The following is a 50,185-nucleotide window of genomic DNA, read 5'->3' on the forward strand; positions in this document are numbered from 1 at the left end:
TCTCCGAGCTGCGCACCCAGGCCAACGTCGACCTCGCCATGCTCGCCGTCGCAAACCGCCAGCTCAGGGGGTTGACGGCGGGCTGACGCCTGGCCCTCCCCCAGCCCCGCTGGGGGAGGGTTGGGTGGGGGCTCCGGCTATGGTGCAGGCGTTGAGTCTCGTGCGCGCCGCTGCCCCCACCTAACCTCCCCCGCCGGAGGCGGGGGAGGAACTTGGTTCGTCACTTCCCCTTGCGCGCCTTCTTCGGCCGCGCCGCCGCCGGAGCCGCCGCCGGGGCCGGGGCGCCCTCGTCCTTGAGCAGCTTCTCGGCGATGCCGTAGGTCAGCTCGCGCCGGCGCAGCTCGGCCCACACGACATCCGGCTTGATGCCCAGGTCCACCCACAGCGCCACGAGGTGATAGAGCAGGTCGGCGCTCTCCATCACCACGGCGTGCCTGTCGCCGCGCATCGCCTCGATGACCACCTCGACCGCCTCCTCACCGAGCTTGGAGGCCACCTTGCGGCTGCCCTGGGCGAACAGCTTGGCGGTGCGCGAGGCCTTGGCGTCGCCCTTGCGGCGGGCCACGATGCCCTCGTGCAGCGAGCGCAGGACGTCGATGCCGATGTAGTGAACCATCACGCCCCGCCCTTCCGATTCGCCGCCGGCACCCGGCGCGGATTGCCGCACCCGTTGCAACACTTGCGTCATAAATACGTCATGCATCTGGCGGGCACCATCATCCGATGCTACACCACCGCCGCCGAAGCCGGACCGCCCGCCCAGACCGCCTGCAAGGACACGCCATGCTTCTCCGCCTGTTCCGCGCCCTGATGCCCAGGGAAGAGAAGTTCATCGACCATTTCTGCGAGCATTCCGAGCGGATCATGGAGGCGGCCGACGCCCTGCACGACCTGCTGGACCCAACCGGCGACCGGCAGGCGGCGTTCGAGCGCATCCTGGCGGCCGAGCACGCCGCCGACCAGGTCACCAAGCGCACGCTGCAGGCGATCCACCGCACCTTCATCACCCCCTTCGACCGCTCGGACATCCACGCGCTGATCACCGCCATGGACGACACCGTCGACTTCATCGAGGAGGCGGCCCAGCGCATCATGATCTACGGCGTCACCGAGTTCACCCCGGAGATGCGCCAGATGGCCGACGCCGCCCGGCAGTGCGCCAGGCTGCTGCGCGAGGGCGTGCCGCTCCTCGGCTCCATCAACAAGAACGTGATGCATCTGCAGCGCATGAGCGTGGAAATTTCACGCATCGAGGGGGAAACCGACACGCTGCTGCGCGCCTGCCTGTCGCGGCTGACCGCCGGCGAGCACGACCCCAAGCGCTTCGTGATCCTCAAGGAGATCTATGAGCTCCTGGAGGAGATCGTCGACCACTGCGACGACGTGACCAACGTCGTCGACGGCATCGTCATCGAACAGGTCTGAGCGGGAGCCCCCATCCATGGACGTCATGACGATCGCCATGCCGGCGCTGGTCGGCCTCATCGCGCTGGCGCTGTTCTTCGACCTGATCAACGGCATGCACGACGCCGCCAACTCCATCGCCACGGTGGTGTCGACGCGCGTGCTGGCACCGCGCTACGCCGTGGCCTGGGCCGCCTTCTTCAACTTCATCGCCTTCCTGTTCTTCGGCCTGCACGTCGCCAACACCATCGGCACCGGCATCGTGTCGCCGAAGCTGGTGGACGGCGGCGTGATCTTCGGCGCGCTGGTCGGGGCGACGGGGTGGAACCTGATCACCTGGTGGCTGGGGCTGCCCTCCTCCAGCTCGCACGCGCTGATCGGCGGCTTCGCCGGCGCCGGCATGGCCAAGGCGGGGTTCAGCGCCATCGTCTGGAACGGCTTCGGCAAGACCGCCGCGGCCATCGTGATCTCCCCGCTGGTCGGCTTCCTGCTGGCGCTGCTGCTGGTGCTGGCGGTGTCGTGGATCTTCGTGCGCTCGACGCCCTTCTCGGTGGACCGGCGCTTCCGCCAGCTGCAGTTCGTCTCCGCCTCGCTCTACTCGCTCGGGCACGGCGGCAACGACGCGCAGAAGACCATGGGCATCATCGCCGTGCTGCTGTACTCGCAGGGCCTGCTGGGCGAGACCTTCCACGTGCCGTTCTGGGTGGTGCTGGCCTGCCAGGCGGCGATGGGCGCCGGCACGCTGATGGGCGGCTGGCGCATCGTCAAGACCATGGGCTCGAAGATCACCGACCTGAAGCCGATGCAGGGCTTCTGCGCCGAGACCGGCGGCGCCATCACGCTGTTCATGGCGACCTACCTCGGCATCCCGGTGTCGACCACCCACACCATCACCGGCGCCATCGTCGGCGTCGGCGCGGCGCGCAAGGCCTCGGCGGTGCGCTGGGGCATCGCGGGCAACATCGTCATCGCCTGGATCATCACCATCCCGGCGGCCGGCCTGACCGGCGCGCTGGCGTACTGGGCACTGCGGCTGGTGGCGTAGGGACCCGCCGTCCTCACGCCCCGCCGACCACCTGGCGCAGCTCGCTGGGCAGCACCGGCTTGTGCAGCAGGCGGTAGCCGTTGCGCTCCGCCTCGGCAAGCCGCTCGGGCGAGGCGTCGCCGGTCAGGATGACGCCGGGGACGTCATGGCCGACGCGCTCCTGGATGGCGCTCAGCGCCTCCGGTCCGGTGCGGCCGTGCTGGAGCTGGTAGTCCGACAGCAGCAGGCGCGGGCGCCGGCCGTCCTTCTCCAGCAGCGACAGCGCCTGGTCGCCCGACCGCGCCGCCAGCACGTCGTAGCCCCAGCCCTCCAGCATCGCCTTGAGGCCGAGCAGGATGATCGCCTCATCGTCGATCACCAGCACGACGTCCTTCGCCGGGTCCTGCACGGGCGCGTCGTTGGCCGGGCGGCCGAGGTCCACCGTCGGCGCCGGCGCGCCGGCGCGCGGCAGCTCGACCGCGAAGACCGAGCCGCGCCCGGCCACCGAGCGCACCGTCACCCGGTGCTCCAGCAGCCGCGCCAGCCGCTGCACGATGGCAAGGCCGAGGCCGAGGCCGCGCTCGGTCCGGGTGTCGTTCACCTGGGTGAACTCCTCGAAGATCGCGTCGATCTTGTCGGCGGGGATGCCGATGCCGGTGTCCCACACCTCCAGCCGCACGGTGCCGCCGGCGCGCCGGGCGCCGAGCAGGACGCGGCCCGAACGCGTGTACTTCAGCGCGTTCTCGATGAGGTTGCGCAGGATGCGGTCCAGCAGCGCCGGGTCGCTGGTCACCCAGGCGCCGCTGCGCACCACGCGCAGCTCCAGCCCCTTCTGCCGGGCGCGCGGCCCGTATTCGGCGGCCAGCTTGCCGATCACGTCGTCCAGGCGCAGCCGCACCGGCACCGCGCTGATCCGGCCGGACTCCAGCCGCGCCATGTCGAGCAGGCTGTCCAGCAGCGTCTTCAGCGTGTCCAGCGACTGCCGCATGTTGTCGAGCAGCGGCAGCGTCGGATGGCCCTTCAGCCGCTCGCCCAGCGCCGCGGCGAACAGGAACAGCGACTGCACCGGCTGCCGCAGGTCGTGGCTGGCGGCGGCGAGGAACTTCGACTTGGCCTCGTTGGCCTGCTCGGCCGCCACGCGCGCCTGGCGCAGCGCCTCGGCGTCGCGATGCCGCTCGGTGACGTCGAAAGCCGAGCAGGTGACGCCGACGACGGCGCCCGACGCGTCGCGGGTCGGATCGACGACCAGGTCGAACACCATGTCGCGGCCGTGCAGGCAGATGCGCACCTCCTTGCGGGCCGGCTCGCCGGTCTCGACCACCCGGCGCTTGATGGCGGTGAGCGCCGCGGTGTCCTCCGGGCGGTCGAAGATGGTGTCGTCGGTGCGGCCGATGATGCGCTCCGGCTCCAGCAGCACCGGGTTGGCGATCCAGGTGTAGCGCAGGTCGCGGTCCATGCTGAACACCACGGCGCCGGAGTTGGTCAGCGCTGTGCGGAAGCGCTCCTCGGTGGTGCGCAGCGCCGCCTCCGTGCGCTTGCGCTCGGTGATGTCGATGCCCGAGGCGATCAGGTGCTCGACCCGGCCGTCGGCGGACCGCATCGGCGTCAGCGTGATGTCCACCGTCACCGTCCGGCCGCCGGGCAGCCGCACCGCGCTGTCGAACCGCGACGGCATGCCGGCCGCGGCGGCGTCGATGGCGGCGCGCAGGCGCACCTGCACCGGGCGGTCCTCGGCCCAGCAGCGGATGCGGTCGAGCGGGCGGCCGACGACCTCGTCCGCGGTCAGCCCGCCGGCGGACAGCGCCGCCCGGTTGACGTGCAGGACGGCGCCGTCCGGCTTCAGCACCGCGATGAACACCGGCAGCCCGTCGAGCACGGCGCGCAGGTGCCGCTCGTTGCCGCGCAGCGCGGTCTCGCGGGCCTCCAGCGCCTCGGCCATGTCGTCGAAGGCGCGGCCCAGCTGGCCGAGCTCCGATCCGCCGTCGCGCAGGTCGGCGCGGCCGGCGGAATGGCCGTCGCGCCAGCCCTGCACGGCGCGCATCAGCGCCGCCACCGGCCGGCGGACGAACAGCGTGCCGCCGCCCCACGCCGCCAGCATGGCGATGACCAGCCCGACCACCGTCATCACCACGCCTTCGACCGTGGTGCGGTCGATGCGCGCCATGGCGGCGTCGCGGTCGATGGCGACGGCGACGAACAGGTCGTGCACGCCGTCGCGCACCGGTGAATGGGCGACCACCCGCGTGGTGCCGTCGGCGTCCGCCACCTCCGCCACACCGGGATCATTGGCGCGCAGCAGCGGACGCAACGCCTCGGGCAGCGGGCTTCCACCAAGCCGCCCGGTGTCCGGCGCCTGCACCAGCACCGTGCCGTTGCGGTCGGCCAGCGTCAGCCGCACGTCGCCGGACAGCCGCCGCCCGGCCAGGCTGTCGGCCAGCCAGCGCAGATCCAGCGTCACCAGCACGGCCCCGCCGATCTCCCCGTTGCCGTCGACGTAAGGCATGCCGAAGGACAGCACCGGCTCGCCATCCAGCGGCCACTCCATCCACTCGCCGGGGGTGAAGCGGCCCTCGTCCATGGCGCGCTTCAGCACCGGCAGGCCTGCCAGCGAGCGTCCGGTCATCTCCGGCGCGCCGCTGCACAGCACCTTGCCCGCAGTGTCGGTGACGCTCACCGTCTGGCGGTCGAGGGCACGGCGCGACAGGCGGATCAGGTACTGCTCGCACCGCAGGTATTCGTCGGTGCGCACGAAGCTGGCCTCCGCCACCGCGATGGCGAGCTGGCGCACGCCCTCGAACAGGCGCTCCTGCTCGCCCTCGACGAGCTGCATCAGGCGCACGGCCTCGGCGCTCACCTCCTGCGCCCGCTCCGCCCGCAGGCGGACGACGCTGTAGGCCTGGATGCCGATCGCCGGCAGAACCGCAATGAGCACCAGGACGAAGAGGCGGGCGAGAAGCGACATCGGGCGGCGTTCTCCAGGGGCGAAGAGGGCCTTCCGCACTTCGCCGGACGCTGCTCGTCCTAAACGAACATGGTTAAATCACCGTTAATCTGCTGCGGCTAAATTTGACGTATTATGTATTCATCCAATCCATTCTGAAAATCCAGCAGAGACACCTGCAGACCAATACATCTGATTTTCTTAACGAAAACGCTTTAATTGCAAGAAGCAGCGCATTTGGATTACCCCGCAAGGCGAGAACACGAGGCAACGTGCGATGGCGGATGCGGAACCGCGACCGCAAGGCCGGTGTTGTTCCGAGGTCATGACCACCTCCCTGTTGATGCCCCCGCGCCTGACGGCACCCGACGGCTCGCCCCGCCGCGTCGGAGTCGAGCTGGAATTCGCCGACCTCGACGCGCCGAGCGCCGCCCGCCTCGTCCGCGACCTCTACGGCGGCGAGATCGCCATGGAGAACCCGCACCGCTGCCGCGTGCGCGGCACGCGGCTGGGCGACTTCACGGTGGAGCTGGACATGCGCTCCGCCCACCCGCCGAAAACCGAGGGCGAGCCCGGCGCGCTGGACGCCCTCCTGGAGAGGTTGCGGCCGCTGTGGGGCAGCATCGGCAGCCTGGTCATGCCCTTCGAGATCGCCGCCCCGCCGGTGCCGTTCGAGCGGCTGCCGGAGCTGGAGGCGCTGGTCGACGGCCTGCGCGAGCGCGGTGCCGCCGGCACCGGGGCGAGCCCGCTGTTCGCCTTCGGCCTGCACTTCAACCCGGAGGTGGCGGCGGCCGACGCCGGCTACGTGGTCGACCACCTGAAGGCCTTCCTGATCCTGGCGCCGTGGCTGCGCGCGCAGATCCGCATCGACCCGACCCGGCGCATCACCGGCTTCATCGCCGCCTTTCCGGTGCCGTACGCGGCCAAGGTCGTCGATCCCGCCTACCGGCCGGACATGGACACGCTGGTCGCCGACTACCTGGACGCCAACCCGACCCGCAACCGCGAGCTGGACCTGTTCCCGCTGTTCGCCCACCTCGACCCCGAGGCGCTGTCCGCCAGGATCAGGGATCCGCACGTCCGGCCCCGGCCGACCTTCCACTACCGCCTGCCCAACGCGCGCGTCGGCGAGCCCGGCTGGTCGCTGGCGCAGGACTGGAACCGCTGGGTGGCGGTGGAGGAGCTGGCCGCCGACCGCGCGCGGCTGGACGCGCTGGGCACCGCGTTCCGCGACTACGCCGCGCGCCGGAAGCTGGACGACTGGGCGTCCGAGGCCGGCCAGCGGCTGGCCGGCTGAGGGATTGCCGCATGGCCCGGCCGCTCATCGGCATCACCGCCTCGGCGCGCGGCGCGCGCATCAGCTCCTGGGCCAACCGCATGGCGGTGTGGCGGGCCGGCGGCCGCTCGGTGCGCATCACCAGCCTGGAGCCGTTCCCCATCGACCAGCTCGACGGGCTGGTGGTCGGCGGCGGCGACGACATCGACACCGCGCTGTACGGCGAGGCCGCGCAGCCGAAGATCCGCATCGACCCGGAGCGCGACCGGCTGGAGCTGCAGGCGCTCGACGTCGCCGAGGCGCGCGGCATGCCGGTTCTGGGGATCTGCCGCGGCTCGCAGATGATCAACGTGCACCGCGGCGGCTCGCTGCACGTGGACATCCACGAGGTCTACGAGGAGGCGCCGCGGCTGCGCACCGTGCTGCCGCGCAAGCGCGTCTCCATCGTGCCGGACAGCGGGCTGTACCGCATCCTCGGCATCTCGGAATGCCGGGTGAACGCGCTGCACCATCAGGCGGTGAACCGGCTGGGCGAAGCCATCAGCGTGGTCGCGCGCGAGCGCTCGGGCGTCGTCCAGGGCATCGAGGCGGAGGGGGCACGCTTCCTGGTCGGCGTGCAGTGGCACCCGGAGTACCTGGTCGCCGACCCGCGCCAGCAGAACCTGTTCCGCACCCTGGTCGAGGCCGCCAGGGGCCGCCCGGTGTTCGAGCTGCTGGCGGCTTGAGGTTCTTTCCTTATCCGCAAAAACGCGACGGGCGCGTCCGGAGGGATGGCTCCGGACGCGCCCGTGCGTGCACTGCAGCCCTTACTTCGGGCCCGCGCCCGGACGGCAGTCCGGCGTGCCCGGCGGGCAGTGCGTGCCGGTGGCGCGCTGGGCGGCCTGCGGCGAACGGCTGGGCTTGGTCTGCGCCGACTTGGTGGTCGTCGAGCCGCTGACCGCGCGGTCGCCGCTGGAGCCGGCGCTGCCCTTCTTCAGCGTGTCGTACTCGCGGCCCTGGCCCGGCGCGGTCGCGTCGCTGCGGCCATCCGGCGAGCCGCTGGTCGACAGCTCGCCGGGGTTCTTCGCGGTGCCGCGCTCGGTGTAGGCACCCGACGCGCCCGAGCCGGCGGTGGTGCCGCCCGGGTTGCCGGCCGACCAGTTGCGGTCGGTGGTGACGCCCGCCGTGCCCGGCGTCATCGTGGACTTGCCGGCGCGCGGCGCGGTGGTGTTCATATCGGTGCTGCCGCCGCCCGTGTTGCCGGTCGCGCCGGACGACGCGCCCGCACCGCCAGTCCCTCCGGCACCGCCGCTCGCATCTTGAGCCATGGCCGTCCCGGTCACCAGCGCCAGCGCGGCGACGGTACCGATCAGAAACTTACGCATCCTCTCTCTCCGATCCCTGTTTTCAGACATGCCGCGGCCGTGCCGCGGTCGGAGGCCGCGCGCCAAGGGGGCTGCGCCGCCATCCGTCACCGGATAAACACCCAAGGCCGCGAAACGTGCCGCCGCGACTCGAAACTCCTCCCCGCGCCCGAAAATTGACACCGGTCCGGCACCGTCGCGGTAAAGGCCGCTTAACCGCCGCGGCCTAGCCTGCGCGGCCGTACCCCACGCATCCCCCCGGACCCCGACATGAGCACCCCCAAGCTCGGCGGCATCGCCCGGCTCTACGCGACGTTCTGGCGCCACACGGCCGGCGCGCGCGGCCTGCTGGCGACGTTCCTGGCGCTGCTGTTCGTGGCGCAGGTCGTGCGCCTCGCCATCCCCTGGTTCTTCGGCGAGGCGGTGAACGCGCTGCAGGATGCCGCCGCGCAGGATCTGCGCACCGCCGGCGGCTATATGGCGGCGACGCTGGGCGCGGCGGTGCTGGCCTGGGCGCTGCACGGGCCGGGGCGGGTGATCGAGCGCTTCGTCGCCGTGCGCGCCCGCGCCCGCTTCGCCGACGCGCTGTACGCCCGCCTGACCGCGCTGCCGCTCGGCTGGCACGAGCGCCACCACTCCGGCGAGACGATCCAGCGCATGGGCAAGGCGACGTCCGCGCTGTTCGGCTTCGCCCAGCACCAGTTCGTCTATCTGCAGAACGTCGTCTCGGTGGTCGGGCCGATCGTCGCGCTGTTCGTCGTCTCCACGGCGACGGGCGCGGTGGCGCTGGCCGGCTACGCCACGGTGGTGGCGGTGCTGGTGCGCTTCGACGGCACCATGGTCCGCCTGCTGGAGCAGGAGAACCGCGCCGAGCGCCGCTACGTGGCCGAGTTGGTGGACTGCCTGGGCAACATCGCCACGGTGCTGACGCTGCGCCTGCAGGCGGCGACGCGGCGCGTCGTCGGCGAGCGGCTGGCCGCGGTGTTCGTGCCGCTGCGCCGCCACGTGGTGGTCAACGAGGCGAAGTGGTGCGCCATCGACCTCGCCAACAACGCGCTGCGCACCGGGCTGGTGGTGCTGTACGCGTGGCTGGCGTGGCGCGAGGGCGGCGTGGTGCCGTTGGGCACCGCGGTGATGGTGCACCAGTACGCCCAGCAGGTCGGCACCGTCGTCGGCTCCATGGCGACGCACTGGCAGGAGCTGGTGCGCCACACCGCCGACGTGGCCGGCGCCGACGCCATCCTCGACGCCCAGCCGCGCCCCGGCGCCGGGGCCGCCCCGCTGCCCGAGGACTGGCGCGTCGTCGCGGTGCGCGGCCTGGAGTTCCGCTACGGCGCCCGCGCCGCGCTGTCCGGCGTGGAGCTGGATCTGGTGCGCGGCGAGCGGGTGGCGCTGGTCGGCGAGAGCGGGTCGGGCAAGAGCACGCTGCTGCGCGTGCTGTCCGGCCTCTACGAGGCGGAGCGCGTCGACATCGCCGTGGACGGCGCCGGGCGCCCCGACCTGCGCGACCTCGGCGGCATCGCCACGCTGGTGCCGCAGGATCCGGAGATCTTCGAGAGCAGCATCCGCCAGAACATCACCATGGGCATCGACTACCCCGAGCCGGAGGTGCTGCGCGCCTGCCGGCTGGCGCAGCTGCTGCCGGTGGTCGAGCGGCTGCCGGCCGGCCTCGACACGGTGATCAGCGAGCGCGGGCTGAACCTGTCGGGCGGGCAGAAGCAGCGCCTCGCGCTGGCGCGCGGCATCCTGGCCTCACGCGCCTCCAGCCTGATCATGCTGGACGAACCGACCAGCAGCATGGACCCGTCCACCGAGCTGACGGTCTACCGCGGCCTGCTGGACGAGTTCCCGGACGCCTGCGTCGTCTCGGCGGTGCACCGGCTGCACCTTCTCAAGCACTTCGACCGGGTGGTGCTGATGGCGGACGGGCGGCGCGTCGACGCCGGCACGCCGGACGAGCTGCTGGTGCGGCAGCCGGCGTTCCAGGCGATGTGGCGCCACTACCACGGCGCGCCGGCCGCCGCCTGAAGCACCGTCAGCGCGGCACGCCGACGCTGACGCTCTTGCCCGCCCCGACCGAGGTGGTGCTGTCGGGCGTCCACGCCGGCATCGGACCGGTGACCGTGGTGGTGGTGGTGGAACCGCTCGGCTGGCCCCCCTGCGGACTCCACGAGGTCGGACCGCCGTAGGCCTGCGGCGCGCCGGGCACCGTGGTGGTGACGGTGGTCGAGCTGCCGGCCAGCGGCACCGGCAGCGAGCCCTGGGCCATCGCGGTCTGCGTCTTGGTGGTGGCGAGGTCGGCGGCGGCCTGCGCCTCCTCGGCGAGGCGGCGCGCCTCGGTCCGGCTGTCGGCGCGCATCGCCGCGTCGGCCGCGGCCATCTTGGCGCGCGCAGTCTGCAGCTCGACCGGCGCGTACACGGCGGCGCCGGCGCGCTCGGCGGTCAGGATGGCCTGGCTGGAGGCGCCCATCTGCGCGGTGGGCGGGGGAATGTCGTTCACACAGGCGACGAGACCGAACGACATCAGGGCGGCGGCGAACGCAGCGCGGGTCATGGCGGGGCTTCCTTCTCGACGGAACGGCCGAACAACGCGCCCCAGCAACGCCCTGGGTCGGGCGAATGTTCCTCAAGCACTCCCCCGGTGCCGGACGACGCGGACCACGTAGCCGACCAGCACCGCCGCCACCATGGCCAGCGCCGCCGGCACCACACAGTCGGCCAGCTGCGGAAAGCCCGAGCGCACCAGGTACCCGGTCACCGCCAGGGCCGACACCTGCACGCACGAGCCCGCCACGGCGTACAGGAAGAACGGCGCCGGCGGCAGCCCGCACGCCCCGGCCGGGATCGAGATCAGCGTGCGCAGCCCCGGCAGCGGCTGGCACAGCAGCACGGCGATGCCGCCGCGCCGGGCGAACCAGTCGGTCGCCCGCTCCACCTGCTCCGGCTTCACAGTGATCCAGCGGCCGTGCCGGTGCAGGAAGGCGACGAAGCGCTCACGCCCGAGCAGGCGGCTCGGCAGGTACCAGAACAGCTCGCCCACCGCCGAGCCGAGCCCGCCGGCCAGGATCACCCCGGCGAGGCTGAACGACCCGGTCGCCGCCCCCATGCCAGCCAGCGGGATCACCGTCTCCGCCGGCACCGGCGGCACGACGCGGGCGAGCACCAGCAAGAGGAAGATCCCCCCGTAACCAAGCTCCGCCACGATTCCGGTGACCCATTCGGTCATGCGCGCTCCCAAAAAGCCCCTCTCCCGCGAGGGGAGAGGGGCTTTTACGGCTGCCCGAGGGGGAACCCCCGGGCAAGGCCGCCGGTTCCGTTCGCTGCCGGCCAACTTGACCATCATCAAGACGCGCCACCCCGGTTCCATGCTGTACAGTGCGGACGGAGATTGACCGATGCCGACCCTCCTGTACCTCGCCTCCGCCGTTCTGCTGTTCCTCAGCCACGCCGTGCCCTCCTGGCCGGGGGTGCGGCCGGCGCTGCTCGGGCGGCTGGGGCGGCCGGGCTTCATGACGCTGCACTCGCTGCTGTCCATCACGACGCTGACGCTGTTCGTGCTGGCCTACCGCGGGGCCGACACCGCCGGCCACCTGTTCTTCCCCGCCGACGGCGCCGCCAAGCTGGCCGTCGCGCTGATGCCCGTCGCCTTCATCCTGATGGTGGCGCGGGTGACGACCAGGTTCGGCGAACCGGCGGCGCCCCGCCCGGCCGCCGGCATCTACCGCATCACCCGCTTCCCCGGCTCCATGGGGCTGCTGCTGTGGGCGCTGCTGCACCTGCAGGCGACCGGCGACGCGCGGCGCGTCATCCTGTTCGCGACCATGGCCGCCATCGCGCTGTTCGCCATGGTCAAGAACGACTGGGTGCTGCGCCGCTCCCCGGCGCCCAAGGCCGCCGCCTTCCGCGCCGGGACCGGCGCCGTGCCGTTCGCCGCCATCCTGTTCGGCCGCCAGCGCCTCGTCTTGGGCGAGATCGGGGTCGGGCGGGTGCTCGGCGGGCTGGCGCTGTACGCCGCCATCCTCCACGCCCATCCCCTGGTGTTCGGGGTGGACCCGCTCTACTGGCTGCCCTGAGGCCCCATGACGACGCTGACCGCCGACACCTCCCTCGCCCAGGCGCTGCGCGCCGACCCCGCCCTCGCCGACCGCCTCGCCGAGGGCCTCGGCCCCGACAACGCGCTGAGCCGGCTGCTCGACTCCGGCAACGTGCCGGCCGGGCGCATCCACCTCGCCGACGCCGCGGCCATCGCCGGGGTGCCGGTGGAGCGGCTGCTGGACCTGGCCGGCGCCGCGCCTGCCGCGCCGCCCGCGCCGGCAGCCCCGCCGGCCGCCAACGACTGGTTCGCGCAGGCCGAGCGGACCGGCGCCGCCACCGTGGACGTCCGCCCGATGCTGGCCGAGGGGCGCGACCCGTTCGCCGCGGTCGTGCAGGCGGCCGACGCGGTGCCGCCCGGCGGCTACCTGATCCTGGAGGCGCCGTTCGACCCGGCACCGCTGCGCCGCGTGCTGGCCGGCAAGGGCCTGATGTCGCAGGGCCGCCCGGCCGGGCCGGGGCACTGGCGCATCTGCTTCCACCGCGACGGCGGCCCGCCCGACGATTCGGAGATCGGCCTGCCCACCCTGCGCAAGCCGGGCGAGACGTGGCGCGAGGGCGACGTCGTGCACATCGAGGTGCGCGGCCTCGTCCCGCCCGGCCCGATGACCGCCGTGCTGCGCCTGATCGAGGCCGGTGCGGCGCAGGAGATCGTCGTGCACCACGACCGCGACCCGATGCTGCTCTACCCCGAGTTGGAGGAGCGCGCCTGGGAGTGCGTCCGCAAGACCACGCACGGCGACGAGATCCGCCTGCTGCTGCGCCCCATCGCGGACTGATGCGGCCGGCGGCGCTCACTGGACGTGATCATGCGCCGCCGGCAGGACCGGTCACACCAGCCCCCTGTTCCAACCCCCGATTGCCCCTGTATAGTCGTGTTCGCAGTCCGGGACGCAGAGCCCGGTGATATGGGGCGATGATGGCGGCGGGTTTCCAGGTGCAGGACGTGCTCTATCGCGGCACGCTGGTGACGGTGCTGCGCGCCCGCCGCACCGGGGACGGCGCCTCCGTCGTGCTGAAGCGCCTGGAACGCCCGCGCCCCGGCACCGCCGACGTGCCGCACTTCCGCCGCGAGGCCGAGATCGCCCGCCGCCTCGCCGGCCCTGGCATCGTCGCGGTGGACGGCGTCGAGGATTCGCCCGAGGGACTGATCCTGGTGATGCCGGACAGCGGCGGCGTCAGCCTCGACCGGCTGCTGGAGGACGGCCGCCTGGGCGTGCCGGAGACGCTGCGCATCGGCATCGCGGTGGCCGCGGCGCTGGGGCGCGTGCACGCCGCCGGCATGATCCACAAGGACGTCACACCGGCCAACATCGTCTGGAACCAGGCCACCGGCACGGTGGAGCTGATCGACTTCGGCATCGCCGCCGAGCTGGCCCGCGAATCCGCCGCCCCCGCCGACGTGCGCACGCTGGAGGGCACGGTCGCCTACATGGCGCCGGAGCAGACCGGGCGGATGAACCGCTCGGTGGACTGGCGGGCCGACTTCTACGGGCTGGGCGCCACGCTGTACCGGCTGCTGACCGGCCGGCCGCCGTTCGGCGACGCCGACCCGCTGGGCGTCGTGCACGGCCACATCGCCCGCACCCCGCCCACCCCGCACGCGCTGGAGTACGGCGTGCCGACCGCGGTCTCGGCGATCGTCATGAAGCTGCTGGCCAAGGACCCGGAGGCCCGCTACCAGAGCGCCGCCGGCCTGATCGCCGACCTGGAGGCCTGCGCCGCGGCGCTGGAGGCGGGCGAGCAGCCGAAGCTGGCCCTCGGCCGCCACGACCGCTCGGAGCGCTTCGCCGTCCCGGAGACGCTGTACGGCCGCGAGGCGGAGGTGGCGGCGCTGCTGTCCAGCTTCGGCCGGGTGGTGGAGGGCCGGGCCGAGCTGCTGCTGATCGCCGGGCCGGCCGGCATCGGCAAGTCGGCGCTGGTGCGCGAGGTGCAGAAGCCGATGACCGCGCTGCGCGGCTTCTTCGTCGAGGGCAAGTTCGACCAGATCAAGCGCACCATCCCCTACTCCGCCGTCATCCAGGCCTTCGACGCGCTGGCGCGCCAGCTGCTGGCCGGCAGCGAGACGGAGCTGGCCGAGCGCAAGGACGCGGTGCGCCGCGCCGTCGGCTCCAACGGCGCCGTGGTGACCGAGCTGATCCCCGCCTTCGCGCTGCTGCTGGGCGAACAGCCGCCGGTGCCGGAGCTGGCGCCCAGCGAGGCGGAGTTCCGCTTCCAGCTGACCTTCCAGAACCTCGTGGCGGCGCTGACCGGGCCGGAGCGGCCGTTGGTGCTGTTCCTCGACGACCTGCAATGGGCCGATCGGCCGTCGCTGGCGCTGCTGGAGAAGCTGATCGCCGACCCGGACATGAAGCACCTGCTGGTCATCGGCGCCTGCCGCGACGACGACGGCGAGGCCGCCCCGGCGCTCGCGCTGGCGACGCGGCTGAAGGACGGCGGCTGCCCGGTGGAGCGGCTGCGCGTCGGGCCGCTGACCGCCACCGACGTGCGCCGGCTGGTGGCGGAGACGACGCGCCGCGACGACGCGCGCGTGGACGAGCTGGCGGCGCTGTGCCGCGCCAAGACGCAGGGCAACCCGTTCTTCCTCGGCCAGTTCCTGCTGGCGATGCACGAGGAGGGGCTGATCGCCTTCGACCGGGCGCCGGGGCTGTGGACCTGGGACGCCGCGCGCATCGCCCAGCGCGACAGCACCGACAACGTGGTCGACCTGATGGTCGAGAAGATCCGCCGCCTCGAACCGGCGACGCGCGCGGCGCTGAGCATCGCCGCCTGCGTCGGCGGCCGGTTCGAGCTGGCCGACCTCGCCGCCGCCGGCGACGCCCCGGCGGCCGAGCTGGCCGCGGCGCTGGTGCCGGCGCTGCGCGAGGGGCTGGTGCTGCCGCTGGACGGCGCCTACCGCACCGTCGATGCCGGGCCGCGGGTGCGCTACCGCTTCCTGCACGACCGGGTGCAGCAGGCCGCCTATTCGCTAATCCCCGAAGGCGAGCGCGCCGCCGTGCACCTGCGCACCGGCCGCCGGCTGCTGTCCGGCACCCCGGACGCCGAGCGCTCGGAGGACCTGTTCGACATCCTCGACCACCTGAACCGCGCACACGCGCTGATCGGCGATGCCGGGGAGCGGCAGCGCATCGCCGCGCTGAACCTCGCCGCCGCGCGCCGCGCCCTGGCGTCCGGCGCGTCGGAGCCGGCGTTCGGCTACGGGCGCGCCGGGCTGGCGCTGCTCGGCGACGACCCGTGGACGGTGGACCACGCGCTGGCCCTGGCGCTGCACGAGGAGACCGCCGACGCCGCCGGCATGTGCGGCGAGGCGGCGCTGATGGGGCGGCTGTGCGCCGCCGCCCTGGCGCACGCCCGCGCCCCGCGCGAGACGATCCGCGCCCACCTGATCCGCGTCACCGCCCTGGTCGCCCGCGGCGAGGTCGCCGAGGCGACGGAGGCCGGGCTGGCGGCGCTGCGCTCGCTGGGCGTCACGCTGCCGGAGCGCGGCGGCAGGCTGGCCGCCGTGGCGACGCTGCTGCGCGGGCGGCTGATGCTGGCCCACCCGCCGGTGCCCCAGCCCTCGGCTTACGGCGGCGCCGACCTCAAGGCGCTGGCACGGCTGGTGTTCGTGGTGTTCGGCGGCGTGCTGTACGCCCGCAAGGACATGGCGGTGCCCATCGCCTTCCGCGCGGTGGAGCTGGCGCTGCGCTCCGGCGACCCGGCGATGCGGGTGGTGGCGCTGTCGGCCTGGGTGACGCTGTGCAGCTTCGCCGGGGCGTGGCGCGACGCGGTGAAGCACAGCCCCTGCGTGGACGAGGTGCTGGCGGCCGAGGGCTTCGGCGTCACGCCGCGGGTGGTGTTCGGCTTCCTCGCCTTCGGCTGGCACTGGGGGGAGCCGATCCCGGCGCTGCGCCCGCGCTTCCGCGCCGCCTACGAGCAGGCGCTGGCCGTCGGCGACCGCGACGGCGCCGGCTACCACCTGCTGCAATGGCTGCGCTGCGGCTGGCTGACGGGGGAGCGGCTGCCCGACTTCGCGGAGGACACCGCCGAGGTGAAGCGCCTGCTCCAGCGCATCGGCAACACCTTGCAGGCGAAGGTTCTCACCCTGTTCGAGCAGGCGACGGCCATCCTGCAGGAGGGCTCGGCGCAGCCCTCGCGCCTGCACGGCGCGCACATGGACGAGGACGCCACGCTGGCCGAGATGGAGGCCACCCGCAACGTCCTGATGCTGGCCAACGTGCACCTGATGAAGCTGCACCTGGCGGTGGTCTTCGGCACACCCGACGCCGCCCAGATCGCCACGGCGCTGACCCGCCACCTCGACCAGATCCGCGCCACCAGCGGCTACCCGCTGGCGCTGCTGCTGATGGCGCTGGCCGACCCGGCGCGCCTCCGGCACGCGCGGCGCCGCTTCCGCACGCTGGCGGCGCTCGGGCCGCGCAACCACCGCCACCGCCTGCTGCTGCTGGACGCCGAGCACCTGCGCCGGCGCGGCCGCGTGACGGCGGCCGAGCGCGCCTACGACGCCGCCATCGCCGCCGCCCGCGAGAACGGCTTCGTCGGCGAGGAGGCCATCGCCAACGAGCGCGCCGCCGCCTTCTACGAGGAGCGCGGGCGCGACACTCCGGCGCTGGCCTACCGGGCGCAGGCGCGCGACGGCTACGAGCGCTGGGGCGCCACCGCCAAGGTGCGCGAGCTGGAACGCCGCCACCCCGCCCTGCTGCGCGTCTGGCCGGGCGCCGGGCCGCTGTCGGGCACCTACACCACGACGTCCACCGTGCGCGACGCCGGCGGGCTGGACGTGGCGGCGATCCTGCGTGCGGCCGAGGCGATCTCCGGCGAGATCCGCCGCGACGCGCTGCTCGGCACGCTGATGCGCACGGTGCTGGAGACCGCCGGGGCGGTGCGCGGCGTGCTGCTGACGGGTGACGCCGAGGGAACCCTGCACGTCGCCGCCGAGGGCGACGCCGAGCGCGCCGCGTACCGCGCCCTGGCGCCCGAGCCGCTGGAGACCTCGGCGGAGGCGCGCGCGCCGGCCTCGCTGGTCGCCTACGTGACGCGCACGCGCGAGCCGCTGGTGCTGGCCGACGCCGCCGAGGACCCGCGCTTCGCCGGGGACGCGTACGTCGGCGCGCACGCGACGCGCTCCGTGCTGTGCCTGCCGCTGCTGCGCCAGGGGGCGCTGGTGGGCGTGCTGTACCTGGAGAACGACCTGACGCGCGCCGCCTTCGTCGCCGAGCGGCTGGAGGCGCCGCGGCTGCTGGCGGCGCAGATCGCCGCAGCACTGGAGAACGCCCGCCTCTACGACGAGCTGAACGCGCTGACCCGCGAGCTGGAGTTCCAGGTGGCCGAGCGCACGCGCGAGCTGCGCACCCAGTCGCAGCGCCTGCAGGCGACGCTGGCCAGCATGAGCGACGCGCTGGCGGTGTTCGACGCCGACCACCGGCTGCGCGTGTGGAACCGCCGGGCCGAGGCGATCTTCCCCTCCCTCGCCTTCCGCGAGGGGCTGCGCTACGAGGACATGCTGGCGGCGCTGGTGGCCGAGGGCACGGTGCGCGCCGACCTGCCCTTCGCCTTCGAGGCGGGGCCGGAGGAGATGGACCTGAGCAGCGGGCGCATCATCCAGGTGCGCCGCAACGTCATGCCGGACGGCGGCATGGTGCGCGTCTACCTGGACGTCACCGAGGACCGCCGGCGCGAGCGCGAGCTGCGCGCCGCCAACGAGCAGCTGGTCGCCGCGCAGACCCAGCTGGTGCAGTCGGAGAAGCTGGCCTCGCTGGGGCAGCTGGTGGCCGGCGTGGCGCACGAGATCAACTCGCCGCTCGGCGTGGCGCTGACCGGCGCCAGCTTCCTGGCCGGCGAGACCGAGCGCATCAAGGCCGCGGCGGGCGGCGGCACGCTCAAGCGCTCGGAGTTCCAGCAGTTCGTCACCGACGCCGAGGAGATCTCCTCGCTGCTCACCTCCAACATCGCCCGCGCGGCGGAGCTGGTGCAGAGCTTCAAGCAGGTGGCGGTGGACCAGACCAGCGACGACCGCCGCCGCTTCACGCTGAAGCCGCGGCTGGACGAGATCGTCTTCAGCCTGTCGCCGACCTGGAAGAAGCCCGGCCACCGCATCGAGCTGGACTGCCCGGACGGCATCGAGGTGGACGGCTACCCCGGCGTGCTGGCGCAGATCGTCACCAACCTGGTGGTCAACTCGGTGACGCACGCCTACCCGCCGGGGCGGACGGGGGTGATGCGGCTGTCCGTCACCCGCCCGCAGCTCGGCTGGGTCGAGCTGACCTACACCGACGACGGCCGCGGCATCCCGGAGGAGCACCGCGCCAAGGTCTTCGACCCGTTCTTCACCACCCGCCGCGGCGCCGGCAGCACGGGCCTCGGCCTGCACATCGTCTTCAACCTGGTGACCGCCAAGCTGGGCGGCAGCATCCGCCTGGACGCCGCCGAGGGCGGCGGCACCTGCTTCACCCTGCGCTTCCCGGCCACGGCGCCCGCCGAAGCCGTCCTCGCCTGAAACCCCGCCGCCCGTGCGCTGTTGCTCTCATGACGGGCAACGCAAGAGCGAGGACGACATGACCGACCAGCCCAAACCCCAGGAGCCGGTGCGCGGCCCCGGTTCCGGCATCCAGGTGCCCGACAGCGCCATCGAACGCCACCTGCGCGAGGCCGCCGACCACGTCAAGCCGGCCGAGGACTCACCGAGGAAGCGCCCCTCCGCCGACCGCGAGGAGATCGCGGAACCATGGAAGCCGGAGAGGTAACGAGCGCCCTGTTTGTCCTGAGCCGCTCCTTCGGGTAGTATGGCTGCGACGACCGGGAGCCTTGCGATGGAAACGGACAGCCGCCTGCAACGCATCGAGCAGGAGCTTGCTGAGCTGAAGAGCGGACAGGCCGATCTCAAGGCCACGCTCACCCAGGTCCTGCAACTGCTGTCGCGCATCGACGGGCGGCTGGACGAACAGCGGGCCACCATCAACGCCCTGATCCCCACGCGCATCGCCGCCGTGCCGCCGGCCGCCGAATGACCATCGACCGGCGCGCGGTTGCCGCGTGGTGCCTGTATGACTGGGCGAACTCGGCCTACAACACGGTCATCACCACCTTCATCTTCGCCGTCTACTTCACCCGCGGCGTGGCGCAGGACGAGGTGGCGGGCACCGCAGCGTGGAGCCGCACCATGGCGCTGGCCGGCTTCGCCATCGCCATCCTCAGCCCGGTGCTGGGCGCCGTCGCCGACCACACCGGGCGGCGCAAGCCGTGGCTGGCGCTGTTCACCGCGCTGACCGTCGCCTTCACCACGGTGCTGTGGTGGGTGACGCCGCAGCCCTCGTCGATGACGCTGGCGCTGGTCGCGGTGGGGCTGGGCACCATCGCGTTCGAGCTGGCCAATGTCTTCTACAACGCCACCCTGCCCGGCGTGGCGCCGCCGGCCATGATCGGCCGCGTGTCGGGCTGGGGCTGGGGAACCGGATACTTCGGCGGGCTGGCCTGCCTGATCGTGGCGCTGTTCGGCTTCGTCAAGAACGACGCGCCGCTGTTCGGCCTGTTCTCCACCGCCGACCAGGAGAACGTGCGCGCCACGGCGCTGCTGGTCGCCGCGTGGTTCGGGCTGTTCTCCATACCGCTGTTCCTCTGGGTGCCGGACGAGCCGGCGACCGGCCGCACGCTGGCCCAGGCGGTGCGCGAGGGGCTGGCGACGCTGGGCCGCACGTTGCGCGAGGTGCGCCGCTACAAGGAGATCGTCCGCTTCCTGGTGGCCAGCGCGCTGTACCGCGACGCCATCAACACCATCACCGCCTTCGGCGGCATCTACGCCGCCGGCACCTTCGGCATGAGCTTCGAGGAGATCGTGCTGTTCGCCATCGCGCTCAACGTGGTGGCCGGGCTGGGCGCCGTGAGCTTCGCCTGGATCGACGACCGCTTCGGCGCGCGGCTCACCATCCTGGTCAGCGTCGCCGGGCTGATGGCGTCGGGCGTGCCCCTGCTGCTGGTGAGCGAGAAGCAGTGGTTCTGGGTGCTGGCGCTCGGCCTCGGGCTGTTCTTCGGGCCGGCGCAGGCGGCCGGGCGCTCGATGATGGCGCGCCTCTCGCCGCCGCACATGCAGGGCGAGATGTTCGGGCTCTACGGCCTGTCGGGCCGGGTGGTCGGCTTCTTCGGGCCGCTGGCGCTGGGCTGGGCGACGGAAGCGTTCGCCAGCCAGCGCGCCGGCATGGCCTCGACCATGCTGTTCTTCGCGCTGGGATTCCTGCTGATGCTGGGCGTGCGCGAACCGCCGCATGGTAGGTCCTAGATCGGAGAGGATATTCTCTCTGGCAAAATCTCATGCTGCGGCGCACAATGAATTTTGGGCCTCCGCAGGGGCATCCAGCGCAGGGCACGGCGTATGTTGCACATCAAGGACATCGAGGCTTTCGCCAACATCAACGAGGCGTTGTTCCGCGGCGACGGCCGCGAGGGGAACGCCGACCTCTCGAACCACCCGGCGATCCTGCTGGCGCGCCTGATGGCGGCGGCGCAGGCACAGGCGGAGCAGGCCCCGTCCGCCGAGGTGGTGCAGCTGGTGCCCGAGTCCGAGCGTGCGGCGGTGGAGGATGGTGCGGACTCCGTCGGCACCGCCGGCCACGACTTCGACCCGGCGCCGACGCGCTCGCTGACCATGGCGAGCCTGTTCAGCCGCATGATGTTCGGGCGGCGCTGATAAAGCCCTCCCCACGCTCCGCGGGGGGAGGGTTGGGTGGGGGCTACGGCCCCCGCAAAGATCCTGATAGTTCGGTGAGGCCGTAGCCCCCACCCTCCCGCGCGACGCGCGGGTCCCTCCCTCCCCCTGCGGAGCAGGGGGAGGGCAACGCATCGCTCAATGCCGGAAGTGGCGCATGCCGGTGAAGACCATCGCCAGGCCCTTCTCGTCGGCGGCGGCGATCACGTCGTTGTCGCGGATCGAGCCGCCGGGCTGGATCACCGCCGTCACGCCGGCCTCGGCCGCCGCCAGCAGGCCGTCGGCGAACGGGAAGAAGGCGTCCGACGCGACCACCGAGCCCCTGGTCAGCGGCTCGGCGATGCCGGCGGCCTTGGAGGCCTCGGCCGCCTTGATGGCGGCGATGCGGGCCGAGTCCACGCGGCTCATCTGCCCGGCGCCGATGCCCACGGTGGCGCCGTCCTTGGTGTAGACGATGGCGTTCGACTTCACGTGCTTGGCGACGCGGAAGGCGAACAGCAGGTCGCGCATCTCCTGCTCGCTCGGCGCGCGCTTGGTAACGACCTTCAGATCCGCCGTGGAAACGCGGCCCGAGTCGCGGTTCTGCAGCAGGAAGCCGCCGGACAGCGCCTTGATCATCATGCCCGGCGCCGCCGGGTCCGGCATGTCCTTGGTCAGCAGCACGCGCAGGTTCTTCTTCGAGGCCAGCACCGTGCGCGCCGCGTCGTCGGCGTCCGGGGCGATCACCACCTCGGCGAACAGCTTGGAAATCTCCTCGGCGGTCGCGGCGTCGAGGGAGCGGTTCAGCGCGATGATGCCGCCGAAGGCGCTGACCGGGTCGCAGCGGAGCGCGAGGTTGTAGGCCTCCAGCAGGTTGGCCCCCTCGGCGACGCCACAGGGGTTGGCGTGCTTGATGATGGCGACGGCCGGACGCTCGAACTCGGCGACCAGTTCAAAGGCGGCGTCGGTGTCGTTCAGGTTGTTGTAGGACAGCTCCTTGCCCTGGAGCTGGATGGCGGTGGCGACACCCGGGCGCTGTTCGCCGGTGACGTAGAAGGCCGCCTGCTGGTGCGGGTTCTCGCCGTAGCGCAGCGTCTGGCTGAGCGAGCCGGAGATCGCGTGGCGCGGTGGGAAGGTCTCGCCCAGCTGGCCGGCGAACCACGCGGAGATGGCGGCGTCGTAGGCGGCGGTGCGGGCGTAGGCGCGCTGCGCCAGCTTTTTGCGGAGCGCCAGCGTGGTGGCGCCGCTGTTGCGCTCCAGCTCGCCCAGCAGATCCTCATAGTCCTCGGGGTCGGTGACCACGGCGACGAAGTCGTGGTTCTTGGCGGCGGCGCGGATCATGCCGGGGCCGCCGATGTCGATGTTTTCGACGCAGTCCTCGAAGCCGGCGCCCTTCGCCACCGTCGCCTCGAACGGGTAGAGGCTGACCACCACAAGGTCGATCGGCGGGATGTCGTGCTGCTGCATGGCGGCGGCGTGCGTGTCGCGGCGGGCCAGGATGCCGCCGTGGATGCGCGGGTGCAGCGTCTTGACGCGGCCGTCCATGATCTCCGGGAAGCCGGTGTGGTCGGAGACCTCCTTGACCGGCACGCCCGCCTCGGCGAGGCGCTGCGCCGAGCCGCCGGTGGACAGGATCTCCACCCCGCGCGCCGCCAGCGCCTGCCCGAGGGCGACGAGGCCCGTCTTGTCGGACACGGAGATGAGGGCGCGGGTGATGCGGACGGTATCGGCGGTCATGGCGGCGTGGGCTCCTGTTGCAGTCCCCTGCGTCCACCTACCGAGGCCTTTGCCCAGCACCCGCACTTTCCAACACCGTCATCCCCGCGAAGGCGGGGATCCAGTCGTTTCCCATGCGCACCGTCGTTGCGAAGCATGGATCCCCGCTTTCGCGGGGATGACGGAAAAAGGATGCTGAGCGAAGGCCTCCTTGGAGAGCCGCCGGGGAACGGGTCGTTTGCGGAATTTGCGGCGGGATTTACGCCCCCTTGCGCTCGCGGCGCAAGGCCCATTTCACCGTGGTGCCGTTGGCGTCCGCATGGCCGGTCAGCACGATCTGCGCGGCGCGGCGCGGCTCGTCGCCCGACGCGAGATAGATGCTCTCCGCCAGGTCCAGCAGGCCGCCGGCCGCGTGCAGGCGCCAGCCGGCGCCGCTGGGCAGCCGCAGCAGCACCTGCTGGCCGTTGTGGATCACCGACGCCTGCACCGCAGGGTGCAGGTGGAAGCGCACGGTGAAGGGCTGCGGGGCCGGGTTGGCGCCGAGCACCGGCTCCAGCAGATCCTCACCGCGCAGGTCCTCGCCGTTCTCGCCGAGGTAGATGCGGCGGCGGTGCAGGTAGCCGAAGTTGCGGGCGTAGCCGTTGTGCGTCGCCATCACCAGGACGGCGCCGTCCACCTCCTGCCGCTCGCACGACACGTGGCTGGGCCGGCGGCCCAGGCCGCCGTCCTCGCGCACTTCCGCCGAGTTGGTGTCGGCCATCGACACGGTGGAGTGCGCCGCGGTGCCGGCCAGCGCGGCGCGCCAGGGGCCGACGGGCGCGGCGTGGGCGCCGCAGTTGACGATCAGCCGCTCCTTGCCGACGGAGACCTCCAGGGAGAGCGTGCCGGCGTGGGCGCGGGCGTCCACGCCCGGCGGCGGCGGCGCGCCGGCGTCCATCAGCACCAGCGTGCGGCCGGCGATGAGGCGCTCGAAGCCGGTGTGCGGCGCGCTCTTCAGCGGCCGGCCGCGGGCGTCGGCCTGCGCCAGCACGGCGTCGATCAGCGCCGGGTCGTCCTCGCGCGCGCCGTTGAACAGCGCCAGCCCGCCGTCGCCGTGGCGGAAGAAGCGCAGGGCCGGCGTCATGCGGTCGATGGCGTGCTGCAGCGCCTCCGGCGTGTCGACACGGGCGACGCGCAGCACGGCGCGCAGGTCGATCAGGTCGCGCAGCACGCGCAGCTGGACCGAGGGGTTGCGCTCGACGTGGCCGCCGTCCGGCAGCACCTGCCGCGGCAGTTCGCGCTCCAGCAGGCGCAGCGCGTCGCCGGCCAGCTTCTCGTTGCCCGGCAGGCACAGGCCGCCGTAGGCGAGGCCCTTCACGGCCGCCAGCAGGTCGGCGCCCTCCAGCACGCCCGGCGTGACGCGGGCGAGGTGGCGCGTCTGGCGGGCGAGGCTGTCGAAGACGCGCATGCGGAACTCGTCGTCCGCCGAGGCGCAGTAGAAGTCGTGCAGGCCGATCCAGGTGGAGATGCGCGCGCCCAGCACCTCCGGCGCCCAGGTCTGCGCGTTCCACGAGCTGTTGTGGTCCATCCACGACAGCACCAGCGCGCGCGCCAGCCGCCGCGCCTGGTCGCCGCCGACGGCGCGCAGGTCGCGCATCCACTCGAACCCGTTGAGCGCGGCGATCCAGAACGGGCTGGCGCCCTGCGGCCGCCATTCCGGCTCGCCGGCCGGGTGGCCGGTGACTTTCTGTCCGGCGAAGCGGTAGATGCCGGAGAGCAGCATCGTGCCGGCGTCGACGTCGCCCGGCCAGGGGTCCGGCGGCACCACCGACAACGCCGTCGGCGTGCGGCCGCCGAGCGTCAGCTGGTAAATGGGATTGCCGTAGGCGATCTGGGCGACGCCCTCGCGGAACCGGCCGAACGTGTCGCGCGACCCGGACATGGCGCTCACCCCGGCCCGCGGCAAGCAGGGCCGGCCGGGCCGAGGACGGGCGCGCGGCGACGATTCATCAAGGACATGGTTCGTGTCGTATCAATTCGCCGCGAAGCCCGCAAGAGAGGCGTTAACGTTTATGACGACCGTCTCAGCCTTGCCACAAAGAAGCCGTCGATGCCGCCCTTGTCCGGCAGCATGCCCGGCAGCGAGCGCACCTCGCCGCGCTCGTTGATCGGCTCGGCGAGGCCGTCCAGCTCGTCCGCGGTGACCGGCACGCGCTCGACCCGCGGGTCCTTGGCGATCAGGCGGTCGATCTGCGCCTCGCCCTCCTCCGGCTGAATCGAGCAGGTACAGTAGACCAGCGTGCCGCCGACCGCCAGCAGGTCCACCGCGTGCGCCAGCAGACGGCCCTGGGCGCGGGACAGCTTGGCCACGTCCTCGGCGGTCTTCAGGCGCTGCACGTCGGGGTGGCGGCGGATGGCGCCGGTGGCGGTGCACGGCGCGTCGAGCAGGATGGCGTCGGCCGGCGCGCCCGGATCCCAGGTGGCGACGTCGGCGGCGACCAGCTCGGCCGAAAGGTGCAGGCGGGCGAGGTTCTCGCGCACCCGCTCCAGCCGCTTGGCGGAACGGTCCACCGCGGTCACCTCGGCGCCGGCGGCGCAGAGCTGCGCCGTCTTGCCGCCGGGGGCGGCGCACAGGTCGTAGACGCGCTTGCCCGCAATGTCGCCGATCAGCTTGGCGGGCAGCGAGGCGGCGAGGTCCTGCACCCACCACGCGCCCTCGTCGAATCCGGGCAGTTCGGTCACCGAGCCGCCGGCCGCGCGGCGCAGCGAGCCGGTGGGCAGGAGCGTGGCCTCCAGCCGTTCGGCCCAGGCGGCCGGGTCGGTCTTCACGGTGATGTCGAGCGGGGCTTCGTGCAGGTGCGCCTCGACGATGGCGCGGGCGCGGGCGGTGCCGTAGGCCTGCCGCCAGGACAGCCACAGCCAGTCCGGCGTGTTGAGCCGTCCGGCATCCTGCTGGCCGGCGGCCTCCGCGCCCTCGCGGGCGAGGCGGCGCATGACGGCGTTGATCAGGCCCTTGTACTGCGGCGCGCCGGCGGCGACCGCCAGCTCCACCGTGGTGTCCACCGCAGCGTGCGCCGGGGTGTTGAGGAACACCAGCTGCGCGGCGCCCAGGCGCAGCACGTCGTGCACGACGGCCTTGGGCAGGCCGGGCTTGTCGAGGCAGCCGAAGATCAGCGCATCGATCTGCCCGAGCCGGCGCAGCATCGTGGAGACGAGCATGCGCACGAAGCCGCGGTCGCGCGGCTCCAGCTCCTTGAGCTTGGGGTGCGCGTCGAAGGAATCGTCGAACGGCAGGGTCTTGCGCAGAACGTCGCGCAGGAGGTCCAGCGCGACGACGCGCGCGGCGAGGGTGGCGTCGGTCATCCCCGGGATGTAGCGCGCCGCGGGCGGGGTGTCGAGGACCGCCTTATCCGTCCGCCCGCATCCTTCCGACGATCTCCGCCAGCGTCGCCTCCGCCTTGTCGTTGTCGATCTGGCAGGTGCCGGCCGCGTGGTGGCCGCCGCCGCCGTACTCCAGCATCAGGGCGCCGACGTTGGTCTTCGACGAGCGGTCCAGGATCGACTTGCCGCAGGCCAGCACCGTGTTCTGCTGCTTCAGGCCCCACAGCACGTGGATCGAGATGTTGGTCTCCGGGTACAGCGCGTAGATCATGAAGCGGTTGCCGGCGTAGATCGTCTCCTCGTTGCGCAGGTCGAGGACGACCACGTTGCCCTCGACGCGGGCGCAGCGCGTCAGCTGCTCCTCGAACAGCGCGCGGTGCTGGGTGTAGAGGTCGACGCGCTCCTTGACGTCGGGCAGGTCGAGAATCTGGTCGATGCTGTGCTGCCGGCAGTAGTCGATCAGCTCCATCATCAGCTGGTAGTTGGACACCCGAAACTCGCGGAAGCGGCCCAGCCCGGTGCGCGCGTCCATCAGGAAGTTCAGCAGCGTCCAGCCGGTGGGGTTCAGGATGTCGTCGCGGTCGTACTGCGCGGAATCCGCCTGGTCCACGGCGCGCATCATCTCGTCCGACACGCGCGGGAAACGCGCCGCGCCGCCGAAATGGTCGTAGACGACGCGGGCGGCCGAGGGAGCCTCGGGGTGGATGATGTGGTTGGGCTTCTTGCCGACCCGGATCGTCTCCGACAGGTGATGGTCGAAGACGAGGTGGGCGCCCTCCACGTAGGGCAGGTTGGTGGTGATGTCGCGGGCCGTGATCTCGACCTTGCCGTCCTGCATGTCCTTCGGATGGACGAACTTGATGTCGTCCACCATGTCCAGCTCCTTCAGCAGGACGGCGCACACCAGCCCGTCGAAGTCGGACCGGGTGACGAGACGGAACTTCTGATTCTCGGCCATGCTTCCCCCAAATGCCCCACCCCATTCGAAGGGGTGAGGCAGGGTAGTCGCGGGCCGGAATTCACGCAATCGGTAAGGGTGTCGCGTCAGCCCCAGGGGCTGCGCCGTGCACCGCCCCACGGGCCGGATGGCTGCGGGGCGTAGCCCGACATCGCGTGCAGCCGGGCCACGCGGTTCTCCACCGCAGGGTGCGTCGAGAACAGGCTGTCGAAGCTGCGGCCGTGCAGCGGGTTGACGATGAACAGGTGCGCGGTGGCCGGGTTGGCCTCGGCGTGCGGCTCGACGGTGTGCGCCACGCCCTCGTGGATGCGCACCAGCGCGGTGGCCAGCCAGTCCGGCCGGCCGCAGATCTCGGCGCCGATGCGGTCGGCCTCGTATTCGCGGGTGCGGCTGACCGCCATCTGCACGATCATCGCCGCGAACGGCGCCACGATCATCATCAGCAGGGATCCCACGAAGCCCAGCGGGTTGCCGCCGCGCTCGTCGTTCGAGGACGAACCGCCGAAGAACATCCCGAAATTCGCCAGCATGGAGATGGCGCCGGCGATGGTCGCGGTGACCGTCATGATCAGCGTGTCGCGGTTCTTCACGTGCGCCAGCTCGTGCGCCATGACGCCGGCGATCTCCTCGGCGCTGAGCCTGTCGAACAGGCCGGTGGTGGCGGCGACGGCGGCGTTCTCCGGGTTGCGGCCGGTGGCGAAGGCGTTGGGCTGGCCGGAGTGGATGACGTACACCCTGGGCATCGGCAGCGCGGCGCGCTGCGCCAGTTGCTGGACGATGCCGTAGAACTGCGGCGCGGAAGTGGCGTCCACCTCCTGCGCCCCGTACATGGACAGCACCATGCTGCCGGAGTTCCAGTAGGTGAAGAGGTTCATGCCCAACGCCATGACGAAGGCGATCATCATGCCGCCCTGCCCGCCCAGCAGGTAGCCCATGCCGACGAACAGCGCGGTCAGGCCGGCGAGCAGCACCGTGGTCTTCAGATAGCTGGTCATAACCCCTTGGAATTCCTAAATATGCCCTGGCATGTGCGCGGACGGGACTTCCCGTCCTTACCCGTAAGGTGATATGGGCTTGGCCCGATGCCCCGTTCAAGAGGACGGCGAGGAAGGATCATGAGCGACGACACGACGGTTTCCAAGACGCCGGCCAGCGTCGAAACGACGCCCCCGGCGGACACCCTGCTCAAGGGCCCCGAGCAGAAGCCCGGCGAGATCGGCGGCCCCAAGGGTCCGGAGCCGACCCGCTACGGCGACTGGGAGTTCAAGGGCCGCTGCTCGGATTTCTAGGATTTATCACCTTGCACACATTTGTGTGCAGGACCTGATACCTATTACGTGCTTGATCCGTTCCTGGCTTGAGCGTAGCCTTCGTGCGTTCCGGGCGCGATGCCCGTTGGCGAAGAGGCTGCCGCCATGCGCTTGCCCCTGCTCCTGACCGCGCTTCTGCTGGCCCAGCCAGATGGTGGCGCGCACGCCGGCCCAGCGCCGCTCCCCGGCCCGATCCCGGCGGAGGTCCTCGACGTGCTGGACGGCGACACGCTGGCCGTGCGCGCCACCATCTGGCTGGGCCAGGCGGTGGAGACGCACGTGCGGCTGTCCGGCATCGACGCGCCGGAGATGCGCGCCCACTGCCCCGAGGAAAAGGAGAAGGCCGAGGCGGCGCGCGACTTCGCCCGCCGCCTGCTGGCCGACGGCCGCGCCCGGCTGCTGGAGGTGCAGGCCGACAAGTACGGCGGCCGGGTGCGCGCCCGCGTCCTCACCTCGACCGGGGCCGACCTGTCGCAGTCGCTGCTCGACGCCGGGCTGGTCCGCCCCTACCACGGCGAGCGGCGGCGCTCCTGGTGCGCCGGGGCGGAGGGCTGAGGCGGCCTCAGCGCGCCGGGCAGTCGACGCTGGCCGGACCGTTCGGCGTGCAGGCGGCGCGGGTGCGGGCGGCCATCACCGTCTCGTTGTCGTAGGTGCAGGCGACCCGCTGCACGGTGCCGGCGCGGCCGACGGCGACGGAGACCGGCTTGGCGGTGCGGATCCGCTCGGGCGTCAGGCTGCAGGACAGGTAGCCCTGGAACGTCCCGGCCTCCCACAGCGACGTGTCCTTGAGCGCGCGGTACACCTCGAAGTCCTTGCAGACCGTCTCCTTGTCCATCATCCGCGCGTCGGCGGCGCAATAGGTGTCGAAGCCGTACTCCAGTTCGGCTTTCGTCGGGCAGGAGCCGGCCTGGACGGCGGTGCTCATGTCGGGGCAGGCCAGGGTCTCGGCCCCGGCGGGCAGGCTGGTGGCGAGCAGGATCGCGAGAACGGACAGGCGGCGCAGCATCGTGGTCTCCCTGGGGAACGGCGGCGCCATCCTAGCGGGCGACCCGGCCGGCGGACCTGACGAAGGTCAAGCCGGACGGAACGCCGAACCCGCGCCGCGCGTTCCCCTCCCCAACCAACCACGGAGGAGAACGCGATGCGGACGGTTTGGACCGGCCTGGCCGCGGCCGCGGCGGTGATGCTCGGCTCGGCCGCGCTGGCGGCGCAGGACGGCAAGGGCGCCGACGGCGGCACCGGCAAGGGCAGCGACCTCGGCACGCCCCCGGCGATCCAGGGCGAGTCCTGGTTCGGCACCGGCGACCAGGACAACAACCGGATGGGCGAGCGCCGCACCGACAAGCAGAAGAACGCCATCGAGACCAAGGACCAGGGGCCGATCGGCCGGGTTCCCGACGCGGCGAAGGGCGAGACCGGCCTGAAGGGCGAGACCGCCGGCTCAGGATCGTCAGACGGCTCGGCAAAGTGATCCGCGCCCCCGGAGCGTCTGGAGATTGGGTTCGGCGCGACGTACTGTAGGGTTGCGCGCGGTCGTTCCGGCCGGCGCAACCCTACGGACGTGAGCGCTCACCATGCACGCTTTTCGACGATTGCTGTTCGCCCTGGCCGCCCTGCTGCTGGTGTGGTCCGGGCCGGTGCCGGTGCAGGCGGGCGACGTCGCCCAGTCCACGGCCGCCGACGCCGTCCAGTACCCGCAGACCAACGCGGAGATCCGGCAATGGTACAACGACCGCGTCGCGGTCATCCCGCTGCTGGACGGGCAGTGGCAGCGCCAGGGTCTCGGCGCCGAGGAGCGGGCGCGCCGGGCGTATGAGATCCGCCACGAAGCGCGGATCGAGGCGCGCGCGTACATGCGGAACAAGCAGGAGGTCGCGGTCCTGCGGGCGCGCGACCGGGAAAAGTACGGCAATCCGGACGGCCCGACCTTTGACCAGTTGGTCGCCCAGAACCGCGAGAAGGGCCTGCAGGGCGACGCCGCGTACGAGGCCATCGTCGGCAGCGCCAACCGGACGGATGCCGGCTACAACAAGACGTACGGCGTGAAACCGGCGAGCGCATCCCCATGACCCTCGGCGACAGCCTGCGCAGGCCCCTGTCCTGGCAGCCCACCGGACGGGCGGAGTTCCCCTACGCCGCCACCGTGGACGGCCGCGCGTGGCTGGTCCGCGTCAACGACTTCCCGGCGGAGGCCCTCTACACGCTGATCATCGACGGCCGGGAGATCGGCGACTTCGACGACTGGCCGGACGGCTGGCTCCGGCCGGACTGACCCCCCGAAACGAAAGCCCCGAAACGAAACCAGGGGCCCGAAGGCCCCTGGTCCGTAGCGTACGCGTTTGATCCGATGGATCAGGCGCGGTTCATGCGGTTCTCGACCAGCTCGTTCACCACGCCCGGATCGGCGAGCGTCGAGGTGTCGCCGAGCGCGTCGTGCTCGTTGGCGGCGATCTTGCGCAGGATGCGGCGCATGATCTTGCCCGAGCGGGTCTTCGGCAGGCCCGGCGCCCACTGGATCAGGTCGGGCGAGGCGATCGGGCCGATCTCCTTGCGGACCCAGTTCACCAGCTCCTTGCGCAGTTCCTCCGTCGGCGCCTCGCCGGCGTTGAGCGTGACGTAGGCGTAGATGCCCTGGCCCTTGAGGTCGTGCGGATAGCCCACCACGGCCGCCTCGGCGACCTTCGGGTGCGCCACCAGCGCGCTCTCCACCTCGGCCGTGCCCATGCGGTGGCCGGACACGTTGATCACGTCGTCCACGCGGCCGGTGATCCAGTAGTAGCCGTCCTCGTCGCGGCGGCAGCCGTCACCGGTGAAGTAGTAGCCGCTGAACGTCGAGAAGTAGGTCTGCACGAAGCGCTCGTGGTCGCCGTACACCGTGCGCATCATGCCCGGCCACGCGTCGGCGATGCAGAGGTTGCCCTCGGTCGCGCCTTCCTGGATCGCGCCATCGTTGTCCACGACGATCGGCTTGACGCCGAAGAACGGCTTGGTGGCCGAACCCGGCTTCTGGCCGATGGCGCCGATCAGCGGGGTGATCAGGATGCCGCCGGTCTCGGTCTGCCACCACGTGTCGACGATCGGGCAGCGGCCGTCGCCGACCACGTTGTAGTACCACAGCCACGCCTCGGGGTTGATCGGCTCGCCGACCGAACCCAGCACGCGCAGGGACGCGCGCGAGGTCTTCTTCACCGGCCCCTCGCCCTCGCGCATCAGCGAGCGGATGGCGGTGGGCGCGGTGTAGAAGATGTTGACCTTGTGCTTGTCGACCACCTGCCAGAAGCGCGAGACGTCCGGATAGGTCGGCACGCCCTCGAACATCAGCGTGGTGGCGCCGTTGGCCAGCGGGCCGTAGACGATGTAGCTGTGGCCGGTGACCCAGCCCACGTCCGCCGTGCACCAGTAGACGTCGCCGTCGTGGTAGTCGAAGACGTACTGGTGCGTCATCGACGCGTAGACCAGATAGCCGCCGGTGGTGTGCAGCACGCCCTTCGGCTTACCGGTCGAGCCCGAGGTGTAGAGGATGAACAGCGGGTCCTCGGCGCTCATCTCCTCCGGCGGGCAGTCGGCGGAGACCGAGGCGATCTCCTCGTGGTACCAGAGGTCGCGCCCTTCGGTCCACGCCACGTCGCCGCCGGTGTGCTTGACCACCAGGACGTTCTTGACGACCGGGGCCGCGGCCACCGCCTTGTCGGCGTTCGCCTTCAGCGGAACCCGCTTGCCGCCGCGCAGGCCCTCGTCCGAGGTGATGAGGAAGTGGCTGTCGCAGTCGACGATGCGGTCCTTCAGGCTGTCCGGCGAGAAGCCGCCGAACACGATCGAGTGGATGGCGCCGACGCGCGCGCAGGCCAGCATGGCGTACGCGGCCTCGGGGATCATCGGCAGGTAGATGGTGACGCGGTCGCCCTTCTTGACGCCGTTCTTCTTCAGAACGTTGGCGAGACGGCAGACGTTCTCGTGCAGCTCCTTGTACGTGATGTGCTTGGAGACGCCGGGGTCGTCGCCCTCGAAGATGATGGCGGTCTGGTCGCCGCGCTTGGCCAGGTGGCGATCGATGCAGTTCGCCGAAACGTTCAGCGTGCCGTCGTGGAACCACTTGATGTGAACGTCGCCGGTGAAGCTGACGTCCTTCACCTTGGTGTACGGCTTGATCCAGTCGACCCGCTTGCCGTGCTCAGCCCAGAAGCCCTCCGGATCCTTCTGCGACTGCTCGTACATGGCGTTGTACTTCGCTTCGTCGACCCAGGCGGCCTTGGCGATCTCCGGCTTCACGGGAAAGTACGTGTTGTCGGTCATTAGCTTGCGATTCCCCCGCTGACTTCTGGTTGTGCCCGAAGGCGTTGTGGGACGGCCTATGACCGCCCACCGTTTGGCCGGCATTATCCACACACGGCGAGGGTTCCACAAGTCGCACGGCCCTGGACTTTAGCCCCCCAGCCGAATGGGCCAGCCGATTTTTGTGCGTTGCAGCGCAATTTCGTATCCGGAACGGTCTGCGCATAGTTCGAATGTGGCGCGACCGTTTGTCGCACCACCAGACGATTCGCGCGTGCACGACGGTGCTTAACCGCCCCTTAACCGGGTTCGATTAGCCTCCGCGACCATCGAAGACCAGCAGTCGGACGGGGCTTTCCATGAGCAGGACCACCAGCGCGGACGGCAAGGGTGGGTCCGACATCGTCGGCCGGCTCAGTCAGATGAGCAACCGCACCAGCCTGATGGTGATCGACGCCACGCTCGCCGCCCTGCCGAAGGATCTGCCGAAGGATGGGCAGGGCTACGCCGACGCGGCGGCGGAGATCCGGGCGCTGTCGCGCCGCATGATGCAGGCCGCGCAGGACTTCCAGGCGACCGTCGAGCCGGTGCCGGCCGAATAGACGGAACGGCGCCGCCCCTTCCCTTTTCCCGACGCGTCGCCTCCCGCCACCTCCGACGGGGTGCCTCTTCCGCGTGCCCGCACACGCGTTTCGCGGAACAATTTCAGGCATCGAAGCGTTCATAGGCGCGGAACACGGATGCCGGCGACACGACCGGCACGCGCAACAGGGAAAAGGACGTACCCATGAAGGTCTTTGCCTGCATGGCCTTCGCCGTGGCGATGGCCGCCGGTGCGGCGTCGGCGCAGGGCGTGCCCGACGGCTCCTACCTGGAAACCTGCGACAACGTGCGGATGCGCGGCGACACGCTGTCGGCCACCTGCGCGACCCGCAACGGCCGGGCGGTGCAGTCGTCGCTGCGCAACGCCATGGACTGCTCGGGCGGCATCGAGAACATCAACGGGCGGCTGGCCTGCAGCGGCCAGGGCGGCGCTTATTACGGCGGCGACCGCTACGGGAACGGCGGCTACGGCGCCAGCGACGGCTACGCGCCGGGCGGCAGCTACCTGCGCAGCTGCACGGACGTCAGCGTCTCCGGCGACACGCTGTACGCCACCTGCCAGACCCGGAACGGCCGGGCGGTGCAGTCGGAGCTGCGCGGCATCCAGCGCTACCAGGGCGGCGACATCAGCAACTGCAACGGCACCCTGCGGCCCGGCCGCTGCTGATCTTTAAGAAAAAGGGCCCGCCGGCGCCCCGGCGGGCCTCTCTCACGCCTCGATCCCCGCCAGTTCGCAGACCCGCGCCCATTCGGCGTCGGTCACCGGGCACACCGACAGGCGCGACTGGCGCACCAGCGCCATGCCGGCGAGATCCGGGTCGGCCTTGATCTGCTTCAGCGTGACCGGCGTCTTCACCGGTTCCACCGGCGACACATCGACCATGCCGAAGCGGCCGGCCTCGTCGGACGGGTCCGGGTAGTATTCCCGCGCGATCTCGACCACGCCGACCACCTCCATCCCCTCGTTGGAATGGTAGAAGAAGGCGCGGTCGCCGACGCGCATGGCCTTGAGGTTGTTGGCGGCCTGGTGGTTGCGCACGCCGTCCCAGTGGGTGCGGCCGTCCGCGACCATGCGGTCCCAGGAGTACTTGAAGGGCTCGGACTTCAGAAGCCAGCGGGCCATGCGCGCCGTCTCCCGTCAGGCCTTCGGGAACACGCGCCGCCAGGGGCGGATCTCGACCTTCTCGAACAGGCCGGCCTTGGCGTAGGGGTCGTTGTCGGCGAAGGCCTGGGCGGCGGCCTTGTCCTCGAACTCGACGACCAGCAGGCTGCCGACCATCGAGGCGCCGTCGTCGCCGAGCAGCGGGCCGGCGGCGAAGATCTGCTCCTTGTGGGCTTCCAGGTAGTCGAGGTGGGCGTTGCGGTTGGACGCGCGCACCTCGGACGCACCGGCCTTGTCGGTGCAGTGGAACATGAACAGCATGCTGGGGAACCCTCCGGTTTCTTGACCGCCCGGACGGTAGCGCAAGCGCGGCCCGCCCGAAAGGCCCCGTTCAGGGCAGGTGGCGGGCGAAGGTCGCCGCCGGCACCGCGACGTTGGCCTCCGCCCCCACCGCCACGGCGATGCCCAGCACCTCCCAGCGGCCGTCGCGCCGCGTCAGCAGCGGCCCGCCGCTGGTGCCGCGGGTGCCGGAGCAGTCGTGCAGCACCAGCGGCGCCCCGCCCACGGCGGCGCGGCCGGTGACCCGGCAGGCGGTGTCGGCCATCAGGCGCTGCGCCTTGTCCTGGTTGAACCCCGCCAGCGCCACCGGCAGCCCGGGCGGCGGCAGCTGCACCGCCAGCGGCAGCACCGGCACCGGCGGCTCCGCCGACAGCGTCAGCAGCGCCCAGTCGGTGCCCACCGCGCCGGTCCGGGCGCGGTCGTCGGCATCGTCCAGCGCGTAACGCTCGACCGTGACGTGGGTGCGGAAGGTCCCGCCCTGGTAGCCGAACAGCACGTGCAACGCCTGCGCCGGCACCATGCGCTGCGTATGCTTGCTGTACAGGCAGTGCGCCGCGGTGACCACCAGCCGCGGGGCGATCAGCGCGCCGGTGCAATGCGGCCCGGTGCTGCTCTGCACCTTGGCCAGCGAGCGCCACGGCTCCTCCGCCACCGCCACCGGCACCCGCCGGTCGACCGCGCCGAGACCCGGCAGCTCGGCGCGCGACTGCGCCAGGGCGGGCGGCGCCAGCAGCGCCAGCAGCAGCGCCGCCCCGGGGGCCTTCACACCGCCTCCTCGCGGAACGGCCGGGCCAGCAGGCCCTGGATGGTCTCGTCGACGCTGGCGCCGCGGTTCAGGATGGCGTCCACCGCCGCGCAGATCGGCATCTCGACGCCCAGCCGGGCGGCGAGCGCTACCACCGCGCGGGCGGTCCACACGCCCTCCGCCACCGAGCGGCGCTCGCCCAGCACCTCGTCCAGCGTGCGGCCCTGGCCGAGCGCCGCACCCAGCGACATGTTGCGCGACTGCAGGCTGGAGCAGGTCAGCGTCAGGTCGCCCAGCCCCGACAGCCCCATCAGCGTCTCCGGCCGCGCGCCGAGGCGCAACGCCAGCCGGGTGATCTCCGCCAGCCCGCGGGTGATCAGCGCGGCGCGGGCGTTGTCGCCGAATTTGCGCCCCTCGACCACGCCGCAGGCGATGGCCAGCACGTTCTTGACGGCGCCGCCGATCTGCGCGCCGACCACGTCGTCGGTCAGGTAGGGGCGGAAGGTGCGGCTGCCCAGCGCCTCGACCAGCGCGGTGCCGATGGCGGCGTCGCGGCAGGCCAGCGTCACCGCGGTGGGCAGGCCGCGCGCCACCTCGGCGGCGAAGGTCGGGCCGGAGAGGATGGCGAGCGGCGTGCCGGCGGGCAGCGCCGCCTCCACCGCTTCGTGCATCAGCGCCTGGGTGTCGATCTCGATGCCCTTGGCGCAGATCACCGTCGGCGCGCCGGGCTTGAGGTGCGGTGCCAGCGCGGCGCAGGCCGGGCGCAGGTGCTGCGCCGGGGTGACCAGCAGCAGCGCGTCGCAGCCCGCGAGGTCGGCGAGGTCGGAGGTCACCGCCAGCCCGGCGGGGAGCGGCACGCCCGGCAGGTAGTCGCGGTTCTCGCGGTCGCGGCGGATGGCCTCGACCACCGCCGGCTCGCGCGCCCACAGCAGCGTGTCCCGACCGGCGCGCAGCGCCGCCAGCGCCAGCGCCGTGCCCCAGGCGCCGCCGCCGACGACGCCGATGCGCGTGAAAGACCTGGCCTCCGCTGCCATACCCCTGCCCCCCGATGCGATTCTGCCGCTGTTTAGGACGCCGCCCCGGGCGCGTCCAGGGCCACCTTCATGCCGACGTGCGTCGCGGCGAACCCCAGCCGCTTGTAGAAGCGCTGCGCGTCGGCGCGCACCACCTGCGTGGTCAGCTGCATCATGGTGGCGCCCTCCGCCCGCGCCTCCTCCATGGCGTGGCGCAGCAGCGCCGAGCCGATGCCGCGGCCGCGCAGCGATTCATCCACCCGCACCATCTCCACCTGGGCGCGCGGCACGCCGCGGCGCGACAGGCCCTGGAGGATCGTCAGTTGCAAGCAGCCGACGATCCGCCGGTCCAGCTCCGCCACCAGCACGCGGTTGCCGCCCTGCGCCGTCATGCGGTCGAAGGCGGCGTAGTAGGCGCCGGCCAGTTCCGGGGTCCAGGCGTCGCGGCCGGTCGAGATGCTGTCGGCGGCGAGCAGGCGCACCACCGTCTCGACGTCGTCGCGGGTGGCGGTTCGAAAGGTCACGGCGCTCATGCCTTCACTCCTGCACCGACGTCCGGCCGGCCGATGGCCGGCTTGGCGGTGGGATCGAGCGGCCAGCGCGGGCGCGGCGCGAAATCCAGCCCGTCGGTCTGGCCGAGCCGCAGCCGCTCGATCCCCGCCCAGGCGATCATCGCCGCGTTGTCGGTGCACAGCCGCAGCGGCGGCGCCACGAAGGGCATACCCTCCTTCTCGGCCAGCCCGGCCAGCCGCGCCCGCAGCGCCTTGTTCGCCGCCACGCCGCCGGCCACCACCAGCGCGCCGCCCTGCGGGTGCGCGGCCTTGAAGGTGCGGATGGCGCGCTTGCAGCGGTCGACCATCACGTCGGCCACCGCGTGCTGGAACGCCGCGGCGAGGTCGGCGCGATCCTCAGGCGTCAGCGGCTTCGGCAGCTCCTCCACCGCGCGGCGCACCGCCGCCTTCAGGCCGGAGAACGAGAAGTCGCAGCCCGGCCGCCCCAGCATCGGCCGCGGCAGCGTGAAGCGGCCGGGATCGGTGGCCTCGGCCGCCGCCGTCTCCACCTGCGGGCCGCCGGGGTAGCCCAGGCCGATCAGCTTGGCGGTCTTGTCGAACGCCTCGCCCACCGCGTCGTCGATGGTGGTGCCGAGCCGCCGGTAGGCACCCGGACCCTCCACCACCAGCAGCTGGCAGTGCCCGCCGGAGACCAGCAGCAGCAGGTAGGGAAACGCCACGTCGTCGGTCAGCCGCGCCGTCAGCGCGTGGCCTTCCAGGTGGTTGACGGCGACGAAGGGCAGCTTGCGCGCCGCGGCGATGGCCTTGGCGGTCATGACGCCGACGATGACGCCGCCGATCAGCCCCGGCCCGCCGGTCGCCGCCACCGCGTCAAGATCGCCCAGCCCAATCCCGGCTTCGTCCAGCGCGCGACGGATCAGCCCGTCGAGGTGTTCCAGGTGGGCGCGCGCCGCCACTTCCGGCACCACGCCGCCGTAGGGGGTGTGGTCGGCGATCTGGGAGAGCACGACGTCGGCACGGATCTCCCGGGCGTCGGTGACGATGGCCGCCGCCGTCTCGTCGCAGCTCGTTTCGATTCCAAGGACGATCATGGCCGCCAACCTAGCCGCTCGGGCTTTCCGGGTATAGGGTCTCGTCTTATGAACAGGGATGTGCCCGACGAGGATGCGGCGGTCCGCTACTACGACGGCGACTACCCGTCGCTGGAGACCGGCGACCCGCGCCCCGAGCAGGTGGTGCAGCTGGAGCGCATCGGCATCCTCGGGGATGTCGCCTGGTACAAGGAAGTGGCCGCCCGCGTCGGCGGCCCGATCCTGGAGGTCGGCGCCGGCACCGGCCGGCTGAGCATCCCACTGGCCCGGATGGGGCTGGAGGTGTGGGCGGTGGACGTCTCGGCCGGCATGCTTGCCCAGCTGCGCGCCAAGCTGGAGCGCGAGGAGGCATCCGTGCGGGCGCGGGTCCACGTGGTGCAGCAGGACGCCGCAACCCTGGACCTGCCGGTGCGGGATTTCCCGCTGGCGCTGCTGCCCTTCAACACGCTGATGCTGATCCCCGACCCGGAGGACGAGCGCGCCACCCTGGCCGCCATCGCCGCCCACGCCGCGCCGGGGGCGGTGCTGGCGCTCGACGTGATGAACCCCTCGACCCTGCCGCTGGAGCCCGAGCGCACCCCCGCCCCCTCCGAACCGCGCACCGCGCCGGACACCGGCAACCGCTACGTCCGCATGGCGATGAACACCGGCCTGGACGCGCAGCGCCGGCAGCGCGTCTGCGGCTGGTACGACGAGCTGCTGCCCGACGGCACGGTGCATAGCACCGACTTCGCCTTCCGCTGGCGGATGATCGTCCGCGACGAGCTGGAGGCGATGCTGGCCGATGCGGGATTCGCAATGGAGACGCTGGCGGGGGATTTCGAGGACGCGGCGTGGACGCCGGAGAGCCGGCGGATGGTGGTGACGGCGAGGCGCAACTGATTTCGGTCAAGGCATCCACGCCGGGGGTTTGCAAAGTGCGGACAACGGCATAGAAACTCGGACCCATGACGACTCAGCTCCGCATCGGCACGCGCGGCAGCCCTCTGGCGCTGGCGCAGGCCCACGAGACCCGCGACCGCCTGAGCGCGGCGCATCCCCACCTCGCCGCCCCGGGCGCCATCGAGATCGTGGTCATCAAGACCACCGGCGACCAGATCCTCGACCGCACCCTGGCGGAAGCCGGCGGCAAGGGCCTGTTCACCAAGGAGCTGGAGGACGCGCTCCTCGGCGACCGGGTGGACCTCGCCGTGCACTCCATGAAGGACGTGCCGACCTGGCTTCCGGACGGGCTGGAGATCTCCACCCTGCTGCCGCGCGAGGACCCGCGCGACGCCTTCTTCTCGCGCTCCGGCAAGGGGCTGGACGAGCTGGAGCCGGGCTCCGTCGTCGGCACCGCCGGCCTGCGCCGGCAGGCGCAGGTGCTGGAGCGCCGGCCCGACCTCAAGGTCGTGCCGCTGCGCGGCAACGTGCAGACCCGCCTGAAGAAGCTGGACGCCGGCGAGGTGGACGCCACGCTGCTGGCGCTGGCCGGCCTGCGCCGCCTCGGCCTGACCGACCGCATCACCGCGATCCTCGAGCCCGAGACCATGCTGCCCGCCGTGGCGCAAGGCGCCATCGGCATCGAGATCCGCAGCGCCGACGAGCGCACCCGCGCCCTGCTCGCCCCGCTGCACTGCGCCGAGACGGCGGCCCGCGTGACGGCGGAGCGGGCGCTGCTCGCCGCGCTCGACGGCTCGTGCCGCACGCCGATCGCGGCGCTGGCGCGGCTGGAGGGCGACACCCTGGTCTTCGAGACCAAGGTGCTGTCGGCCGACGGCCGCCAGGTCTTCACCGCGCACCGCACCGGCAAGGCGGCGGACGCGGCGGCTCTCGGCGCCGACGCGGGGGCGGAGATCAAGGCGCAGCTGCCGCCGGACTTCTTCACGCCATGACGGGAGGGGGCTTGCGCCTCCTCATCACGCGGCCGGCGGAGGACGCCGAGCCGCTGGCCCGGCGTCTGCGCGAGCTGGGCCACGTGCCGAGCGTCGAGCCGATGCTGGACATGGTCTGGCTCGACGGCCCGGCGCCGGAACTGAAAGACGTACAGGCCCTCCTTTTCACCAGCGCAAACGGCGTACGGGCGTTCGTCCGGCGTACGGATCGTCGCGACCGGCCGGTCTACGCGGTCGGCGACGCCACCGCCCGCGCCGCCCGCGAGTCCGGGTTCGATTCGGTCGAGAGCGCCAGCGGCGACGTGTACGCGTTGGCCGAACTCGTCGGCGAACGCGGCCGGCCGGAGGCCGGGGTGCTGCTTCATGTCGCAGGCACCACCGTGGCCGGCGACCTGTCGGGACTGTTGGGAAGCAAGGGCTTCGCCGTACGCCGGGAGGCCATGTACGAGGCCTGCCCCTCTGCCGTTCTGGGAAGGGGGACCGCGGCCGCCCTGGCCGAAGGTGGGATCGACGCCGTACTGATTTTTTCTCCCCGTACGGCCCGTTCGTTTGTTAGGTTGCTGCGCGGGGCCGGGCTGCTCGACCGTTGTCGTACGGTCGACGTGCTCTGCCTCAGTCCGGCGGTTGCGGAGGCCGCCCGTACGTGCGACGCGGAACATGTTCCGTGGAAAAGCGTACAGGTCGCCGAACGGCCGGAACAGGACAGCCTGCTCGCTCTGCTGCCGGGTCGGGGCCGCGGCGGGGCTTAGGGCATGCGGTCGACAGCCGGTCGGGCCCGCGAGGGCGCCGGCCGTTCACGGCGTTCCGCTGGGACGACGCTGGCCGATTTGAGGAAACGCGTCGCCCATAACCAAAAATCGCGACCAAGAAGGCTTCCATGACCTCTCGCACTGGCTCCGAGCAGCCTGAGTCGGACCCGAACGCCCAACCGGCGTCGGACGCCCCCTCCACCCCCGGCGGCACCGCCGTGGAACGCATCATCGAGCGCTTCGGCGGCATCCGCCCGATGGCCCACAAGCTCGACACGCCGGTGACCACCGTGCAGGGCTGGAAGAAGCGCGGGGCCATCCCGCTGTCGCGCCACGCCGACCTGCGCGCCGCCGCCGCCAAGTACTCCATCACGCTCGACGAGGCCGATCTGGAGGCCGCCACCCCGGCCGAGGACCGGCACGCCGCCCCCGGCGACGCCAAGCCGGCCGAGCCGGAGGTCATCGACGTCACCGCCACCGCGGCCGCCCCGGTGGTCGATCCGGTCGTCGCCGGCGGCGCTCCCGAGACGCGCACGGAACCGCCCGTCATCGAACGCGCCGAGCCCGCCTACGCGCCGCCCCCGCCGGCGGTGGTCGAGCAGCGCTCCGGCGGCGGCTTCGCCACCGCGGTGTCGCTGCTGGCGCTGCTGGTCGGCGCCGCCGCGCTGACCGCGCCCTGGTGGTCGCCCGCCGTGCCGGGCTGGCCCAAGCCGCAGGCCGCCGCTCCCGCCGCCGCCCCGGCCGTGAGCGCCGCCATGAACGCCCAGGTGCAGCAGCTGAACGACCGCCTCGCCAAGCTGGAGCAGCGCCCCGCCCCGGCCGCCACCGGCAACGCGCCGGTCGACCTGTCGGCGATCACCACGCGCCTCGACGCGCTGGAGAAGCGCCCGGCCCCGACCCCGGCCGCCGCGCCCGCCCCCAGCGTCGATCCGGCGGCCGTGAAGGCGCTGGCCGACCGCCTCGCGGCGGTGGAGGGCAAGCCGGCCGGCGACCCGCAGCTCGCCTCCGAGGTCGCCGCGCTCAAGCAGCAGGTCGGCGCGCTGGCGCAGCAGGCCGGCTCCAAGGCCGACGCCGCGGCCGGCGCGCAGGCGCTGGTGCTCGCCGCCGGGCAGCTGCGCGGCGCGCTCGCCGGCAGCGGCCCGTTCCCGGGCGAGCTGCAGGCCGTCAAGGCGCTGGGCAGCACCGACGCCGAGCTGAACAAGGCGGTGGACGCCATCGCGCCGCACGCCGCCAAGGGCATCCCGACCCAGGCGCAGCTGGCCGACCGGCTGGAGCGCGAGGCCAGCGCCATCGTCCGCGCCGAGCAGAAGGGCGAGGGCGGCAGCTGGGTCAAGGACGTGACCGGCACGCTGTCCACCCTGGTGACCGTGCGCCGCCAGGGCGGCGAGGTGGTCGGCAACACCGCCGGCGCCGTGGTCGCCCGCGCCCAGGCCGCGCTGAACCGCAACGACCTGAAGACGGCGGTGGACGAGATCGCCACGCTGCAGGGCCCGGCCGCGCAGGCCGCCGCCGGCTGGCTGGCCGACGCCAAGGCGCGTCTGGCCGCCAACGCCGCGGGCCAGCAGCTCACCGGCCGCTCCATCGCGCTGCTGACCGCGGCCTCCGGCGGGCCAAACACCAACGCCAAGGTGCCGCAATGATCCGCGCTCTCTGGTTCCTCGCCAAGGTCGCGGTCCTCGTCGCGATCGCCATCTGGCTGGCCGAGCATCCCGGCAGCGTCGCCGTCGAATGGGGCGGCTACGTCGTCGAGACCAGCTTCGCCATGATGGTCCTGCTGGTGGTCGGCGCGCTGGGCGCCGCCGCGCTGATCTACCGGTTCTGGCGCGCCGTCGTCGGGGCGCCGGGCAGCCTGCGCCGCATGAGCCGCTCGCGTCGGCGCGAGAAGGGCTACCGCGCGCTGACCCAGGGCATGGTCGCCGTCGCCGCCGGCGACGCGGTCACCGCCCGCAAGATGGCGCGCAAGGCCGACGGCCTGTTGAACGAGCCGCCGCTGACCATGCTGCTGTCGGCCCAGGCCGCCCAGCTGCAGGGCGACGAGAAGGCGGCGCGCGAGTACTTCAACGCCATGCTGGAGCGGCCGGAGACGGCCTTCCTCGGCCTGCGCGGCCTGCTCACCCAGGCGGTGAAGGCCGGCGACCGGGTGGAGGCGCTGAACCTCGCCCGCCGCGCCCACAAGCTGCAGCCGAACACGCCGTGGCTGCTGGCGACGCTGTACGACCTGGAGGCGCGCTCGGGCGACTGGGCGGCGGCCGAGGGCTCGCTGCAGTCCGCCGTGCAGGCCGGCGCCATCCCGGCCGAGGAGGGCCGCCACCGCCGCGCCGCCCTGCTGCTGGAGCGCAGCTTCGAGGCGGAGCGGCGCGGCCGCGGCGATTCCGCGCTCTACCACGCGCAGTCGGCGCACGACCTGCTGCCGGGCTTCGTGCCCGCGGCGGCGCGCCTCGCCCGCCTGCTCGCCGCCGCCGGCCGCCACAAGCCAGCGTCGAAGACGGTGGAGCGCGCGTGGCGCCTCGGCCCGGCGCCGGAGCTGGCGGACGTCTACCGCGAGATCCTCGCCGGCTACGACCCGCTGACCCGCGTCAAGCTGTTCGAGAAGCTGGCGGCGCAGACGCCCGGCAACGTCGAGGGCCATCTGGCCGTCGCCCGCGCCGCGCTGGACGCCGAGCTGTGGGGCGAGGCCCGCGCCCACCTGATGAAGGCGCTGGAGGCGCAGCCGTCGCAGCGCATCTACCGCCTGCTGGCCGACCTGGAGCGCACCGAGCACGGCAACGAGGAGGCGGCGCGCAGCTGGCTCGCCCAGGCCGCCACGGCCAAGCCCGACCCGGCCTGGACCTGCCGCGCCTGCGGCGCGGTCAGCCACGAGTGGTCCGGCCTGTGCGGCCACTGCTCCGCCTTCGACTCGCTGGAGTGGAAGACGCCGCAGGTGGCGCTGCACCTCGCCGCACCGGCGGAGCGGCCGGCCACCTCGCTGCTGCCGCCGATGGTTCCCGAACCGGCCCGCTGACGCGAGCCCTTCCCGCGCAAGGCCCCTTCCCGGCGGGAAGGGGCCTTTTCTTTTGGACGGATGCACGGTGTACACGCTCGCCATCTTCGACTTCGACGGCACGCTGGCCGACACGCTCCCGTGGTTCGCCGAGGTGTTCAACGGCGTCGCCGACCGCTACCGCTTCCGCCGCATCGCGCCGGGCGAGCTGGAGGCGCTGCGCGGGGTCGAGAACCGCGCGCTGATGCGGCATCTCGGCATTTCCGGGTGGAAGGTGCCGTTCATCGCCGCGCACATGCGCAAGCTGGCGGCGCGCGACGCCCACCGGCTGCGGCTGTTCGACGGCGCGGCGCCGCTGCTGCGCCGGCTGCACGACCAGGGCGTGACGGTGGCCATCGTCAGCTCCAACACCGAGGCCAACGTGCGCCGCGTGCTCGGTGCGGAGACCGCCGGGCTGGTGGCGCACTACGCCTGCGGCGCCTCGATCTTCGGCAAGCACACGAAGTTCCGCGCGGTGCTGGCGCGCGCCGGCGTGCCGGCGGGGCGGGCCATCGCCATCGGCGACGAGATCCGCGACATCCACGCGGCGCGGCGCGCCGGCATCGCCTGCGGCGCCGTCACCTGGGGCTTCGCCCTGCCCGACGCGCTGAAGGCACACCGCCCGGACGCGGTGTTCGAGCGCTTCGAGGAGATCGCGGAGCGCATGGGCTGACTTACGGCGCCGCCCGCAGCACCCACACCTGGTCCTTGTCCGGCCCCGGCGCGCCGCCCAGGAAGTCGCCGTGCAGCGCCTCGACCTCCAGGCCGCACAGCTCGGCCAGGTAGCGCGTCTCCGGCTGCGTCGCCCAGCGCACCGCCACCGTCTCCCGCCCGTCGGCGCGCACCGCGCCGTCCGGGGCGAGCACGGTGAAGCGCACGGTGGTGGCGACCGTCTGCGCCTCCAGGTCCGACGCCTTGCCGACGATGCTCCAGCGCACTGCCTCGCCGGTGGCGGGGTCGCGGGTCTGGAGAATCTGCGGCGGCGCCGCGTCGGGCACGAGGTCGCGCACGGACGGCGCGTACAGATGCAGCACCAGCCGCCCGCCGGGTTCCAGGTGCCGGCACATTGCCTCCAGCGCGGCGCGCTGACCGGCGGCGTCGGTGACGTGGTTGAAGGTGCGGTGCGGCACGAGGATCAGCGGGAACCGCCGCCCGAGATCGAGCCGCGTCATGTCCTGCCGGACGAAGCCCACTCGCCCGCGAATCTCCGGCGGCAGCGCCGCGCCCTTGGCCTCGGCGCGCGCCAGCATGGCGGCGGACCGGTCGACGCCGACCACCGCGTGCCCGGCCGCAGCCAGCGCCCAGGCGACGCGCCCGGTGCCGGTGCCGACCTCCAGCACCGGGCCGGCGCAGCCGGCGGCCAGCGCGCGGTAGAAGGCGAGGTCGCCGCAGCAGGCGCTGACCCCCGCGTCGATCAGCGCGCCCTCGACCACGTCGTAGACGGCGACGCTGACGCTGCCCTCGCCGTAGTAGCCGGCCCCGTCCGCCATGTCCGCCCTCAGTCCCCGGCCAGACGGGTTCCGTCGAGGATGGCGCCGTCCAGCACGGCGCCGGTGTGGTTGACGCCGCTCAGGTCGGCGCCGGTCAGGTCGCAGCCGCTGAGGTTCGCCTCGGCCAGCGAGGCGCCGGCCAGCCGCGCCCGCGCCAGCGAGACGCGCATGATCTGGTGCGTCGCGCCGATCGCCAGCGGCGACAGGTTGGCGCCATCGAGCTGCGCGTCGATCAGCACCGCCCGCACCAGCGTCGCCCCGCGCAGGTCGGCGCCGCGCAGGTCGGCGGAGCGCAGGTCGGCGCGGTCGAGGTGCGCGGCCTGCAGCTGGGCGCCGCGCAGGTTGGCGCCGCGCATCTGCACCTTGTCGCCGCGCGCCAGCGTCAGCACCGCGCCCGACAGGTCGGCGCCGCTCAGGTTGATGCCGCCGAGGTCGAGCTGCCGCCCCACCTTGCCGCTGGAGCCGAGCCACAGCAGGTGCTGGCGCAGCAGCTCCTCCAGCGTCTCCGGCGTGGCCGGGGGCGGGGTGTCGTCCTCGTTCTCCACCGGCAGCGGCGGCAGTTCCTTGATCGCCGTCGCCTCGGCGTCGGTGCGGGCGGCGTGGATCAGGTCCAGCTCGTTGAGGAAGGCGCCGTCCAGGCTGGCGCCGCGCAGGTCGGCGCCGGTCAGGTCGGCGCCGTGCATGTCGGCGCCGACGAAGTTGCAGTCGCGCAGGTCCACCCGCTCCAGCCGGGCGCCGCTCAGCGTCGCGTTGGTGAAGTCGGCGGCGCGCGCGAAGCTGCCGGTCAGCTTGGCCCGCTGCATGTCGACGTTGACCAGCCGCGCCGACGACAGGTCGGCCGGGCCGGGCTGGAAGCCGGCCACCATGGTCTCGCCGACGCTGCTCTTGACCACGGTGGAGGCGTCGCGCAGGTCGACCTCGACCATCGCCGCGCCCTCCATGTTGACGTGGCGGATGTTGGCGCCGCGCAGGTCGGTGCGGAACAGCCGGGCGCCGCGCAGGTCGGCGCCGCGCAGGTCAACCCCGAACAGGTCGGCGTGGTCGAGCACGGTGCGGTTGAGGTTGCAGTCGCGCAGCACCGCGCCGGCCAGATGCGCGCCGGTCAGGTTGCGGCCGGAGAAGTCCAGGCCGCTGAGGTCGAAGAACGGCAGGTTGGCCCGCGCCCCGCCCGGCCGGCCGTCGACGAAGCGCTGGTGCCGCTCGATCACGCGGTCGAGCTGCTCTTGCGTCAGGTGGATCCGCGTTTTGATCGAGCCGTCGTACGCCATGGGCGGCTCACGCGAACAGAGCGTCGATGTCGTCCTGCGAGATCGGCGCCCCGCCGCCCGCCGGCTCGGCCGCAGGCGGCGGCGCGGGCGGCGGAGGTGGCGGTGGGGGCGGCTTCTTCGCAGCCGACTTCGGCTTGGGGGACGGGGGAGGCTCGGCCGCGGCGGGCGCGTCCTCGGCGCGCGACAGCACCGTGGGGTTCTCGGTCGCCATGCCGTCGAACAGCGCGTCGATGTCGTCCTGGCTGACACCCTGCCCGTCGAGCTGCGGGCCGTTCAGCAGGTGCGCGTCGGGACGGGCGTCGTTCAGCTTGCGGTGCGCCGCCGCGACGTCCGGCATCGGGGCACCGGGGCGCTGCACGCCCCACACCTCGATCATCGCGTTCACCCGCTCCTCGATGTAGCGCAGCGTGTTGATGACCTTGGTGGTGCGCTGGCCGGTGATGTCCTGGAACGAGCAGGCGGTCATGATCCCGATGAGCTGCGTCTCGATGCCGTTGCCCAGCTCGGCCCAGTCGGGGTCGTCGCGCGGGATGCGCGATGCGTAGTCCTGGATGACGTCGGTGGCGTCGAGGATCTCGGTGGTGGCGCGCTCGGTGGACTGGACGATGGCGTCCAGCTCGGCGGTGGCGGCGAGGATCGGGTCGCTGCTGTTGTCGGCCGGGCGCAGCGCCGCCATGTCGCCGCGCGCCTGATCGACGAAGCCGCGCAGCGCGTTCAGCTCCTCCTGGATGCGGGCGAGCTGCCCTTCGGCGACCGGGGCGGCGGCGGCGCGCGGGGCGACCTCGCCGGAGCCAAGGCGGCGCACCTGCTGCTCCAGCAGGCGGGCGACGGAGTGGAACTCGTCCACCGCCACCAGCCGGACGCGGCGGTCGCGCATGCGCAGGAAGGCGCGGCCGCGCGAGGTCTGCGACAGCGCCTCTTCCATCTTCTGGTAGTCCTGCTCGCTCAGTTCGAGCAGCGAGTCGTCGGTCATTCCCGGTTCCCGCACGAACGGGTGGCGAAGCTTCGGGACCTTAGCGTGATACGCCGATGGTCGTAAAGCCGCGCGAGGCGGGGTGCGCCGCCGCGCGGCCGGCCATCAGCAGCCCCACCCACACCGGCGGCGCCCAGAAGAACGGCGCCATGGCGATCACCACCGTCGCCGGCATCACCGAGGACGCCGCACGGCTCATGTCCGCCCAGACCCGCAGCGCGGTCAGCGGGCCGAGCATCAGCGGCCCCAGATCCGGGACCGGCGGGGGTGGCGGCAGCGCCGCGTCCATGGCCCGAGCACCCTTGGTCATCGATCGATCCTTCCCTGTCCGCCCCGCGCAAGCGTGGGCTTGAACGTCCGCGCCGGTTGGCCCAAATGTGCGGCGCCGGTTGCTGACGGAGTATTCCATGAAAAAGACGATTGCGGGAGTTGTGGCGGTGCTGGGTCTGCTGGCGGCGGGACCGGCCGTGCTGCCGGCGACGGCGGCGCTGCCGGCGACGGCGAACGGGACCACCAGCATCGCGCCGATGCTGGACCAGGTGACCCCGGCGGTGGTGAACATCGCGGTGCTGTCGCGCGCCCCGCAGGCGGCGGACAACCCGCTGCTGCGCGACCCGTTCTTCCGCCGCTTCTTCGGCGACCAGCCGCAGGCGCAGGCGAAGCCGCAGGTCAGCGCCGGGTCGGGCGTCATCGTCGATGCGGCGCGCGGCTACGTCATCACCAACCACCACGTCATCGCCAACGCGCAGGAGATCGCGGTGACGCTGAAGGACCGCCGCCGCCTGCGCGCCAAGCTGATCGGCAGCGACGAGGCGACCGACGTGGCGCTGCTGCAGATCCCGGCGGAGCGGCTGACCGCCCTGCCCATGGGCGATTCGGACCGGCTGCGCGTCGGCGACTTCGTGGTCGCCATCGGCAACCCGTTCGGGCTGGGGCAGACGGTGACCTCGGGCATCGTCTCGGCGCTCGGGCGCAGCGGGCTGAAGATCGAGGGCTACGAGGACTTCATCCAGACCGACGCCTCGATCAACCCCGGCAACTCCGGCGGCGCGCTGGTCAGCTTCAACGGCGAGCTGATCGGCATGAACACCGCGATCATCGGCCCGGCCGGCGGCAGCGTCGGCATCGGCTTCGCGGTGCCCACCGGCATCATCCGCGCGGTGATGGAGCAGCTGACCGAGCACGGCGCGGTGCGGCGCGGCCGCCTGGGCGTCGCCATCCAGGACCTGACGCCGGACCTCGCCGACTCGCTGAACGTCACCGGCGACCAGGGCGCGGTGATCGCCAAGGTCGAGGCGGGGTCGCCGGCCGAGCGCGCCGGGATCAAGACCGGCGACGTGGTGGTGGCGGTGGACGGCCGGCCGATCCACTCCGGCACCGACCTGCGCAACCGCATCGGGCTTGTCCGCACCGGCGTGCCGGTGCAGATCACTTTGCTGAGAAGCGGCCAGGAGCGTAGCATCACGGTCCGCACCGCGAAGTAGCCGCCCCACCGCTTGCCGAAGCCCATGCCGCCGCGTCCGCCCCCCGCCCCGCCGACCACGCCCGCCGCGCGCCAGCGCGAGATCGCCCGCATGCTGGTGCGCCTGGACGACCACCTGAAGAAGGCGTCCGAGCTGTCGGCCATCGCCCGCGACCGGGTGAGCATCGGCGGCCTCGCGCGCTACCGCCGCTTCACCAAGCGGGTGCGCGACTTCTTCGCGCTCGCCGCGCTGGTGGAGGAGCGCATCGACCTGCTGCCGGAGGAGCTGGGCGCGGCGCAGATGGCGACCGCGCTCGACCGCATGCACGCCCGCATGGTGCTGCTGTTCATCGAGGGCAGCGCGGTGTTCTTCGGCGCCTTCGCCAAGGTGGAGGAGCTGCCGATCGGCACGCATGAGATGTGCGGGCTGGAGCTGCGCGGTCTGCTGGCGATCCGCGGCTTCCTCGACGACCCGCGCTACGACGGCGAGCGCGGGCAGGCGCTGCGCCTGAAGGCCGACCGCATCGCCGAGCTGATGCGCATGGTGATGGACCGCGTGCCGCCGCTGCCCGACTTCGGCGATTTGCCGAGCATCAGCCCGAAGGGCGGCTACAGCAAGCCGATCAAGCCGTCGAAGCGCCCCGCCGCGCCACCGCCGCCGCCTTCCCCGCCGCGCGCCGACCCCCTGCCGCAGCCGCCAGAGGTGCGCGAGCTGTCGCTGGACGATTTCAAGGATTGAAGGCCTCTTCAGAGGCCGGATACCTCTCCCATACCGTCATGGCCGGGCTTGACCCGGCCATCCACGTCGGTGCGGAAACGTTCCGGTATGGCCGTGGATGCCCGGGTCTGAGCCCGGGCATGACGGCAAAAGGAGCGCGTCAGCGGCGATGGTTATCGCCGGTCAGCGCGCCCACCGCAGCGCCGCCGGCGCCGCCGATCAGGCCCCCCACCAGGAGGCTGCCGCCCGTCGCCCCGGCGATCACCGCGCCACCGGCGGCTCCCAAGCCGGCGCCGGTCAGCGCGCGGTTCTCGCGGTTCGACAGGTTCGAGCAACCGGACACCAGAACGCTACCCACCATCAGCACGAAAATCGTCTTCAGCATGTTCCCACCCAAAAATGAGGCGTCGCCGGCTTGCGCCCGCAACGCCTCATTGTTTGGTGATTCCGGGTTCAATCGGCTGTGACGATTTCGAGGTAAGCGAAAGCGCAGCCGCACGCCTATGCCTATCGACGAGAAGGATCAACCCGTCCCAACATCGTCATGCCCGGGCTTGTCCCGGGCATCCACGGGCCTGAACGTCCACACAGATCCAGGTGCGTGGATGGCCGGGACAAGCCCGGCCATGACGATGACGGGGGCAGTGGTGCGGCTCGACGGCATGCCCCTCACGACCCCTTCTTGTCGAGCTGCGGATCCTCGCCCTTGGAGTGGCGCTTGCCCTCCTCCTCCGCACGGCGGAGTTCCTTGCCCTCCGGCCCGTCCACGGCGTCGCGGGCGCGCCGGGCGTCGCCCTGCACGTCGTGGTGCTGCACGTGGTCCTGCACGCCCTGGCGGTACTGGCGGTCGGCGG

The 50,185-nt window shown here is 72.4% G+C and carries 51 protein-coding genes; 27 read left to right on the plus strand and 24 right to left on the minus strand.

Annotation, left to right across the window (positions count from 1 at the left end):
* Positions 1–220 precede the first annotated feature (220 nt).
* Complete coding sequence (gene hisE, locus TSO221_RS07280) at positions 221–616, minus strand: phosphoribosyl-ATP diphosphatase (protein ID WP_109117820.1); 396 nt, start codon at positions 614–616, stop codon at positions 221–223.
* Between the two features lie 167 nt (positions 617–783).
* On the opposite strand from hisE, the gene TSO221_RS07285 reads away from it, so the two are divergent.
* The gene (locus tag TSO221_RS07285) at positions 784–1,425 is read left to right on the plus strand and encodes a DUF47 family protein (RefSeq protein ID WP_158284019.1); all 642 of its coding nucleotides are present in this window, start codon (positions 784–786) and stop codon (positions 1,423–1,425) included.
* A gap of 16 nt (positions 1,426–1,441) precedes the next feature.
* Positions 1,442–2,449 (plus strand): inorganic phosphate transporter, encoded by a 1,008-nt coding sequence (locus TSO221_RS07290; RefSeq protein WP_109117822.1) that lies wholly within the window; start codon positions 1,442–1,444, stop codon positions 2,447–2,449.
* 13 nt (positions 2,450–2,462) lie between these two features.
* On the opposite strand, the gene TSO221_RS07295 is transcribed toward TSO221_RS07290, so the two are convergent.
* Positions 2,463–5,390, minus strand: coding sequence for a PAS domain-containing protein (locus tag TSO221_RS07295; RefSeq protein ID WP_109117823.1), 2,928 nt, complete (start codon positions 5,388–5,390; stop codon positions 2,463–2,465).
* Positions 5,391–5,694: 304 nt separating this feature from the next.
* Here TSO221_RS07295 and TSO221_RS07300 point away from each other — a divergent pair, with 304 nt between their 5' ends.
* Positions 5,695–6,666, plus strand: coding sequence for an amidoligase family protein (locus TSO221_RS07300; protein WP_109117824.1), 972 nt, complete (start codon positions 5,695–5,697; stop codon positions 6,664–6,666).
* An 11-nt stretch (positions 6,667–6,677) separates the two neighbouring features.
* Positions 6,678–7,370 carry a gamma-glutamyl-gamma-aminobutyrate hydrolase family protein gene (locus TSO221_RS07305; protein WP_109117825.1) on the plus strand — a complete coding sequence of 231 codons (693 nt, stop codon included), beginning with the start codon at positions 6,678–6,680 and terminating at the stop codon, positions 7,368–7,370.
* Between the two features lie 81 nt (positions 7,371–7,451).
* Here TSO221_RS07305 and TSO221_RS07310 read toward each other — a convergent pair whose 3' ends face one another.
* Positions 7,452–8,009, minus strand: coding sequence for a hypothetical protein (locus TSO221_RS07310; RefSeq protein WP_109117826.1), 558 nt, complete (start codon positions 8,007–8,009; stop codon positions 7,452–7,454).
* A 249-nt stretch (positions 8,010–8,258) separates the two neighbouring features.
* Here TSO221_RS07310 and TSO221_RS07315 point away from each other — a divergent pair, with 249 nt between their 5' ends.
* Positions 8,259–10,016 carry an ABC transporter ATP-binding protein gene (locus TSO221_RS07315; protein WP_109117827.1) on the plus strand — a complete coding sequence of 586 codons (1,758 nt, stop codon included), beginning with the start codon at positions 8,259–8,261 and terminating at the stop codon, positions 10,014–10,016.
* Between the two features lie 7 nt (positions 10,017–10,023).
* Here the strand turns inward: TSO221_RS07315 and TSO221_RS36330 are convergent, their stop codons facing one another.
* Together TSO221_RS36330 and TSO221_RS07325 are read right to left on the minus strand one after the other, a co-directional pair.
* Positions 10,024–10,542 carry a DUF4398 domain-containing protein gene (locus tag TSO221_RS36330; RefSeq protein WP_109117828.1) on the minus strand — a complete coding sequence of 173 codons (519 nt, stop codon included), beginning with the start codon at positions 10,540–10,542 and terminating at the stop codon, positions 10,024–10,026.
* 72 nt (positions 10,543–10,614) lie between these two features.
* A complete protein-coding gene (locus tag TSO221_RS07325) occupies positions 10,615–11,214 on the minus strand; it encodes a DedA family protein (protein WP_109117829.1) in 600 nt (199 codons plus the stop codon).
* Between the two features lie 169 nt (positions 11,215–11,383).
* On the opposite strand from TSO221_RS07325, the gene TSO221_RS07330 reads away from it, so the two are divergent.
* The 7 genes from TSO221_RS07330 to TSO221_RS34895 all read left to right on the plus strand — a co-directional run bounded on the left by TSO221_RS07330 (position 11,384) and on the right by TSO221_RS34895 (position 20,760).
* Positions 11,384–12,061, plus strand: coding sequence for an NnrU family protein (locus TSO221_RS07330; protein ID WP_109117830.1), 678 nt, complete (start codon positions 11,384–11,386; stop codon positions 12,059–12,061).
* A 6-nt stretch (positions 12,062–12,067) separates the two neighbouring features.
* Positions 12,068–12,859: a DUF2249 domain-containing protein gene (locus TSO221_RS07335; RefSeq protein ID WP_109117831.1), complete on the plus strand. Its 792-nt coding sequence runs from the start codon at positions 12,068–12,070 to the stop codon at positions 12,857–12,859.
* Between the two features lie 137 nt (positions 12,860–12,996).
* Positions 12,997–18,576, plus strand: coding sequence for an AAA family ATPase (locus TSO221_RS07340; RefSeq protein ID WP_109117832.1), 5,580 nt, complete (start codon positions 12,997–12,999; stop codon positions 18,574–18,576).
* Between the two features lie 58 nt (positions 18,577–18,634).
* Positions 18,635–18,823, plus strand: a complete 189-nt coding sequence (locus TSO221_RS07345) for a hypothetical protein (protein WP_109117833.1) — start codon at positions 18,635–18,637, stop codon at positions 18,821–18,823.
* A 66-nt stretch (positions 18,824–18,889) separates the two neighbouring features.
* Positions 18,890–19,087 carry a hypothetical protein gene (locus TSO221_RS07350; protein ID WP_109117834.1) on the plus strand — a complete coding sequence of 66 codons (198 nt, stop codon included), beginning with the start codon at positions 18,890–18,892 and terminating at the stop codon, positions 19,085–19,087.
* A complete protein-coding gene (locus TSO221_RS07355) occupies positions 19,084–20,352 on the plus strand; it encodes an MFS transporter (protein ID WP_109117835.1) in 1,269 nt (422 codons plus the stop codon). Before TSO221_RS07350 ends, TSO221_RS07355 begins: the two co-directional genes overlap by 4 nt.
* A 93-nt stretch (positions 20,353–20,445) precedes the next feature.
* Positions 20,446–20,760: a hypothetical protein gene (locus TSO221_RS34895; RefSeq protein WP_146208733.1), complete on the plus strand. Its 315-nt coding sequence runs from the start codon at positions 20,446–20,448 to the stop codon at positions 20,758–20,760.
* A gap of 156 nt (positions 20,761–20,916) precedes the next feature.
* Here TSO221_RS34895 and purH read toward each other — a convergent pair whose 3' ends face one another.
* The 5 genes from purH to htpX all read right to left on the minus strand — a co-directional run bounded on the left by purH (position 20,917) and on the right by htpX (position 27,786).
* The gene (gene purH / locus TSO221_RS07365) at positions 20,917–22,494 is read right to left on the minus strand and encodes a bifunctional phosphoribosylaminoimidazolecarboxamide formyltransferase/IMP cyclohydrolase (protein ID WP_109117837.1); all 1,578 of its coding nucleotides are present in this window, start codon (positions 22,492–22,494) and stop codon (positions 20,917–20,919) included.
* Between the two features lie 238 nt (positions 22,495–22,732).
* Entirely contained in the window at positions 22,733–24,394 is a 1,662-nt protein-coding gene (locus TSO221_RS07370) for a heparinase II/III family protein (protein ID WP_109117838.1), read from the minus strand.
* A gap of 128 nt (positions 24,395–24,522) precedes the next feature.
* Complete coding sequence (locus TSO221_RS07375) at positions 24,523–25,815, minus strand: transcription antitermination factor NusB (protein ID WP_109117839.1); 1,293 nt, start codon at positions 25,813–25,815, stop codon at positions 24,523–24,525.
* A 43-nt stretch (positions 25,816–25,858) separates the two neighbouring features.
* Positions 25,859–26,791: an exopolyphosphatase gene (locus TSO221_RS07380; protein WP_109117840.1), complete on the minus strand. Its 933-nt coding sequence runs from the start codon at positions 26,789–26,791 to the stop codon at positions 25,859–25,861.
* An 86-nt stretch (positions 26,792–26,877) separates the two neighbouring features.
* Positions 26,878–27,786, minus strand: a complete 909-nt coding sequence (gene htpX / locus TSO221_RS07385; RefSeq protein WP_109117841.1) for a zinc metalloprotease HtpX — start codon at positions 27,784–27,786, stop codon at positions 26,878–26,880.
* A 120-nt stretch (positions 27,787–27,906) separates the two neighbouring features.
* Between htpX and TSO221_RS07390 the strand changes: the two genes are divergently transcribed.
* Together TSO221_RS07390 and TSO221_RS07395 are read left to right on the plus strand one after the other, a co-directional pair.
* On the plus strand, positions 27,907–28,080 hold the full coding sequence (locus tag TSO221_RS07390; protein WP_109117842.1) for a succinate dehydrogenase assembly factor 4: 174 nt from the start codon (positions 27,907–27,909) through the stop codon (positions 28,078–28,080).
* A 126-nt stretch (positions 28,081–28,206) separates the two neighbouring features.
* Entirely contained in the window at positions 28,207–28,656 is a 450-nt protein-coding gene (locus TSO221_RS07395) for a thermonuclease family protein (protein WP_247877948.1), read from the plus strand.
* 7 nt (positions 28,657–28,663) lie between these two features.
* On the opposite strand, the gene TSO221_RS07400 is transcribed toward TSO221_RS07395, so the two are convergent.
* Positions 28,664–29,107: a hypothetical protein gene (locus tag TSO221_RS07400; RefSeq protein WP_109117844.1), complete on the minus strand. Its 444-nt coding sequence runs from the start codon at positions 29,105–29,107 to the stop codon at positions 28,664–28,666.
* Between the two features lie 135 nt (positions 29,108–29,242).
* On the opposite strand from TSO221_RS07400, the gene TSO221_RS07405 reads away from it, so the two are divergent.
* The 3 genes from TSO221_RS07405 (at position 29,243) to TSO221_RS07415 (ending at position 30,373) form a co-directional block, all read left to right on the plus strand.
* Positions 29,243–29,572 carry a hypothetical protein gene (locus TSO221_RS07405; protein WP_109117845.1) on the plus strand — a complete coding sequence of 110 codons (330 nt, stop codon included), beginning with the start codon at positions 29,243–29,245 and terminating at the stop codon, positions 29,570–29,572.
* A gap of 103 nt (positions 29,573–29,675) precedes the next feature.
* Complete coding sequence (locus TSO221_RS07410) at positions 29,676–30,170, plus strand: hypothetical protein (RefSeq protein WP_109117846.1); 495 nt, start codon at positions 29,676–29,678, stop codon at positions 30,168–30,170.
* Positions 30,167–30,373 (plus strand): hypothetical protein, encoded by a 207-nt coding sequence (locus TSO221_RS07415; protein WP_109117847.1) that lies wholly within the window; start codon positions 30,167–30,169, stop codon positions 30,371–30,373. Before TSO221_RS07410 ends, TSO221_RS07415 begins: the two co-directional genes overlap by 4 nt.
* An 80-nt stretch (positions 30,374–30,453) precedes the next feature.
* On the opposite strand, the gene acs is transcribed toward TSO221_RS07415, so the two are convergent.
* Positions 30,454–32,394, minus strand: a complete 1,941-nt coding sequence (gene acs / locus TSO221_RS07420) for an acetate--CoA ligase (RefSeq protein WP_109117848.1) — start codon at positions 32,392–32,394, stop codon at positions 30,454–30,456.
* A 338-nt stretch (positions 32,395–32,732) separates the two neighbouring features.
* Between acs and TSO221_RS07425 the strand changes: the two genes are divergently transcribed.
* Positions 32,733–32,975 carry a hypothetical protein gene (locus tag TSO221_RS07425; RefSeq protein WP_109117849.1) on the plus strand — a complete coding sequence of 81 codons (243 nt, stop codon included), beginning with the start codon at positions 32,733–32,735 and terminating at the stop codon, positions 32,973–32,975.
* A gap of 185 nt (positions 32,976–33,160) precedes the next feature.
* Complete coding sequence (locus TSO221_RS07430) at positions 33,161–33,643, plus strand: CVNH domain-containing protein (protein ID WP_109117850.1); 483 nt, start codon at positions 33,161–33,163, stop codon at positions 33,641–33,643.
* A gap of 42 nt (positions 33,644–33,685) precedes the next feature.
* Here TSO221_RS07430 and TSO221_RS07435 read toward each other — a convergent pair whose 3' ends face one another.
* From TSO221_RS07435 to tsaD, 6 genes are all read right to left on the minus strand, one after another.
* A complete protein-coding gene (locus tag TSO221_RS07435) occupies positions 33,686–34,099 on the minus strand; it encodes an EVE domain-containing protein (protein WP_109117851.1) in 414 nt (137 codons plus the stop codon).
* Between the two features lie 15 nt (positions 34,100–34,114).
* Positions 34,115–34,399, minus strand: a complete 285-nt coding sequence (locus TSO221_RS07440; protein WP_109117852.1) for a YciI family protein — start codon at positions 34,397–34,399, stop codon at positions 34,115–34,117.
* Between the two features lie 70 nt (positions 34,400–34,469).
* On the minus strand, positions 34,470–35,183 hold the full coding sequence (locus TSO221_RS07445; RefSeq protein WP_158284020.1) for a trypsin-like serine protease: 714 nt from the start codon (positions 35,181–35,183) through the stop codon (positions 34,470–34,472).
* Entirely contained in the window at positions 35,180–36,196 is a 1,017-nt protein-coding gene (locus TSO221_RS07450; RefSeq protein ID WP_109117854.1) for an NAD(P)H-dependent glycerol-3-phosphate dehydrogenase, read from the minus strand. Before TSO221_RS07450 ends, TSO221_RS07445 begins: the two co-directional genes overlap by 4 nt.
* 32 nt (positions 36,197–36,228) lie before the next feature.
* A complete protein-coding gene (locus TSO221_RS07455) occupies positions 36,229–36,708 on the minus strand; it encodes a GNAT family N-acetyltransferase (protein ID WP_109117855.1) in 480 nt (159 codons plus the stop codon).
* On the minus strand, positions 36,705–37,778 hold the full coding sequence (gene tsaD / locus TSO221_RS07460; RefSeq protein ID WP_109117856.1) for a tRNA (adenosine(37)-N6)-threonylcarbamoyltransferase complex transferase subunit TsaD: 1,074 nt from the start codon (positions 37,776–37,778) through the stop codon (positions 36,705–36,707). The genes TSO221_RS07455 and tsaD overlap by 4 nt, the downstream gene beginning before the upstream one ends.
* A 60-nt stretch (positions 37,779–37,838) precedes the next feature.
* On the opposite strand from tsaD, the gene TSO221_RS07465 reads away from it, so the two are divergent.
* The 6 genes from TSO221_RS07465 to TSO221_RS07490 all read left to right on the plus strand — a co-directional run bounded on the left by TSO221_RS07465 (position 37,839) and on the right by TSO221_RS07490 (position 44,093).
* Positions 37,839–38,660 (plus strand): class I SAM-dependent methyltransferase, encoded by an 822-nt coding sequence (locus TSO221_RS07465; protein WP_158284021.1) that lies wholly within the window; start codon positions 37,839–37,841, stop codon positions 38,658–38,660.
* A gap of 65 nt (positions 38,661–38,725) precedes the next feature.
* Positions 38,726–39,652 carry a hydroxymethylbilane synthase gene (gene hemC, locus TSO221_RS07470; RefSeq protein ID WP_109117858.1) on the plus strand — a complete coding sequence of 309 codons (927 nt, stop codon included), beginning with the start codon at positions 38,726–38,728 and terminating at the stop codon, positions 39,650–39,652.
* 11 nt (positions 39,653–39,663) lie between these two features.
* On the plus strand, positions 39,664–40,401 hold the full coding sequence (locus TSO221_RS07475) for a uroporphyrinogen-III synthase (RefSeq protein WP_247877949.1): 738 nt from the start codon (positions 39,664–39,666) through the stop codon (positions 40,399–40,401).
* A gap of 128 nt (positions 40,402–40,529) precedes the next feature.
* Entirely contained in the window at positions 40,530–42,041 is a 1,512-nt protein-coding gene (locus TSO221_RS07480; RefSeq protein WP_146208734.1) for a mitofilin family membrane protein, read from the plus strand.
* Entirely contained in the window at positions 42,038–43,402 is a 1,365-nt protein-coding gene (locus TSO221_RS07485) for a heme biosynthesis HemY N-terminal domain-containing protein (protein WP_109117861.1), read from the plus strand. Before TSO221_RS07480 ends, TSO221_RS07485 begins: the two co-directional genes overlap by 4 nt.
* A 67-nt stretch (positions 43,403–43,469) precedes the next feature.
* Positions 43,470–44,093: an HAD hydrolase-like protein gene (locus TSO221_RS07490; RefSeq protein WP_199229405.1), complete on the plus strand. Its 624-nt coding sequence runs from the start codon at positions 43,470–43,472 to the stop codon at positions 44,091–44,093.
* Position 44,094: 1 nt separating this feature from the next.
* Here the strand turns inward: TSO221_RS07490 and TSO221_RS07495 are convergent, their stop codons facing one another.
* From TSO221_RS07495 to TSO221_RS07510, 4 genes are read right to left on the minus strand one after another with little or no spacing between them, the layout of a single operon-like run.
* Positions 44,095–44,910, minus strand: coding sequence for a class I SAM-dependent methyltransferase (locus tag TSO221_RS07495; protein WP_109117863.1), 816 nt, complete (start codon positions 44,908–44,910; stop codon positions 44,095–44,097).
* 8 nt (positions 44,911–44,918) lie between these two features.
* Positions 44,919–46,178 carry a pentapeptide repeat-containing protein gene (locus TSO221_RS07500; protein ID WP_109117864.1) on the minus strand — a complete coding sequence of 420 codons (1,260 nt, stop codon included), beginning with the start codon at positions 46,176–46,178 and terminating at the stop codon, positions 44,919–44,921.
* A 7-nt stretch (positions 46,179–46,185) separates the two neighbouring features.
* Complete coding sequence (locus TSO221_RS07505) at positions 46,186–47,151, minus strand: protein phosphatase CheZ (RefSeq protein WP_109117865.1); 966 nt, start codon at positions 47,149–47,151, stop codon at positions 46,186–46,188.
* 40 nt (positions 47,152–47,191) lie between these two features.
* Positions 47,192–47,461 carry a hypothetical protein gene (locus tag TSO221_RS07510; protein WP_146208735.1) on the minus strand — a complete coding sequence of 90 codons (270 nt, stop codon included), beginning with the start codon at positions 47,459–47,461 and terminating at the stop codon, positions 47,192–47,194.
* A 97-nt stretch (positions 47,462–47,558) separates the two neighbouring features.
* On the opposite strand from TSO221_RS07510, the gene TSO221_RS07515 reads away from it, so the two are divergent.
* Positions 47,559–48,635: a Do family serine endopeptidase gene (locus TSO221_RS07515; RefSeq protein WP_109117867.1), complete on the plus strand. Its 1,077-nt coding sequence runs from the start codon at positions 47,559–47,561 to the stop codon at positions 48,633–48,635.
* Between the two features lie 24 nt (positions 48,636–48,659).
* Positions 48,660–49,352, plus strand: a complete 693-nt coding sequence (locus tag TSO221_RS07520) for a hypothetical protein (RefSeq protein ID WP_109117868.1) — start codon at positions 48,660–48,662, stop codon at positions 49,350–49,352.
* Positions 49,353–49,491: 139 nt separating this feature from the next.
* Here the strand turns inward: TSO221_RS07520 and TSO221_RS07525 are convergent, their stop codons facing one another.
* Together TSO221_RS07525 and TSO221_RS35300 are read right to left on the minus strand one after the other, a co-directional pair.
* On the minus strand, positions 49,492–49,716 hold the full coding sequence (locus TSO221_RS07525; protein WP_109117869.1) for a hypothetical protein: 225 nt from the start codon (positions 49,714–49,716) through the stop codon (positions 49,492–49,494).
* A 284-nt stretch (positions 49,717–50,000) separates the two neighbouring features.
* The coding region (locus TSO221_RS35300; protein WP_199229406.1) for a hypothetical protein at positions 50,001–50,185 on the minus strand (185 nt) is incomplete at its 5' end.

This window comes from Azospirillum sp. TSO22-1, from assembly GCF_003116015.1.
Lineage (GTDB): Bacteria > Pseudomonadota > Alphaproteobacteria > Azospirillales > Azospirillaceae > Azospirillum.

Coding starts and splice junctions, on each gene's coding strand:
- TSO221_RS07450 (WP_109117854.1), bottom strand. CDS start 36,196: ATGGCAGCGGAGGCCAGGTCTTTCACGCGCATCGGCGTCGTCGGCGGC.
- TSO221_RS07345 (WP_109117833.1), top strand. CDS start 18,635: ATGACCGACCAGCCCAAACCCCAGGAGCCGGTGCGCGGCCCCGGTTCC.
- TSO221_RS07390 (WP_109117842.1), top strand. CDS start 27,907: ATGAGCGACGACACGACGGTTTCCAAGACGCCGGCCAGCGTCGAAACG.
- TSO221_RS07340 (WP_109117832.1), top strand. CDS start 12,997: ATGATGGCGGCGGGTTTCCAGGTGCAGGACGTGCTCTATCGCGGCACG.
- TSO221_RS07295 (WP_109117823.1), bottom strand. CDS start 5,390: ATGTCGCTTCTCGCCCGCCTCTTCGTCCTGGTGCTCATTGCGGTTCTG.
- TSO221_RS07425 (WP_109117849.1), top strand. CDS start 32,733: ATGAGCAGGACCACCAGCGCGGACGGCAAGGGTGGGTCCGACATCGTC.
- TSO221_RS07520 (WP_109117868.1), top strand. CDS start 48,660: ATGCCGCCGCGTCCGCCCCCCGCCCCGCCGACCACGCCCGCCGCGCGC.
- purH (WP_109117837.1), bottom strand. CDS start 22,494: ATGACCGCCGATACCGTCCGCATCACCCGCGCCCTCATCTCCGTGTCC.
- TSO221_RS07315 (WP_109117827.1), top strand. CDS start 8,259: ATGAGCACCCCCAAGCTCGGCGGCATCGCCCGGCTCTACGCGACGTTC.
- TSO221_RS07395 (WP_247877948.1), top strand. CDS start 28,207: ATGCGCTTGCCCCTGCTCCTGACCGCGCTTCTGCTGGCCCAGCCAGAT.
- TSO221_RS07335 (WP_109117831.1), top strand. CDS start 12,068: ATGACGACGCTGACCGCCGACACCTCCCTCGCCCAGGCGCTGCGCGCC.
- tsaD (WP_109117856.1), bottom strand. CDS start 37,778: ATGATCGTCCTTGGAATCGAAACGAGCTGCGACGAGACGGCGGCGGCC.
- TSO221_RS36330 (WP_109117828.1), bottom strand. CDS start 10,542: ATGACCCGCGCTGCGTTCGCCGCCGCCCTGATGTCGTTCGGTCTCGTC.
- TSO221_RS07350 (WP_109117834.1), top strand. CDS start 18,890: ATGGAAACGGACAGCCGCCTGCAACGCATCGAGCAGGAGCTTGCTGAG.
- TSO221_RS07500 (WP_109117864.1), bottom strand. CDS start 46,178: ATGGCGTACGACGGCTCGATCAAAACGCGGATCCACCTGACGCAAGAG.
- TSO221_RS07370 (WP_109117838.1), bottom strand. CDS start 24,394: ATGTCCGGGTCGCGCGACACGTTCGGCCGGTTCCGCGAGGGCGTCGCC.
- TSO221_RS07480 (WP_146208734.1), top strand. CDS start 40,530: ATGACCTCTCGCACTGGCTCCGAGCAGCCTGAGTCGGACCCGAACGCC.
- TSO221_RS07330 (WP_109117830.1), top strand. CDS start 11,384: ATGCCGACCCTCCTGTACCTCGCCTCCGCCGTTCTGCTGTTCCTCAGC.
- TSO221_RS07415 (WP_109117847.1), top strand. CDS start 30,167: ATGACCCTCGGCGACAGCCTGCGCAGGCCCCTGTCCTGGCAGCCCACC.
- TSO221_RS07410 (WP_109117846.1), top strand. CDS start 29,676: ATGCACGCTTTTCGACGATTGCTGTTCGCCCTGGCCGCCCTGCTGCTG.
- TSO221_RS07485 (WP_109117861.1), top strand. CDS start 42,038: ATGATCCGCGCTCTCTGGTTCCTCGCCAAGGTCGCGGTCCTCGTCGCG.
- TSO221_RS07515 (WP_109117867.1), top strand. CDS start 47,559: ATGAAAAAGACGATTGCGGGAGTTGTGGCGGTGCTGGGTCTGCTGGCG.
- TSO221_RS07435 (WP_109117851.1), bottom strand. CDS start 34,099: ATGGCCCGCTGGCTTCTGAAGTCCGAGCCCTTCAAGTACTCCTGGGAC.
- TSO221_RS07525 (WP_109117869.1), bottom strand. CDS start 49,716: ATGCTGAAGACGATTTTCGTGCTGATGGTGGGTAGCGTTCTGGTGTCC.
- TSO221_RS07510 (WP_146208735.1), bottom strand. CDS start 47,461: ATGACCAAGGGTGCTCGGGCCATGGACGCGGCGCTGCCGCCACCCCCG.
- TSO221_RS07325 (WP_109117829.1), bottom strand. CDS start 11,214: ATGACCGAATGGGTCACCGGAATCGTGGCGGAGCTTGGTTACGGGGGG.
- TSO221_RS07310 (WP_109117826.1), bottom strand. CDS start 8,009: ATGCGTAAGTTTCTGATCGGTACCGTCGCCGCGCTGGCGCTGGTGACC.
- hemC (WP_109117858.1), top strand. CDS start 38,726: ATGACGACTCAGCTCCGCATCGGCACGCGCGGCAGCCCTCTGGCGCTG.
- hisE (WP_109117820.1), bottom strand. CDS start 616: ATGGTTCACTACATCGGCATCGACGTCCTGCGCTCGCTGCACGAGGGC.
- TSO221_RS07380 (WP_109117840.1), bottom strand. CDS start 26,791: ATGGCCGAGAATCAGAAGTTCCGTCTCGTCACCCGGTCCGACTTCGAC.
- TSO221_RS07440 (WP_109117852.1), bottom strand. CDS start 34,399: ATGCTGTTCATGTTCCACTGCACCGACAAGGCCGGTGCGTCCGAGGTG.
- TSO221_RS07375 (WP_109117839.1), bottom strand. CDS start 25,815: ATGACCGACGCCACCCTCGCCGCGCGCGTCGTCGCGCTGGACCTCCTG.
- TSO221_RS07305 (WP_109117825.1), top strand. CDS start 6,678: ATGGCCCGGCCGCTCATCGGCATCACCGCCTCGGCGCGCGGCGCGCGC.
- TSO221_RS07285 (WP_158284019.1), top strand. CDS start 784: ATGCTTCTCCGCCTGTTCCGCGCCCTGATGCCCAGGGAAGAGAAGTTC.
- TSO221_RS34895 (WP_146208733.1), top strand. CDS start 20,446: ATGTTGCACATCAAGGACATCGAGGCTTTCGCCAACATCAACGAGGCG.
- acs (WP_109117848.1), bottom strand. CDS start 32,394: ATGACCGACAACACGTACTTTCCCGTGAAGCCGGAGATCGCCAAGGCC.
- TSO221_RS07400 (WP_109117844.1), bottom strand. CDS start 29,107: ATGCTGCGCCGCCTGTCCGTTCTCGCGATCCTGCTCGCCACCAGCCTG.
- TSO221_RS07290 (WP_109117822.1), top strand. CDS start 1,442: ATGGACGTCATGACGATCGCCATGCCGGCGCTGGTCGGCCTCATCGCG.
- TSO221_RS07505 (WP_109117865.1), bottom strand. CDS start 47,151: ATGACCGACGACTCGCTGCTCGAACTGAGCGAGCAGGACTACCAGAAG.
- TSO221_RS07430 (WP_109117850.1), top strand. CDS start 33,161: ATGAAGGTCTTTGCCTGCATGGCCTTCGCCGTGGCGATGGCCGCCGGT.
- TSO221_RS07355 (WP_109117835.1), top strand. CDS start 19,084: ATGACCATCGACCGGCGCGCGGTTGCCGCGTGGTGCCTGTATGACTGG.
- TSO221_RS07300 (WP_109117824.1), top strand. CDS start 5,695: ATGACCACCTCCCTGTTGATGCCCCCGCGCCTGACGGCACCCGACGGC.
- TSO221_RS07495 (WP_109117863.1), bottom strand. CDS start 44,910: ATGGCGGACGGGGCCGGCTACTACGGCGAGGGCAGCGTCAGCGTCGCC.
- TSO221_RS07405 (WP_109117845.1), top strand. CDS start 29,243: ATGCGGACGGTTTGGACCGGCCTGGCCGCGGCCGCGGCGGTGATGCTC.
- htpX (WP_109117841.1), bottom strand. CDS start 27,786: ATGACCAGCTATCTGAAGACCACGGTGCTGCTCGCCGGCCTGACCGCG.
- TSO221_RS07455 (WP_109117855.1), bottom strand. CDS start 36,708: ATGAGCGCCGTGACCTTTCGAACCGCCACCCGCGACGACGTCGAGACG.